Genomic DNA, 56,966 nt, shown 5'->3' on the forward strand with positions numbered 1-56,966 from the left:
CGTGCGCGACGCGCCGTCGAATGCGCTGATCCGGTCGGCGAGCAGGTCGACGGCCGCGTGCGCGAGACCTTGCGTATCCTGGCGCAGCGTCGTGAGCCGGTACGCGTCGTATGCGGCGGCGGGGATGTCGTCGAAGCCGATCACGCGGACGTCGTCGGGCACGCGCAGGCCGAACGCAGCGCGCGCGGCGTCGATCACGCCGAGCGCGAGCAGGTCGGACGAACAGAACACGCCGTCCGGGCGGTGGTCGGCCGCGAACAGCTGCTGCGCGGCGTCGAGGCCGCACGCATGCGTGTCGGATGCCGTATCGATCACGCTCGCGAGCGTCGCGCCGGACATGTTGCCGCGTTGCAGCGCGTGCGCGAACGCGTCGGCGCGCGAGCGCGCGCTGAAGCTCGCGGTATGCGGGCCGACGAACGCGAGCCGGCGTGCTCCGGCGTGCACGAGACGCTGCGCGGCCTCGGCGGCGCCGGCCGCGTTGTCGCTGACGACGACGTCCGCGCCGGCCAGATTCGCTTCCCTGTTGATCATCACGACCGGGATCCGGTGCGCGAGATACTGCCGAGCGACCGACAGCGGCGGCGACGCGGACGTCATCACGAGGCCGGCGACGCGGTAGCTGAGCAGCCGTTCGAGCGCTTGCCGGAGCTGCTGCGGGTCGTCGGCGTTGGTCACGAGCGGCGTGAATGCGCGCTGCCCGAGCACGGCCATCAGGTCCGACAGCAGCCGCGCGCGCAACGGGTTCTCGAAACCAGCCGTCACGACGCCGATCATGCTGCTGCGCTGCGTGATCATGTCGCGCGCGATCAGGTTGACCTGATAGCCGAGCGCACGCGCGGCGGCCATCACGCGTTCGCGCGTGTCGGGCGCGATGCTCGCCGTCGACGAGAACGCGCGCGACACCGCGGAGCGCGACACGCCGGCGCGCGCGGCGACGTCCGACGCCGTGACCCAGGTTTTCCTTTCCTTGCCGATCATCGACACATGTTCCTCTCGACACACGAAACGCCCGCACCGCTGACCGACTGGATGTCGGCGCTCGACGACGCACGGCCGCTGCATACGCTGACCCTACCGGGCAGCCATGACACCTGTGCGTATACGGTCGACGATCCGCTCGTGCGCACGCAGCGCGCGCCGCTCGCTGCGCAGCTTGCGCACGGCGTGCGGCTGCTCGACATCCGCTGCCGGCATCGTTGCGACACGTTCGACATTCATCACGGCGCGATCGCGCTCGGCATGTCGTTCGACGACGTGCTCGCCGATTGCGCGCGGTTTCTCGCCGCGCATCCGCGCGAATGCATCGTGATGTCGGTGAAGGACGAATGGCCCGCGCACGCGTGCACGCGCGGCTTCGATGCCACGTTCGACGCGCATCGCGCGCGTCATCCGGCACTGCGCTGGCATGCGGGTCGCGCGCTACCCGCGCTCGGCGACGTGCGCGGCGCGATCGTGCTGCTGCGGCGGTTTCGCAGCGGCCGGCCGCTCGGCATCGACCTGAGCGCGTGGCCCGACAACGCGACCTTCACGATCGATCATCCGGATGCGTCGTTCGTGATCCAGGACGAATACCGGGTGCCCGTCGTCGGGTCGATCCAGTACAAGTGGCGGGTGATCGAAGCGCTGCTGACCGGCATGCCGTCGCCGCAAAGCGGCCGCTGGGCGATCAACTTCTGCAGCGGTACGGGGATGGGCGCGAATCCGTCGATCGTCGCGCGCGGCGACGGCCGCGTGCAGGGCATCCATGCGCGGCTCGCCCAACACCTGCGCGAACGGCCCGGCCCGTGCGGCGCGATGCTGCTCGACTTCTGCGATGACGACGACTGGGCGCTCGTGCGCGCGCTGGTCGCGTGCAACGGTTTCGTGGTTGCGCGGCCGTGCGCGCCGAGCGGCTGTTAGCGCATGTGTGCGTTGAAGAACGCGAGCGCGCTCGCGTCGAGCGTCGCATGGAACGCCACGCGATCGAAACCCTTCGCGTCGGTGCAGACGGCCGGCGCGTGCTGCGCGAGTGAGGGCGGACACGGCGCGAGAAACGCGAAGTGCCCCGCATTGGGCACCACGTGCAGTTCGGGGCGCGCGGGCAGCAACTTGGCCAGCGCGGGGCCGGTGTGCGGCTCGACGCCGTCGCCGCCGAATTCGGAGGTCCATAGCTGGATCGGCGCGTGCACGTTGGTCAGCGTGGCGGCGCTCGGGAATTCGTCGAGCGGATCGGCGATCACGTAAGCCTTGACGCGCGCGTCGTGCGTCAACGGCTGGCGCGTGATGCTTTCGTCGTGAATCTGCTTGCAGATGCGCCACGCGGGGTTCGTGCATGCGACCGGCGCATGCGCGAAATCGGGGTTGCCGCCCGCCAGCACGAGGCCCGTGTAGCCACCGCGCGAAAAACCGAAGAAGCCGATCCGCGCCGGGTCGATGCGTGCGGCGTCGGCCGAGGGGCCGAGCATGTAGTCGACGAGCCGCTTGATGTCGGTCGGCCGTTCGAAGAATTCCTGCGCGTCGGCGGCGCGGCTCATGTCGGCGAACGTGTCGCCCGGATGATTGATCGCCGCGACGACGTAGCCCGCATCGGCGAGCGTTTCCGCCAGATCGTGGTGGCCGAGATACGTGCCGCCGTGGCCGTGCGAGATCACGACCAGCGGCAGCGCGTCGCCGACGGTCGCGCAGTCGCGCCGGCCTTGCAGCAGGTACGGGCCGACCGTCAGCGTCTGCGCGGCATCGGCGCAGGGCGTCCATATGATCGCGTGCAGTTCGGGGCCGGATGCATCGGCAGGAATCGTGGCGAACTTGACGCCGGCCGCCTGCGCGAGCGTCGCGCACAGGCACAGCAGCGAAGCGGACAGCCAGTGCTTCATGATGGACTCCTCCGGTGAGGCGAGTGCATGCGACGTGCTGGCCCGCGTGTCCGATCGTACGGACCTTCCGATTGGAGCCTGTCGCCGTTCGTCATGCCCGGCGAGGGCGAGTCACCGCACCGCGATCGCGACCGCCGCGCCGGCCATCGCGGTCGCACTCGTGCGGTTCGCGATCCGCTTCGCGCGTGCGGAGGTGAGGAACGCGCGCGCCCGCAGCGCGAGCAGCGACCAGAAGCAGTCGGTCAGGATCAGGATCACGAGCATCGTGCCGACCAGCTCGCCCCACGCGAGCACGCCGACCTGCGTCAGATCGACGATCGTCGGCAGCAACGCCAGATAGAACAGCATGATCTTCGGGTTGCCGAGCGTGACCAGCGTGCCGGCCGCGAACATGCGCCACGGCGACTGGCCGCGCGGCAGGTCGGCGGCTTTCGTGTCGGTCGGCGCCCGCCACATCTTCCACGCGAGCAGCAGCAGATACGCGACGCCGACGAGCTTCAGCACGAGCAGGCCGCTTTCGAACGTGCGCGTGAACGCGGACAGCCCGGCGACGGCCAGCGTGAGCCACAGCGCTTCACCGATCCACATCGCCGCGAGGAACGGCAGCACGTCGCGCACGCCGTTCGTCAGCACGCGCGCGACGAGCGCGGCGACGCTCGGGCCGGGCGTGCCGGCTAGGGCGAGAAGGGCGAAGGCGAACACGGCGAGCGCGGACAACGTCATGGCGAACCTCTGGCGGAAGGGGGCGTTCGAAAGGTATGAAGTTTCGATTATAGTGACGGCCGTTTCCGTCTGCCTGAGTTGCCGTGATGACAGTATCGATCCGGATTCGCCGCGCCACGCGCGCAGACGCGGCCGCGATGGCCGCCGTCGAAGTGGCCGCTGCCCGGCGCTTTCAGTTCATCGGCATGCCGGACATTGCCGAAAGCGAGCCGACCGATGCGGGCGCCGTGCGCGAGCGCATCGACGCGGGCCACGCGTATGTCGCGACGGACGAAACGGGCGCGTGCGTCGGCTTCGCGTTCTACCGGCTGCTCGACGCGCGGCGGCTCTACCTGGAAGAACTCGACGTCGCGCCGTCGCATGCGGGGCAGCGCATCGGCGCGCGCCTGATCGAGCGGATCATGACGCGCGCCGCGCGCGACGGGTTCGCTGAGGTCGTGCTGTCGACGTTTCGCGACGTGCCGTGGAATGCGCCGTACTACGCGCGCGTCGGCTTTCGTGTGATCGACGACGCAGCGCTCGACGCCGCGCTGCGCGCGATTCGCGCGCATCACGTCGAGCGCGGGCTCGACGAGACGCGCCGCGTGTTCATGCGCGCCGACGTGCGCGCGTGAACGTCCGCGCCGTCAGGCTGCGTCGTCTAGCGCCGGATAGTCGGTGTAGCCCGTCTCGCCTTGCGCGTAGAACGTCTCCGGCACCGGCTTGTTCAGCGGTGCGCCGAGTTCGAGACGGCGCGGCAGGTCCGGGTTCGCGATGAACAGCTTGCCCCACGCGATCGCGTCGGCGCTGCCGTCGGCGAGCGCTTGCCGTGCCGAGTCGGGCGTGAATTGCTCGTTCGCGATCAGCGGGCCGCCGAACGCTTCCTTCAGGCGCGGGCTCAACTGGTCGCCCGTATACGACTCGCGCGTGAAGATGAACGCGATCTTGCGGCGGCCGAGTTCGCGCGCGACGTAGCCGAACGTTGCAGCCGGATTCGAGTCACCCATCGTGTGCGCGTCGCCGCGCGGCGCGAGATGGACACCGACGCGGCCCGCGCCCCACACGTCGATCGCCGCGTCGACCACTTCGAGCAGCAGGCGCGCGCGGTTCTCGATCGGGCCGCCGTACGCATCGGTGCGACGATTGGTGCTGTCCTGCAGGAACTGGTCGAGCAGGTAGCCGTTCGCGCCGTGAATCTCGACGCCGTCGAAACCGGCCTTTTTCGCGTTTTCGGCGCCCTTGCGGTAGGCCGCGACGATGCCCGGAATTTCGTCGAGTTCGAGCGCGCGCGGCGTCACGAACGGGCGCTCCGGCCGCACCAGGCTCACATGGCCGCCTGCCGCGATCGCGCTCGGCGCGACCGGCAGGTCGCCGTCCAGGAACATCGGGTCGGAGATCCGGCCGACGTGCCACAGCTGCAGCACGATGCGGCCGCCGGCCGCGTGCACGGCCTGCGTCACGCGCTTCCAGCCTTCGACCTGTTCGTCGGACCAGATGCCCGGCGTATCCGCGTAGCCGACGCCTTGCGGCGTGACCGACGTCGCCTCGCTGATGATCAGGCCGGCCGACGCGCGTTCGGCGTAGTAGCGCGCCATCAGCTCGTTCGGCACGCGGGTCGTGCCGGCGCGGGCGCGCGTGAGCGGCGCCATGACGATGCGATTCGGCAGCGTCAGCTCGCCGAGGGTAACGGGGTCGAACAGGGTAGGCATGGAGATAACCTTTTCACGATGGGCGGGAGGCCGTCGCTTCGCTTCGCGTGCGGCGGCCGGTCCGCAGGGTCAGAGTTCGCGGCGTACGGCGTCGAGAAACGCCTCGATGACGGCCTCGTTGCGCCGGAAGAACGCCCACTGACCGATCCGTGTGGACGTCACGAGCCCCGCGCGCTGCAGCGTCGCGAGGTGCGCGGAGACGGTCGATTGCGACAGCCCGCAGCGCGCGTCGATCTGCCCGGCGCAGACGCCGTGGTCGTACGGCAGCGTCTGCGCGGGGAAATGCACGTCGGGCGTTTTCAGCCAGACGAGAATCTCCCGGCGCACGGGATTCGAGAGCGCTTTCAGGATCGCATCGATGTCGAGTTCGGTCGGCATGGCAAGGGTCAGATGTTCGGGCGGAAAAACCGGAGCACAACGAGTATCGCCGTTGACCGAATCATATATCGGAAAAAGACGATATGCACGGTGGCACTGGCGGGAGTGGGGTTGATCGATGATGGGAAACAATTAAGTCTGTCGGGCGACGATAAAGTCTGTCGGGCTCGTGCCGCGACTGTAGATGGCCTCGAAGCTTATGATGCATCGACCAAAAAGTTGAAAAAATGTATTGAGATTCTATATTGATAGTTAAAGTAAATTGTCGCCGTGGTCTTCGAAGACTTCCAGGACGCGTTCGTGACGCTTTTCAGTCAGATGAAGGCGGAACGTAGAATCTGGCGAAGTCGGTGACGGTGGAGTAAGAGATGTCGTCACGTCGGCGACGTTAACGGCGCACAAAAAAGTCTGTACCTGAACAAAAAAGGTTGTACCTGTACAAAAAAGCCTGTACCTGCACAAAAAAGTCTGTACCAACCGTCTTGTTCAAACGTATAGGCATCACTGTCATGCACACCCACCATCCTATGATGGTCATCGTAGAATGGTGGGGCCACGAATGGCTGCAGGTTGGATGGCCTGCACGGCCCCCGGGTAACCTAGTCGCTTTCGCCGGACTTCGCGATATCTAGCTTCCTATGGACTAGCGATAGCATTGTTAGCGTGTCCAGAGCGTCTTGTTCGCTCATGTCCCACTCGATTTTGGCATTGTGTGCGAGCGGATTGCGAACCATGCCAAAGATGCCCTTGAGAAGATTTGCGAACCCGCGTTGCTCTCCGAAATCGGTCTTAGACTGGAGCGCATTGATGGCGACGCGAGGCGTCCCACTTGACATCCCTAGAGCGAAATCGACAAGTTCTGCGCCGTCCCCTGTTCCTCCAGAGAGCTGCTCGAGTCGCTTAGCGACTGACTTGACCGCCTCAAAGACAGCATGGAAATAGTTTTCCTGCAGAAGCTCACTGCGGCAAAAGGCAAGGACATTCGGATGAACGTCGCGTTGTTCGAGGACTGCCTTTAGCCGGTTTGCCCGCGACAACGCCTCATCTAGCGTAGAGGCCTTTTGTGCGTAGCCGACTTGCCCGTCCTCCCGCACGCGATAGCCGCACAACGAAAGGGCGGAGTTCAGCTTTTCGCGTCTCCATGCAAAGAGCTCAGGCTTCCGGAGGTATAGCGACGGATTCATCGCCTCATTGATGAACTGAATGGTGTGATTGCCGACGCCATGCTTGTTTTGTTGGGTGGCGAGCGCATTAAACAAACGCTGCCATTTCGTCATTTGGGGCGTAGGGTCTTGGAAGCGTTTGTTGGCCAGCAGGTGGCCGATTTCGGTCCCGGTCAGACCGTTTGCCGTATCGCCCAGTACACGGCAGATACTTTCCAACTGCTGATGGGTAAAGCACGGCAGGTTACTCGCCATTCACAGCTCCATCGTCACTTATGTCGACGGCACGTTGCCGTGGAATTTTACAGCGCCGACGGACGGATGTCGGGGAATTCCAATGGTTGTCGCTCACTGGACCTTCGAGGCTGCGGCACGTTATCGGCTCGACAGTGTCGTTGCATCGAGGAGCTGCTGAATGCCAACGCCAAGTGCGTCCGCCAAGTCCTGCAGGTCGACGGCCATTGGACTGGCGCCCCCGTTCTCCAATCGTCCCACGTAGGTGCGGAATCGATGCGCTTTGACCGAGAGCGCTTCCTGACTGAGGCCCGCCTCAGTTCTGAGCCGTTTGACGTTGGCTATCACTCGGGCCGTGGCGTCTTCCCCGGCTGGTTGCTGTTCGTCGACAGGCCGGTCACAGAAGAAGTCGAGTACATCCACGCCCAGTACATCGGCTAACCGGGAAAGAGTCGAAAGTCGGAGGTTTGCCCGCCGTCCTTGTTCGACGCTCGCGAGGTTCGTGCGAGCCAGCGACGCCCTCGCAGCGAGTTCGTCTTGCGAGAGGCCGGCACGTTTTCGAATCGTTCTAAGTCGTTCGGACAGCCCGTTGGCGACCGCTTCATGGAGCTTCGGCATAGCCGCACAGCATCCCTTGCAGTCGAAAAATTTTCTACCACTCCTTATGTGTACGCTTGAAAAGAATACGCATAAAAAGCTACAATTCGACTTGAGCCGACGGAGCGAGAGCCTCCGTCGCGGACACTTTTCGTACAGTTCGATTGACCCTCCAGCAGAGCAATGGACCGAGGGAGGTGCGCGCTATTGATAAGTCCGTCGTCTCGGCGAGGCGAGCGGCCGACGCAAATTGAAAACCCCGGGCACGCACCGGTAGCTTCCTTCCGAAATGGGACATACATGGTTTTGATTTTCTTCTGCGTCAGCGGCGTTATAGGCGCGATTGACCGACATCCGTCCATAACGACTCGTGAAAACGAACCTGAGGCTTCTCGTTCGCTTGAGTCGGACGCCAGCCTGTTCGCACGGACAATCGAGCCGTTCCCTGGGGCTCTCGTAGTCATTGCAAACGACTGGCCACTGCTCTACGACCTCGAGGTCTTGCGGCAGGAATGCGCGGCGTTCGCGCAGCGCATCGTGAACGCAGTGAGAACCCTCGGCGGCACTAAAGAGGAAGCGGTCTTGGGGTTCTTGTCCTCGCTGCCGGCAGAGTACGTTGTGGTCGCATCGCCGGATTTTGAGTTCAGCGACGTGACGGCGGCGAGGCGTGTGAACGTCGACTCGCAGTTCGGTTTTGACGCTGGTGCGGCTGACCGGTTGCGAGTGCTTCTTGAGAAGGCCGCCGAGGCCGCTACGCACCCCGTCTCTGCCGACGACATCATGAGAGCGACTGCTGGCAACCCGTGGGTGCGGCGTTTACAGACCTATCTCGCACATAGCAGGCAGCGAACCATTTGAATGCCCAAATTGGTTATCTCGAGAAGCCGCGAGCTACTGACGCATTGCGAAGGCAATGGCGGTGCTGCCCGTTCAGTTGGATGGCCCGCTGTGGTAGCTCGTGATGGCTGTGCATGCGCCGAGCCGGCAGATTGCGGGCCGGCGCCAAGTAGCGTGGCAACAGATATTGACGATGAGCGAGCGGCGAATTCTCTTTCTCGACATTGACGGAGTCCTGCATCGAGGCAACTCGTATGTTGCGGGCCGCCGCATCATTAGCAGCGCTCCCGGGCGCATCGAACTGTTTGAGTTCGTGCCCACGCTGGACGGCGCATTGAACTCGCATCCAGACGTGTCGGTTGTGCTTTCCTCCGATTGGGCCTATCGATTCGGGCTTGACTACACCCGTTCCCAACTGCCGTCGGCATCGTTGCGCGCACGGGTAATCGGCGCGACGTATCAGGGTTGCGAATTCGACGAGCAATTGTGGCCAATGCTATCGAGAGGCGCACAGGTCCTCGACTACGTTCGCCGACAAGGGTGTGAGGGCCTCGAATGGATTGCGATTGATGACCGGACGGATGGGTTCGAAAGTTGCCGAGAGCGGCTGGTGCATTGCCAGTCCGACTATGGGTTAGGGGACCCCGCCGTCGTCGAACTGCTGCGGCGCAGACTACATGAACGATTCTCATAGTCAGCAGTGGTTGGCGGCACCGCATGATTGAGAGCAAATAGCCTGGTATTGAGGGAGAAGGATGCGAACCAAGGGACAACGCGCCGAGTCAACCATTGGCGGGCGGTACACGCTCGAGCGGATGATTGCTGATGCTATGGACCATGGTCTTATGCAAGTCCTTGATGCGATGACGCCGCGAGAGTACGTTGCGCTTCGGACGATGTCCCCGTTCGAAATCGGCTACAGGTTCAAGCAGCTGTTGCGCGACGAGCTGTACGAGCGACGTCGGGAAGCGATGAAGAGGCAACGAAACAGAGTGGCTACGTTGCCTAGCCGATGAGCGGAAACGCAAATCGTAAAGAAGATTTGCACGGAATACAGTCTCGTACGTAAATAGAATTTATGCCGAAAACCCCCGTCGCGATTTGGCAAATGCCTCCAGCCACCGTTGCGGCTCTCGAGCGTTTGGGCGCAGACCTGGCTGTGGCTCGTCTACGCAGAAAAGAGTCGCTCGTTTCCTGGGCGGCCCGGCTCGGGGTTAGTGTACCGACTTTGATGCGTATAGAAGCTGGCGAACCGGGTGTAGGCATTGGCCTCTACGCAACGGCGCTGTGGCTCATAGGCCGGGATGGCGCGCTCGCCGAACTGGCGTCTCCAGAAAACGACCGGGGGGCACTCGAGATGGACGTGCGGGAGGCCGTTGAGCTCGGAAAATCTCGGGCAAAGGCGTCCGCGCAGGCCCGACTAAGCCGCAAGGAAAAGCGTATCGACCGCCGGTGATTAAGGACGCAATGGGCGCAAGACTCTTTCAGTAAGGCGATAAAAGCAAGCCCAATCTGCATGCGTTGCATGCCAACTCGTTGGCACAACCTTCGTTCGTCGAGATGTTCCGTTCAGTGATGAAAAGGGTCTCGCAAAGGAAGTGGTCTTTTGCGACGGTTGTGACGAGGTAATCGCGATGCCGGCGCAGTCCACGCCGGCAATTCGAGATGCTCGACAACGGCTAGTCGTTGATGAGGCGCTAAACGCGCATCAGTTCGGCGGGCGCGCGCATGACTCGCCGCGACGTTAAAACGCTGGTCACGGGCGTTCCCTGAAAGCACATGGCAGCGCTCGGGGTCGGCCACCCTCGACAGGAACAGGATGTCGCGCCCACGGTTGGGGCGGCGTTTCTCAACAGGGAGCCTCTGGACTCTTCTCACCCCAGATTCCGCCATAAAGAGTCATATCTGACCCATTAAATTGAATATCGCCCCGTATTTGACCGTTTTCAGCAGCGTACTGACGCCCATCTGAGAAATGTTTTTAGTGGCCAAATATGACGTATTAACCAATTAAGGGTTCAGATATGACTGATAAACCAAAAAAAGCGGCGACGCCCAGACTTTCCGGTCGCTTCATCGAAAATCCGATGCCGTTGCCGGTCGAACGTGCGCTGGTTGCTGCCGGAGATGACCTTGCGCTGGCCCGCCGACGCCGGGGGCTTTCTACGTCATCCATGGCGGAGCGGGCGGGCATCTCAAAAAAGACGCTCTACCGGCTGGAACAGGGCGACCCCGGAGTGTCGTGGGGCGCTGTGATTCGGGTCCTGAACATCCTGAATCTCCTCCCCGAGCTCAACAAGGCCCTGAACACCACCAATGATGCGCTCGGCCTGGCGCTCATGAATAAGGCGGTGCCCAAACGCATCCGGGTACGCAAAACCAACCCGGACAGTGGAGCCCTGTAATGGCAACGACAAAAAAATGCAAAAACCAGCACAACGCGGACGCTGCTCGTCTATCTGGGCGACACGGGACTGGAAGTAAGCGAACTGCAATTTTCCAGACAGGGGCAAAAAGACGTCTCGGCATTCCGGTACTCCCTCGCCTGGCTCAGTAATCCAGATTGCTTCGCACTGTCTCCTGACCTCCCCCTGAGCACCGACTTTCAATACCGCACGGGAAGCGGTAGCGCTATGTCATTGATTTCAAAAGATTGGCCGCACAAATCTCAATTTTCGTTTTTATGCGGCCAATGGCATGCGACACCGAGGCATTGCACTCGAAGCGTCGGGGGGCTGTCTGTGGCGATTCGTGCCCTCGAGTTGTTTAGTTACCTCGTCAGATTCGACGCGGTGTTTGTCGCCGGCGTCGCTGCTGCTTGAGCTGGCGTGCCGTTGATAGAGCCGGTACTTGCGTCACTAGGGATTCCCTGCGGCTCATCGCCGTTTACGAACGACACGGTGATGGTTTCCGGATAGGCGTAGGCCGAGCCATTTGCCTTGTCGACCCCATCCAGGACCAGGGCGCCTACGCCCAGCAGGACGACATTTCCAACTATCGTTCCCGTGCGTGTCTTCGATTTGACGGCGGTGGTGATGTCGCGCTCGCCATCTTTCGAGCATTTGATATTCAAGTCGCCCTTTGCCCGGTGGACGCTGACCTTCCCGGGCGTGGTCACCGTCCAGCTACCCCTTGAGTTCGATAGGACGCAGTCCGCTCCTGCAACGTCTGCTGCGTTCTTTTGTGTTTTCACCGATACGTTTTGCGTGGTCCCGCCAGTAACCGTCGCGCAGCCGGTCGTCAGAATCGCGAGAAAGAGGCAAGCGCTCGTCGCTGCAATTTGCCGCGTTTCACGTTGAGTTGTCCCAAGTATGGTCGTGAGTCTTTCCCGCCGAGCGCTAACACGCCGCTCAGCGGTGCCTTAAGAATGGGACGCAACCGACGGAGGCGTGCTCGTATGCCATAGACAGGACGCGCGGTCATGACTGGCGATGCGTGCTCACACCTGGCGTTGAATGGGCGCTCGCCTCGGTCGTGCCTGTCATCGGAGCCGAGGGGCACATGTCGTAATGGAGGCGCCACATGGCAGCACCTCGGACGGTTTCACGCACGCGAATCAGGGAACCCAGTAGCCCTTCAGCGGCCGCCAGTATTCGCCGTCGTGGAGTTTCATGTACAACTGCTTGAAGCTCTCCGGGGCATCGAGGAAGTTGTGCCCGAAATCCCAGTAAATATTATTCAACTGGCACTCGTACTCTTTGTCCTTATGACAGAGTGCCATTGCTTTCCGCACGGCGGTGTCGGTATCTGGGGAAGCATATGCTGACCAATAGTGGTTTTCAGCCGTTACAAGGGCGATGACAGCCGGGCCATCGAACGTGGCGATTGATTGGCAGCTACCGCGAAAGCGGTCCTCGAAGCTGTTGTCCTGTACGCACTCCATATGCGCCTGGGCCGATGCCTTCCCCTTGGTTGGCCAAACGCCGGACACATAGAAGGTGTGCGAAAAATTATGTGGCGTTGTTTCGACGTACGGGCCCGAGACAATGTCGGTCCACGCATACGTCGCCGGCGAGGCGATGGCTAGCAAAGCTGCGGCGAGTCCAGCCGCGATAATCCCCGATTTCTTCATGTTTTCCCCGTCTGTCCGAATGTCGACCGACATCGTGCCGCTCGGTCTTGAGCTCGGCCACGGACGCCGATGCATGGGCGAAATATCGCCGGTCCGCTGGCAGGAGCCAGCTTCCTTTGTTTTCAGCAGGTGCCCGAGACGGGCTCGCGGTGGCATATCACCGGTGCGCCGTTCGTGGGACGACAGCATGCTTTCGTGGATGAGTGGGACTAATCTGTTGTTAGTCTACAGATTGAAACCTTACCAAACCGCTGCCGGCAACTCAACATTTTTATGTGTCTCTCCACAGGTTGAGTTGAGTAATGGCTACAAGCCTCGCGTCGGTCATTGGCCGGAACATCGCATCGGTTCGGAAGCAGCGCGGGCTGACGCAAGCCGCCGTCGCTGAGCGAATCGACGTCGACGCGGAGACGGTCTCACGATTTGAGCGAGGGGCGGTGATGCCGGGTGTCGCGACGCTTGAGAGGCTGTGCTCGGTCCTCGAGTGCTCGTGGATGGAGTTGTTGGAGGGGAGCTCCGGCGACGCGCAGCAAGTCGCGCATGATATTGTGCGTCTTCTCGAGCCGCTCACCGACGACGACCGACTGTTCCTGCTTGAGCAGGTAAAAGTCTGGACGGGAAAATTGCGGCCACGATAGTTGAGCCGGTAAGCCGCTTGACATGATTTTCGCTATCACTGTAGCGACTGTACTAGGAACTCGCCTGCTCCACGCACGGTTACAAGTCGCGACTTTGTACGTGACGCTAGCCGCGAGGCGTCATGCGATGTCTCACCATCGCAGATGTAAATCGAGTGGCGGCCCCTAGCGGCCTGTTCCTGCCAACCAGCTTTGCGGTCAGGTGGCCTCGGCACGGATTCCATACTTCCTGCGTCGACGGCCGTATGTTTGATTTCGTACGAGCGTTGGCCGTTATCGGATACACTTGCGCGTGGCTACGCGCGTGCGCGAGACAACGCTTGAGACCGGCACGGGAACGAAACAAAAAATGGGTTTTTCAATGCGGAACGACGCAAATTCGCCGGACGCAAGTAACTATATCGTTGCTCCGGCTTATGAAAATCACGCTGAATTCAGTCTTTATCTCGGTCGTTGCCAAGTTGACACGCCTCCTGACCTTGTAAAAAGTGTTTGGCAGCAAGTAACAGCTCGGCGGGAAAAGATAGGAAAGGTAATCGACTTTGGCGCCGGCGATGGGCGTTTTGCTTTGTACGGCGAGTACGAGAACTACGTAGGATACGAAATAGACCAACGTCGTATCGGGGGGGCATCTTTGCCGACTAATGCCGAAATCCGAAACATATGCGCTTTCGAAGAAATGGTATCGGACGCAGATGTGGGCATTGGTAATCCACCTTTTGTTCGAAATCAAGACCTCCCGCTAGGTTGGGCAAAGCACGCCTCGTCCATCATACGTGAAAGAACGGGCGTGCAGATGTCAGGTTTGGCAAACGCGTGGCAATATTTCTTTATGCTTTCACTTGCGAGCACAAAAGCCAACGGTTTGGCCGCCCTCGTGGTGCCCTACGAGTGGGTTTCGCGGCCGTCGGCAAAAGCTCTGCGTCAATATATTCAGGATAACAGTTGGGGCGTAAGCGTCTATCGGCTTTGCGATTCCACCTTCAAGCGCGTTCTCACAACGTCGACTATCTCAATCGTCGACAAGCGAGACAAGAGCGGGAAGTGGAGTTACTTCCTGGCGACGCCGAATGGCACGGTCAAGGCTACTCGTTCGCCAACGGGCTCCCGGAGCGCCGTGCTTGCTTACACGCGACATCCTGAATCGGGGCTTCGGGCCAAAAGAGGTCTAAGCCCCGGCACGCAAAAGGCCTTAGTCCTCACGGAAGGTGAGCGCGCGAGGTTTGGCCTAAAGCGTGGTCGTGACGTCGTACCATGCATAACATCCTTGAAACCTCTCGATTACAGCGATACGACGCTCGATGAGGAAACATTTCGGCTGCGGTACGTGACGGCCGGAAAGCGCTGCTGGCTCATCAGGACAGACCTGGACCCTTCGGAGCGGTTGCTGTCCTATCTTGAGAGTGTGCCCGAGCAGGAACGCCAAACGGCCACGTGCCAAGGACGCGATTTGTGGTGGGCATTCAAGTTGCCGAGCCCCGCGCCGATATTGATAGCTAGCGGCTTTCGTGGTGATGCGCCAAAGGTTGTCGGAAACGGCATCGCCGCTATCTCCGTAGGTGGTGTCTGTGGAATATATGGAGCCCAGGGACGGCGGGTTAGAGAGGTAATACGAAAACTTTCCACTTTCAACTTTCGCTCGCGGGTCGTCGCACACTCGAAAGGGCTTATGAAGGTGGAAATTGCGCAACTGAATACGGTGTTGGCAACGATATGAGGGGGCGCCGTGAGTGAAGCCGAAGACCAGGAAATGATAAGTATAGAAGACGATGGCGACTTACTCGAGGAGGGTGAAATCCCGTTCTCGATAGAGAGTCGCATTGTACGTGAGCTTGGCGAGCGACTGGTTAAAAGGCCTGAGGTTGCGCTTCTTGAATTGATTAAAAATGCCCACGATGCCGATGCCGCCACGTGCACCGTTGATTACGACTATCCAACATCAATAACAATTTCCGATGATGGTCACGGCATGACCTTTGAGCAGTTTGCTCATGGTTGGATGCGCATTGGTACAAGTTCCAAGGAGCAGGTTCAGGCAAGTGACGATTACGGCAGAATCGTTACTGGTGAAAAGGGGATAGGAAGATTTTCCGTTCGTTATCTTGGAAGAAGGTTGGTGCTTGAGTCAGTTGCTCGCGACGAGGCTCGCGGCTTCAAGACCATTCTGATGGCAGTATTCGATTGGCCCGCCTTTGACAAAAATGAAGACCTCGGAAAACTGACCGTCCCGTACACGCTCAAACGAGCATCGAACCGTCGCGCTACTGGTACCACGCTGACTGTGACCGAGCTTAGGAAGCCGGCCGCGAACGTTGATTTTAGACAGGTGAAGACGGCTTCCATGGGAAACGTCTCCCCTCATAGGTATCTACTGCGCCGCGCTGGCGAAAAGCGTGTTAGCGCCGCTACTCGTAAAAAGCAAGACCCGGGTTTCAGCCTTCTTCTAAGGCGTAATGGTCAAGCCGACGGCGATGATGCAGACGTCTCCAGCACGCTTCTAAACAATTTCGTTCTTCGCGCGGATATTACTCTGGACGGAAACAAGCTCACTCTTCAGATATTTCGGAAGGGCGAGGACGAACCGTGGCTGAATATCCGTGACCGTTACCCTAATAAAGTGGGAAAATTGTTTGGCGATATCCGATTTTTTCCTCGCAGAAAGGGGACATTCACGGGTATCGACGTCGATGGACGTCTTGCAACCACTTGGGTAAAGGATTACGGCGGTGTGGCTGTCTTCGACAGAGACTTCCGTGTGTATCCATACGGAGATAAGCATGATGATTGGCTGCAGCTGGCTGCTGATACGAGTCGAAACGCGCGAAATCCAGCGTCGACTATTGCGGCAAAGTATTTTCCTATGCCGCCGGAAGTGCAGAATTCGACCCAGCTAAATTACATGCTTCGACTGCCCTACCCCACCCAAATTGTTGGTGCGGTCCGGGTTGAAAGCACGAAGGCTAGCGAACAAGGTGCTGATGGCACCGGCCTGATTGCATCGGCAGACCGAGAAGGTTTTGTCGAAAACGAGACGTTTCGCGAACTATGGGATATCGTCCGAGGCGCTTTGGAGGCTCTGGCATATGCTGACCGTGAGCTTCAGTTAGAACAGGAAAAGCAGGAGCAACTAGAAATCGTAGAGTCACTTCGGCTAGAGGCGCAACGCGCCATCGCTGAAGTCCAGGCCAATGCTAACCTGAGTCGAGCCGATAAAAACCGACTTGTCAAACGGTTTGCCGCCGCCGAAGAATTGGCCGAGCAACACGAGACGCTTTCGAAACGGAGAGAGAGCACCCTCGAAACAATGGCAATGCTCGGCATCGTTGCAGGATTTATGACGCACGAATTCGGGTCGGCAATGGACGACCTGGAGAGCGCGCATAGAACTTTGCAGGAGTTAGCTTCCAAATCTCCCGCAATGGCTGCACATGCAGAAAAGCTGGGCGCGCATATTGAGTCATTGCGCGAATTCGTGACTTATTCTCAAGGATATGTCAAAGGCACCACGAATCTACCCCAAAAGCCGTATCCGGCAAAGCCTCGTGTCACACAAGTAAAACGAGTGTTTGGCAAGTTTGCCCATGAGCGAGACATCGACGTTGATGTCGAAATCGAAGCGGATGTGATGGCTCCATTCGTGCCCGTCTCGCTGTATAACGGTGTTGCATTGAATTTGTACACCAACGCCCTGAAAGCGGTGACGGCGAAGTCCAGTAAAGAGCGGGGGCGCATCGTATTCCGTGCTTGGAACGAAGGTCGTTGGCACTTCTTGGAGGTATCCGATACGGGGGTCGGTATTCCTACCTCCTTGCGAAAGAGAGTGTTCGACCCACTCTTTACTACAACAGACGTCGAGCAGGGGCCTCTTGGCTCAGGGATGGGCTTGGGTCTAACGCTCATCAAACGGGGCATCGAGAGCTTTGGGGGTAAAATTGTTGTGGTTGAGCCACCGCCAGGGTTCGCGACATGCTTTCAAGTCAAACTACCGTTGAACTACAATGACTAGCGCAATTTTGCTTATTGACGACCGCCCGGAAATGCTAAATCCGTTGAAGGAGGCGGTGGAGCCACTTCTCAATGAAGGTGAGGCCGAAGTTATCGCTTGGTTACCCGAAAGAGCTGACAATGAAAGCGGCGATGCACGGGACAAGTTCAACGAACTTATCGAGCAAAACTCGGTGGAGCTTGTTATTACAGACTACGATTTGACGCGGAGTGAGCGCGGTCTCTTTGGGCCGTCTATCGTTCAGTGGTGTCAATTCAAAAGTATCCCGGCGGGTGACTATACCAATGACCCAAAAAGGAACCACCTACCTCCAAGGCCAAATCTCTTCGAGCTTCGCGTACCGTCTGACCCGAAGCAAACAGCAAAGTTTGTAGTTGCAGCGTTCCGTGGGTTTAGGCAAATAAGGGAGCGGCTCGAGACGGACGAATCGTTGCTCGAGAAGCGCAGTCCTTCCGCCGTTATAGCGGCAATACTCGGCGCTGAGGAACGTGAGCTTCAGTTTGCGCAGTACAGCACAAAATACGGCTTCTCTAATAGCGCACTTCTTGCTCATCTGATGCCGCCAGCGGAAACTCATACGGAATCGTCACCAGAATCAAAGAGGAAGTTGCTGGCATACATTTGTGGGCACTTGCTTCTGAATTCGATATTAAAGTACCCGGGGCCAATTCTAGATATGCCGGCACTGGCCGCTTATGTCGCCGTTGCAGTCGATGCTGAGCAAGCCACTCTGACGGAGATATTCGCTCGTGCGAGGTATAATGGCCCTTTTTCGGACTTGGCCCAGTATTATTGGACGTCGGAAGTCGACGAGATATTGGAAGAATTGTCGCCAGAGGACGAAGGGTCGATTTCTGCAGATTCAATCGGTGGCATAAATAGGCGCATTTTGGAAGCAAAGGTTGGTCGAAAGCTCACACGCCATAACTGTGAGCGGTGCGGCGGTGAGCGCGGAGGCTTTATTTGCCCGCTGACAAAGAAGGTTGTTTGTCAACTTGGAGAGTGCTCGTCACCCTCAAATAGCTGGACACCGGAAGGCGCTCGCTTCTGCCGTATAGAGCGCGTCTTCTTTGATGAGTGGGCTCCGATACTAGACCTGTAGGTAATGTAAGACGATGGATAATAACGATAGGACCGCGTTGCAGCAGCTGGCAACGGTTTGGGACAATACAATGTCGTTTCTCGACCGGCTGAATTCATCAATTTCAGTCATGCCGAAATCTGGATTTTCGGTTCTTGAACACTCCACCGACCTTGGATTTCCAAACGATATCTGCCTTCGTATAAAACCGGTTGTGTTTAATCTCCCAGAGAAGGCAAGTCATGCGACGGACCGGAGTCTGTTTGTGATGCTGCAAGGGAGGATAACTTTTGATAGGCAGCTCTACAAGACCGACAAGGAATTGCAGGCAGTCGCCTTTTCTACGGAGGTTGGCTACTTCCGCCAACGTAAGCGGGCACTAACGCATGTTTTCGGTGCTCATTTTGATATGGCGCCGAACGAGCCAGGGCACCCCGTTTATCATGGACAAATCAAGAGCTTTTCCAAATGGTACGACGAGTTCAAAGGACAGGCGCTTTTTCCAGAGAATTGCGAGTTATCGGACAGTTTGGGGAGCATACTTGCTAACGTCCGTATTCCTTCGGCGCATATGGACCCGTTTTCATATGTCCTTCAACTCGGCGCAGACCATCTCATTTGGCGGGACTCGGCCGAAGCTGAGAAGCGAACATTCGCAGAGCTAAGGAACAGTAGTATGAGGATAAAGGGAAATGCCAATAGGCTCGCTCAGTTCACGCCGGACGCACTGAAATGCTTGCGCTCGCCGCATTGGTATCCGGCGTAGTAGCACGCGCACAAGTATTGAATGGTGAGCATTAACTCCGCAAGCCTTGTGTGGCAATTCGCCCTTGTCGATGTTTGTGACCTTTGCTGTGGAGCAGTTAGTGCTCTCACGGGCAAGAAATTAAGGGAGCCACGCACGGCTGTCTCCGATTAAGCGAGCGTCGAGTAATGTAGGCGAAGCGGTATGCCGCCTGGCCTACAACGAGCAGAGCGACCAACACAGGATATCGTTAACCTCTAACCCTGAATGATTGTCTGACGAGCAGGAAGAAACCACCTTCTACGAACCCGATGCTTTCGCCAGTCTGGTGCACTTGCTGGTACAGACGTAGGTGCCGCATGAACAATTGGTATCCACGCGGGTTCAGCGCATACCCCAATCCTCCGCTGAGGACTCCGTCCAAAACGGAGAATCGTTCCGGCTGAAGCATCCTGAGGTGCTTGCTCGCAAACGATACGTCGAGGCCTTTTATCTCTGTTCCTTTTTCGATAGCAAAAGCGTCGGAAGAACTCGGCACTGCGAGGAGCCATTGCGCAAGCGTCGCTCCAAGTTGCCGACCATGGTAGAGCGGAAGTTTGCCCCAGACTCGTTGACCGCCACCCCAGTCATGAACAGCTTGGCTAAACTCAAAGATATCCGACTCCGTTGCTCGTCCAGCTTCGATAGAAGCGAGCAGTGACGCTCCAATCTTTTCGGTGCCTATCGTTTTCGCATCGTGCTTTTGTTGGTCAATAGCGGCCGATAGAGCTGCCCCCGTATGAAGGAACGAAGCAAAGTCAAATATCTCCGAAACGTAGCATCCACGAACACGGTCGAAGTCGCCGACCGTGCACATTACTCCGTCCTTATTCCGATATGGCCATGATGTCGTCGTTGACCGAAGCACAGCATCGTGGCAAATCGGGCAAACTTCAACCCAACCGTTACCGGCTACCTTGTGCCGACGCAGTGGGTGCTTTTCAGGGAGGTTGCGCAACGCGCGACGCAACGTACGTCCGCTAATGTGCCCGGTGTGTTCGTGCCCACAGTGGTCGCGCCCTTGTAACGAGGGGAAATAGTTCATAGGCAATTTGAAGGCTCGTTTATCTTATCGCAATGGGGCGGCGATTGCGCGACGTGGTCGCGGTCGGTTGAGTGACGCCGCGAAGGCTTCCGCATGCCGCGTGGTGCCGCTATTGCCTCCCCAAGCTTCCTGCTGGCAGGGCTTTAGTTGAGAGGCGCACATGCTCGAGAGCTCGATACTCCGAGCACGACGCTAGCTTACGTCGACAAACGGTTTCGCCATTCATCCAACGCTGGCCCCCAGTGGTTGTACTCTGTCAAGCAGTGGATTAGCTCGTCGGCCAGTTCTTCCCGCCGAATAAATTCGTCGTCGCTTACCACCCAACCAACACCCTTACCAACGGCGAATCCTGGCCTTGCAATAGAGTGACCGCCCTTGAATTTCTTCGCGGCTTCCAATTTGGCGAGTGGCACTCGGACCTTGGCGAAGTTGGCGACGAGAGCGCGATACATAGCGAGTTGGGGATGCTCGTTTTTATCAAGCTGCTGACGGAAGGTACGGATAAGTTCATACGCGCCCATCACCCACAGTTGCGACATTGTGAAGTGGTCATTGAGGCGGTCGTAGTCTTCGACCGTACGTTGAGAATGTTCGGGCAGGCGTGCGACCCATTTGTCCTCCTCCACAAGCTTAGCGTCGAGCCTCGCCAATCCTTTCAAGACTTCGTACATCCACTTATTCACGTTCTGGACGAGAATCATAGGGATGCCCCACTGCGCCAACCTTTCCTTGTCCATGTGCCTTCAGGGTCCTTGTACTAAATTAGTAGGATACGTCGTGGCCGTCTTTGCTTAGCCTTGCGTATGTCTTGCGCTGGGGGTGCATGGTTGAAAGGAAAGCACGCCCGGCAATCGCCCTTCTGCTGGATATCGGCACTCCGTCGTCAAGCTTGAATGGTCAAGCCCTCCGTATCATGGCTCTAAGGTGTCAGCCGGAGTTGCGACCGCCCTAACGGACAACGGTCTTCACCGCCGACCCATCCTCACCTAACGTGCATGTTCTCGTAGACGCGGTGCCCGTAGTTGTTGATGTCCCGTGCCTGATTAGAGAATGGAGTCGCTATCGGTCGTCGACGCCGTTCAACTTGCGTACAGCCTGTTGATTTTCACCGAATCTTGACCCACCGTTTTCATCTAAATCTGACCCACCCCGAGACAGCGTAGTACATCTATTCCGGTGTGGATAACTCCTCATTGCCTGCTGCTTTTGCTGCTCTCTTTCTGGTTGCCTTCGCCTTGGCAGAACTGGACTTGAAGCGCCAGGATTCATTGCCCGTTTCGACGATGTGGCAGTGATGGGTGACGCGGTCCAGCAGCGCCGTCGTCATCTTTGCGTCCCCGAACACGGTCGCCCACTCGCCGAAGCTGAGGTTGGTGGTGATCACGACACTCGTGTGTTCATACAGCTTCGAGAGCAAGTAGAACAGCAATGCGCCACCGGTCTGGCTGAACGGCAGGTAGCCCAGTTCGTCGAGGATTACCAGGTCGACGTACATCAGCTTATGGGCGATCTGGCCTTGTTTGCCGATGGACTTCTCCTGCTCCAGTGCGTTGGTCAGCTCGACGGTCGAGAAGTAGCGCACGCGCTTGCCGTGGCGCTGCACGGCCTCAATTCCGATCGCTGAGGCGAGGTGCGTTTTGCCGGTGCCGGGGCCACCGATGAACACGACGTTGTGTGCGCTTGCGAGGAACGACAGGTCACTGAGTTCTCGAACCAGCGCTTCGTCGACGTGCGCCTGCGCGAAGTCGAAGCCCTTCAGGTCGCGGTGAGCCGGGAAGCGAGCGGCGGTCATCTGATAGGCGATCGAGCGCACCTGTCGCTCCGCCGTCTCAGCCATCAGCAGTTGCTTCATGAAGCGCTCCGGGTCGAACTCCGTGTGACGCGACTGCGCCAGCAGCTCTGGCCAGGTGCTCGCCATGCCATGCAGTTTGAGCCCCTTGAGTTGGGCGGCGATGTCGTTAGACATGACGGTCCTCCGGTGGGTTGGCGCGCAGGGTTTCGTAGCGGCTCACGTCGGCAGCCGGCTCTTCGGTGAGCTGGAGTTTCGTCGTCGCGAGGTTGGTACTCGTGGTGGGCGCCTTCAACCGGCTCAGCACGTTCAGAACGTGCTCCCCACTGGGGCGTCCCGAGTCCAGCGCTGCCTGCACAGCAAGCAGCACGGCATCGAGTCCGTGTTCGCGCACCGCGGCGAGCACCTGCGTCATGATGCGATCGCCTCCCGGGTGCTTCAGTAGGTGGCGCTGCAACTGCTGCAGCGGCTGTGGCATCGTGACGAACGGAGCACCATTGCGCAACGCGCCGGGTTTGCGCTCGACCAGCGTGATGTAATGGCGCCAGTCGTAGAAGGTCATGTGCCGCTCGAAGCTGCGTTCGTGGCGTGCGATCTCCTGGGCGTCGGCGACGACGCTGAGATATGCCGGATAGCAGCGCACGCTCACCAGCTGGTTCGTATACTCGGTGGGCACGCTGTAGCGGTTGCGCTGAAAGTGGATGAGGCTGGTCGACGACACCCGCAGCGTCTGCTCGACATAGCCGTCGAACGGGCGTGGATTGGGCATCAGCCTGGTGCGCTCGTCCTGCAGCACGTCCTCGACCGTCAGCTCGGGCCACTGCGGGTGCCGCATCTGCCAGGCCTGACGACACTGGCCCGCGACCCATTCGTTCAGAAGCTCCAGCGTTTCCCAGCGTCGTAGCGCAGCCTCGTGCCAGATCTGGCGGCGCCGGTCCTGCACGTTCTTCTCAACGATGCCCTTCTCCCAGCCGGCGGCACGGTTGCAGAATTCCGGCTCGAACAGGTAATGGCCGCACATTGCCTCGAAGCGGGCGTTGACCGCGCGCTCCTTGCCGCGGCCGACCTTGTCCACGGCGGTCTTCATGTTGTCGTAGATGCCGCGGCGCGGCACGCCGCCGAACGCGGCGAATGCGCGGGCGTGCGCATCGAACAGCATCTCGTGACTCTGGGTCGGATAGGCGACCAGCCAGAACGCCCGGCTGGCATTGAGCTTGACGTGGGCGACCTCCAGGCGTCGCCGCAACCCGCCGATGAAGGCGTATTCGCAGCTCCAGTCAAACTGGAATGCTTCGCCGGGTTCGAAGGCCAGCGGTACATAGGCCTTCCTGCGCGGTGCTTCAGCCTGCTCCTCGTGCCAGCGTCTCACGAAGGCGCTGACGCGGCCGTAGCTGCCGGCGTAGCCCTCGCCGCGGATGGCCTCGAACATGAACCGGGCCGTGCGCCGGTCACGCTTCGGGCGATGACTGTCTGCCCGCAGCCAGCCCGTCAGTTGCGCGGCCCACTCGTCGACGACGCTCGGGCTGACGCGCTTCGGGTACTTCGGCTCAACGGCATCCGTTTGCCGAAGCCAGCTGCGCACCGTGTTCCGGGACAGGCCCGTGCGCCTCGCAATCTCGCGCAGCGGGACCTTCTCGCGGAAATACATCCGCCTGATCTTGGCCAATATGCCCACCGTGATCACCTCTGTATCCCCTGCTCAAAGATTGAGCAGGGCATTCAATCACGTGGGTCAAAATTCGATGAAAATTACAGCCTCAGGTGGGTCAGTTCTGCGTGGACATCAACAGTTCTTGGCTTCCGAGCGCACCACGCGCTCCCTTGAAGCGAGTTTCTATTAGGGAGAGAGACGACCCCTTGCGCGACTCATCAAGCTCAAGCACCAAATCTCGCACGAAATTTGCAAAATTTTCTGGAAGGAGCTCCTCCTTGCCAATTGCGCGGCGCGTTGCCAACTCGACAGCCATCGCCTCACCGATGGACAAAGACAGTACTGTCCTTTCTACCGCAGGCCTCAGTGGAACGAGAGAATTCCGCATGGTGTCTTTCCAGTGAGTCTCGTTTTTACTCATCTCAACGAAAGCAACGTCGGGGATAACGAAGCGAGCGCTTGGATTATCGGTGATAACGGCTTGCAGTTCCGGCTTACGCATCCGGTTTTGGTCGACGACATACGATGACACTTGGACACTCAAATATTTGTTGGTTGGGCATTTTCCCGTCGGGGACTTCAATTCATCGTTTGGGTGGCGACATTGCCTCAAGTCGCAGTTTTATTAAATCGCCATCCAGACCGCTCGGCTGACTTTTCAGCGCCGGTCACGTTATTATTTTTGGCGACATCCTGTGCAATGCGAGCTCTATTTTCCTCCGTCATTGATGCCTTCGTCGCCTCAAACCTTTCGTGAGTCGTATCAATGTAAGCCCTCAGAACATCCGGAATTGAAACGGAGTTGCGAAAATCAATGTCTCCATTGACCAAAAGTAAGGGTGCGCTCCTCTCCTCTTCTGGCCAGTTGCCGCCAAAAATATGAAAATACATAAACGGCAACTGAAAAACGGCAAAAAATCGGTGAGGCTCATCAAAGAACCGAATATCTTGGTTTCCGCTAGCTCTCTCCAAAATGTACGTATAATTCAATGGAAATCCGTAATATGGCGGTTTTCCAAACATAGGTGTCAAGTAAATCTGAAAACCACATCTCTCGGAAATCAAATCTTTCTTGGCTGCAGACAAAAATTGGTCGATAGCCCGCTTATCCTCGTCTGTCCATTCCGCGTTTCGGTTCCTCGTTGTATATAACGCTCTCCAGAATATCGAGAGTACGGCAACCCGGATATTTTCGCTAATTCGAGTTCCTGTTTTTTGATTTTGATAATTTGCTAATTTTTTGAACAAATGCATCGACAACTCGCCTTCTAGGCGAGAGAGCCTTGTCTCACAACAATTGCACAATAGATATTGCTTTTGACCATCTTGTTGTCTCTCGTTGATATTGTCGCTACTTCGAAGATAAGGCGTCGCCGATGAATTCTTGACCCACTCATAAACAAAACGAGGAATTATGTGCGACTCTTTGAGTGCCATATCTACTTTGTCGCAAAGAGGGCAGTCCCCGCGATGACCCGCAGTCTCCTCTTCAACGACACATTCCGATTCTTTTCCGTTAGATGCATCCGACATAACAATTTCTTTAAAAGTAAAGCCTCGCGACTCCGTAAACTCATGATGGACAGTTGTACGCTTACCGACTTGTGCGACGGCAACCGGTCGTGAGTCATCTCCCAGCGATTATAGGCCGTGGAGCAGCCCCGCGTATCTGAGGACACAACGACTCTCTTAAAAAACGGATAGTCTTGTACCAATCACTAAGAGCCGCTAACGCAACTGGATAGGGCGCGCGGCGACTTGTATCGTGCCGCGCATGGCAAGAAGAGAAATCAGCAACGAGTTGTGGGCGGCTCTTGAACCTTTGATTCCGGAGTTTGAACATTCGGCCAAGAGCGGTCGGCGTCGGTCCGTTGACGACCGAGCAGCGTTGAATGGCATTTTGTATGTCCTGCAGAAGGGTGTTCCTTGGGAGGATTTGCCTCAGGAGCTTGGCTACGGCAGCGGCATGACATGTTGGCAACGGTTGCGCGATTGGCAGGCGGCAGGCGTGTGGGACAAGTTGCATTTGGCCATGCTGCGCCGCCTGCGCGAGCATGACCAAATCGATTGGGGGCGCGCGAGCATCGACGTTGCAAGCGTGCCCAGCCCCGGGGGGCCAGGAAACCGGCCCGAACCCGACCGACCGGGGCAAGCTAGGCAGCAAGCGACACATCATCGTCGATACGCAAGGTATCCCGTTGGCGATTACCGTGACGGGAGCGAATCGCCATGATTCGATGGCCTTCGAGTCGACGTTGGATGCAATTCCGCCCGTGCCGGGCCTCGGAGGGCGACCACGCAAGCGCCCGGACAAACTGCATGCCGACAAGGGTTACGACGGCCGTCGATGCCGCAGTGATTTGCGCCGACGCGGCATCACGGCTCGAATCGCCCGCAAAGGCATCGAGAGCAAAGACCGCCTTGGGCGTTACCGCTGGGTGGTCGAGCGGACTCACGCGTGGTTTGCCGGATTCGGCAAGCTGCGAGTCCGCTTCGAACTGCGGCTCGATATTCATACTGCGCTGCTCAAATTTGCCGCCGCCATCATTTGCTCCCGCTTCGTGGATGATTTGTGTTAGCGAACTCTTAGTCCAGAGCCGGTAACGATGGGACCGTCATGCTTTGCTGTTGTTTCGACTGTGGCCGGATGGAATGAGATTGGCGGGAAACCCTTGTCCAGTAAGGCCCGACAGACTTTAACGTCGCAAGATGGAGCTACGGCGCTCGGTTTAGGGTTCCCGACAGACTTTGCTCGTGTTTGTCGCTTTTCGAGGGGGCAATAAAATCAATGGGTTACAGTTGGTTGGCCCGACAGACTTAATTGTTTCCTATCATCGACGGCGCGTCCCGCATCGCTCACGCAGCCGCATACTGCGCAAACAGCCATCGGCGCATCGCTTCGAGCGTATCGGACTGCACATTCGCATTTGGAAAGACGACGTAGAAGCCGAGCGACATCGGAAACGAAAAATCGAATACGCGCCGCAGCCGGCCTTCGGCGATATCGCGCTCGACGAGCGGCTCGCTCGTCAGTGCGATGCCCTGGCCGGCGATCGCGGCGTCGATCGCGAGCAGCGACTGACTGAAGCGCGGGCCCTTGGTCGCGTCCACGCGGCCTCGTCCGCCGAGCTTGTCGACGAATTCGGGCCACAGATCGTGCGCGTCGTGCAACAGCACGTGCGTCGACAGATCGTCGATCGAGCGGATCGGCGGCGCGCCGTCGAGCAAGGTCGGGCTGGCGACGGCGAACACGTCGAGCGGCGACAGCAACTGCGCGGTCAGCCCGGCGGGAAACGGCGGCTTGCCGAGCCTAATCGCAATATCGACGCCATCGGCCCGGAACGATGCGAGCCGCTCGTCCGCGACGACGCGCACTTCGATGTCGGGATGCTGCCGGCCGAAGTCGGCCAGCCGCGGAATCAGCCATTTCGACGCGAATGACGGCGTCGTGCTGACCGTGAGCGCCGCCGGCCGCTGGCCGAGCGCTTGCGTCGCGTCGGCGATCAGCTGCAGCGCGCGCTGGACCGACGAGAAATACTCGAGCCCGTCGCGCGTCAGCGCGAGCCCTCGCGGCAAGCGCCGGAACAACTGTACTTGCACCGCGTCCTCCAGATGCCGGACCTGCTGCGCGACGGCGCCCTGGGTGACGCCGAGTTCATCGGCGGCGAGGCGAAAATTCAGGTGGCGCGCGGCGGCCTCGAACGCGCGCAGCGCATTCAGCGGCGGAAACCGACGGGCATTGGACAGCGCCTTCATGCAGTAGAAAACCTACAGGGTAAATGCAGAAATGATCGTTCGACAGGCCGATTATAGAGGCCTAGAGTGGCGCTTTTGCACACGTCGGTAGCGTTGCGCCGACCATTCTGGAGAACGGCATGACTGTAGAAAAAGTGGCGTTGATCACGGCGGCGGGCAAGGGCATGGGTGCGGCGATCGCGCGCGACCTCGCGAACCACGGCTATCGCGTCGCGCTGATGTCGCCGTCCGGCAGCGCGGTCGAGCTTGCGACGGAACTCGGCGGTTTCGGCATCGCGGGCTCCGTCACCGACGACGCGGACATCGAGCGCTTCGTGAGCGGCACGCTCGCGAAATACGGCCGCATCGACGCGGTCGTCAACAACACCGGGCATCCGCCGAAGGGCGATCTGCTCGCGATCGACGACGCCAAATGGCACGAAGGGCTCGACCTGATCGTGCTCAACGTCGTACGCGTGCTGCGTCGCGTCACGCCGGTGTTCCTGCAGCAGGGCGGCGGCGCCGTGGTCAACATCTCGAGCTTCGCGGCCGATGCGCCCGAGCAGCCGATGCCCGTGTCGTCGGCGCTGCGGGCGGCGCTCAGTGCGTTCACGCGGCTGTACGCGGAGCGTTACGCGAAGGACAACATTCGCGTCAATTCGGTGCTGCCCGGCTTCATCGACAGCTGGCCGGAGACGCCCGAGATCGTCGCGCGCATCCCGGTCGGCCGGTTCGGCAGGACCGACGAGATCGCGCAGACGGTGACGTTCCTGTTGTCCGAAGGCGCCGGCTACATCACCGGGCAGAACCTGCGCGTCGACGGCGGCATCGTGCGCGCGCTCTGAGCGGCCGCGCGAGCGCGCGCCGCGGGCGGCACCACGCGACGCCGCCGCGCGGCGCGCGTCAGTTGTGCCGTTCGCCGATCCGGTTTTCTTCCGGGCTCCACACGCTCAAGCCCTCGGTCGGATCCATCGGCCGTTCCCACGGCCGCGCGGCGATCGCCTGCATCGTCGCGTCGAAACCGGCCTGGCGGCGCGCGGCAATCCCGTCCGGCGTGAAATCGATGTCCTTCCACTGATCGTCGCCGTCGAGTCGCGGCGCCGCGAGCTTGATGACGCGCATCGTGGTCTGACAGCCCCATGCGGCGAGCGCCTGCACGTCCGCCGACGCGCGCTCCGGCTCCGGCACGCGCATCACCAGTTCGTTGATCACGTGACGCAGCCGGTGAATCTGCTGCTGCCGCGCGATGTTGCCGTCGGTGCGGCTCGCATACTGGATGTCCTTCTGCCGCTCCGACACCTGCCAGATGCTCTGCGGCTCGGGGCCGACCGGATTCCACATCTGCACCGAGAAGATGATCGAGCTGCGGCGCGGCGCATCGTCCAGCACGACCTCGACCGGCGTATTCGAATAGATGCCGCCGTCCCAGTACGGCGCGCCGTCGACGCGCACGGCCGGGAACGCGGGCGGCAGCGCGCCGGAGCTCATCACGTGGTCGAGGCCGAGCCGGCGCTCGCGGGAATCGAAATAGCGCATCGCGCCGGTGCACGCGTTGACCGCGCCGACGGTGACGCGCGGCCGGCCCGCATTCAGCAGCTCGACGTCGATCAGCGAAGCGAGCGTGTCGCGCAGCGGCTCGGCCACGTAGTACGACGCGTGCTCGACGCCGACGTGCGCGAGCGGCCCGAGCCACGCGGCAGGGTTCGGCCGAAAAAATCCGGGCAGCCCCGCGCCGATCACCGCGAACTCGGCGCCGATCTTGTTCCAGGTCGTCGGCAGGCCCGGCACGTTCACCGCGGGGCGTTCGGTCACGTGACGCCAGAACTGTGCGATCCGCTGCGCGCGCTGCGCCGGCGCGTTGCCGGCGATCAGCGCCGCGTTGATCGCGCCGATCGACGTGCCGATGACCCAGTCGGGCTGGATGCCCGACGCGTTCATCGCTTCGAACACGCCGAGCTGGTACGCACCCAGTGCGCCGCCGCCTTGCAGCACGAGCACGACCTGGCCGGGCAGTTTCGGGTGTGCGGGTTGACTCACCGTCATCGTTCGCCTCGCGGTCGGTGACGGCCGGCGGGCGCCGGCCGGATGGAAGCAGTGTAGGCGATGGCCGGCGGCGCCTGCGCTGCGCGGTGCGTTGCCCGATGCCGCGGCGTACGAAGGGGGCGAGCGCATTCGAGTGGCGGATGCGCGTTTCGCCGATGGCGCGAGGCGGCTTCGCATCGAAGTGCTTCCTGCTGCCGTCATCGGCATCGAAGCGGACCTGCGATCGCGATACGCCGAATGCATGCCGGCCGGCCACTTCGACGGGCGGATCGTGCGCGCACTGGCGAGCGCCACGTGGCTTCTGTCTGCGACGTTCAATGCGAAGCGAAAGCTGTCGCGCTGCGCCAACGTTTGCGACCGGTTCCGCGACCGGCAATGTGTTGCATGTCAATGTCCTGTAAGTGACACGTCACATTTGCGTCATGCCGGCCCGATAGCCTGCGACACCGAATCGTCACTCCGGAGCCCATGATGCCGAACCTCGCGGCAACGGAACCCCGCGCCGCGGCTCGCTGCCGCGCGTCCGCCGTTGGCGTCTGCCGACGGCCTGCCTGGGGCCACGCACGCTGACGCGGCCATCGGCTGCGCGCGCGGCCGCTCCCATCGATTTTCAATTTCACCCACACGCTACCGATGGATATCCGCTTCTTCGATCCGAATCGCACCGCCAATGCGTCCGCGTGGCGCGTGCTGCCCAACCGCTGGGACGCGGTCGCGTTTCCGCTGATCATCGGCATCCTCGCGATGGCGATCGTCGGCTTCCACGAAACGATGGCGCCGATCGCGACGCTGCAGACGCAGAAGATCTCGCTCGATCCGTCGAACCTGCCCGAATACGCGTTGCGCACCACGCTGCGGATGCTCGCCGCGATGGTCGCGTCGCTCGTGTTCACGCTCGGCTACGGCACGCTCGCCGCGAAGAGCCGCCGTGCGGGCATGGTGCTGATTCCGATCCTCGACATCCTGCAGTCGGTGCCGGTGCTCGGCTATATCTCGTTTACGGTCACGTTCTTTCTCGCGCTGTTTCCGGGCCGCGTGCTCGGCGCGGAGCTCGCCGCGATCTTCGCGATCTTCACGAGCCAGGCGTGGAACATGACGTTCAGCTTCTACCAGTCGCTGCGCACGGTGCCGCGCGATCTGAGCGAGGTGTCGCGCGGCTTCCACCTCACGCCGTGGCAGCGCTTCTGGAAGCTCGAAGCGCCGTTCTCGATGCCGGGCCTGATCTGGAACATGATGATGTCGATGTCGGGCGGCTGGTTCTTCGTCGTCGCGTCGGAGGCGATCACCGTCGGCAACCGCACGATCACGCTGCCGGGCATCGGCGCGTATCTCGCGCAGGCGATCGCCGACAAGAATCTCGCCGCGGTCGGCTGGGTGATCGTCGCGATGTCGGTCGTGATCCTCGCATACGACCAGTTGCTGTTCCGGCCGCTCGTTGCGTGGGCCGACAAGTTCCGGATGGAGAACACCGCGTCGGGCGACGCGCCGCAATCCTGGCTGCTCGACATGATGCGCCGCACGCACCTGATCCATCAGCTGCTGGTGCCGGCCGGCTGGCTGCTGTCGCAGGCGGCGCGCGTTCCGCTGCGCGCGCCGTCGGTGACGCTCGCGCGGTCGCGCGGCAAGTCGTCGCGCCGGTCGTCGCGCGTCGGCGACCTCGTGTGGGCCGCCGTCGTGATCGCGCTGACGCTGTATGTCGCGTGGCGCGTCGTCGGCTTTGTGGCGACCGGCGTCACGCTGGCCGAGGTTGGCCACGTGCTCGTGCTCGGGCTCATCACGCTGCTGCGCGTGCTGGTGTTGATCGCGATCGCATCGGTGGTGTGGGTGCCGCTCGGCGTGCTGATCGGGCTGCGTCCGAAGCTCGCCGAGAAGATCCAGCCGCTCGCGCAGTTCCTCGCCGCGTTCCCGGCCAACCTGCTGTTCCCGGTGTTCGTGATCGTGATCGTCCACTTCCACCTGAACGCGGACATCTGGCTGTCGCCGCTGATCGTGCTTGGCACGCAGTGGTACATCCTGTTCAACGTGATCGCGGGCGCGATGTCCTATCCGAACGACTACAAGGAAGCGACGAAGAACTTCCGCATCCGCGGCTGGCAGTGGTGGCGTCAGGCGATGCTGCCGGGCATCTTTCCGTACTACGTGACGGGCGCGATCACGGCCTCGGGCGGCGCGTGGAACGCGAGCATCGTGTCCGAATTCGTGCAGTGGGGCGACACGAAGGTCGTCGCGCACGGCCTCGGCTCCTATATCGCGCAGACCACCGCGGCCGGCGATTTCCCGAAGATCATCCTGGGGATCGCCGTGATGTCGCTGTTCGTTACGCTGTTCAACCGTCTGCTGTGGCGTCCGATGTACGCCTATGCGGAATCCCGGCTCCGTCTCGATTGAGAGTAAGCGCGATGCAAAACCCCACCGTAATCAACGCCCCCGTCCAGACGTCCCAGCCGCTTCAGCCGCCGCGGCTCGGCGCCGAAATCCTGCGCGTCGACCACGTGAGCCGCGGCTTCAACAAGACGCAGGGCGAATTGCTCGTGCTCGACGACGCGAACCTGTCGCTGCGCGAAGGCGAAATCGTCGGGCTGCTCGGCCGTTCGGGCTCGGGCAAGTCCACGTTGCTGCGGATCATCGCCGGGCTGATCGAACCGACCGGCGGCGAAGTGACCTATCTCGGCAAGCCGCTGACCGGCCCGGCCGAGGGCGTCGCGATGGTGTTCCAGACCTTCGCGCTGTTCCCGTGGCTGACCGTGCTGCAGAACGTCGAAGCCGGCCTCGAGGCGCTCGGCGTGGGCGCGCGCGAGCGCCGCGAGCGCGCGCTGGCCGCGATCGACCTGATCGGCCTGGACGGCTTCGAAAACGCGTACCCGCGCGAGCTGTCGGGCGGCATGCGTCAGCGCGTCGGCTTCGCGCGCGCGCTCGTCGTCGATCCGACCATCCTGCTGATGGACGAGCCGTTCTCCGCGCTCGACGTGCTGACGGCCGAGACGCTGCGTACCGACCTGCTGGACCTGTGGACGCAAGGCCGCATGCCGATCAAGTCGGTGCTGATCGTCACGCACAACATCGAGGAAGCGGTGTTCATGTGCGACCGGATTCTGGTGCTGTCGTCGAATCCGGGACGCGTGATCGCCGAAATCAAGGTGCCGTTCAAGCATCCGCGCAACCGGCTGGACCCGGCGTTCCGCAAGCTGGTCGACGACATCTACGCGAAGATGACCGCGCGCCAGACCGGCGAGGCGACCAAGAAGGGGCTCGAGCTCGGCAGCTGGCTGCCGCAGGTGTCGACCAACCTGATGGCCGGTCTGATCGAAACGCTGGCGATGGCGCCGTACCACGGCCGCGCCGACATGCCGGAGATCGCGCGCACGCTGCATCTGGAGGTCGACGATCTGTTCCCGATCGCCGAAGTGCTGCAGTACCTGGGCTTTGCCGACGTGCGCGAAGGCGACGTGTTCCTGACGCCGCCGGGCCGCGTGTTCGCCGAGTTCGGCACGCAGGAACGCAAACTGATGTTCGCCGATCATCTGCTCAAGCACGTGCCGCTCGCCGCGCGGATCAAGAAGGTGCTGAACGAACGGCCGGGCCATCGCGCGCCGCGCGTGCGCTTCGAGCAGGAGCTGGAGGATTTTCTGCCGGACGACACGGCCGAGGAAACGCTCGACGCGGTGATCGACTGGGGGCGTTACGGGGAAGTGTTTTCGTACAACGACAAGACGGAGGTGTTCAGCCTCGAGGACGTCGAGAGCTGACGCTTCATCGCCGCTGATGCGCCGCGCCGCTCACTCCGGCAGGTCCCACCGGTCGGCATCCTGCGCGCCGCCGCCCGTACCGAGCCGCTCGATCTTCTCCATGCGCTGCCGCGCGAGTTCCGGCAGCCGGTTCGTGACGCCGATCACGAGCGCCTCGGCGAGCGCGAGCGCGGGCACGTTGGTCTGCAACATCGCGAACGGCCGCCCGAGAATCCGCAGCACGATTTCGGCGAACGCGCTGATCGGCGAGCGCCATTCGTCGGTGATTAGCAGCACGCGCACGCCGAGCGCGTGCGCAGCCTGCGCGAACCGGACGCTGTCCTTCTGATAGCGGCGAAAGTCGAAGATCACGAGCACGTCGCCGGGCTCCATGTCGGCCAGCGACACCGACGCGACGTTCACGTTCGGCTCGACGTAGTGCACGTGCGGCCGCGCATACGCGAGCGTGAACGAGAACAGCGAGGCGAGCGGCGCCGTATAACGCCCGCCGCCGCAGAACACGCGCACCTCCGGCGCCGCGAGCAGCGCCACCGCGGCGTCGAACGCGGCCGCGTCGAGCCCGTCGATCGTCGTCGCGAGCGATTGCGACAGCCGCTCGAAGATGGCCGCATGACTGTCGCGCATGCCGGTTTTCGAATGAAACGCGTCCATGCGCGCGAGCGGCGAGTTCATCGCCGCGTCGATCTCGTCGTGCAGCGCTTGCTGAAACGACGAGTAATTCGGAAAGCCGATCCTGACGACGAAGCGAAACACGGTCGGGTCGCTCACTTCGGCTTGCTTCGCGAAGCTCGCGATCGGCCCGAGCCCGAGGCTCGGGTAGCGATCCAGCAGCGCATGCGCCACCTTCTGTTCCGACGGCGTGAAGCTGTCCATCTGCGATAGCAGCAACGCCCTGATGCTTGTCCCCATGGGCCCCCCGGCTGGCTCGTGGCTGAACGACGAACGGCAGAACTGCGTCTGCCGGCGAGCGTGCATGGTAGCCGATGGACGCCGCGCGAGGCGGGCGGCCAGACCGTTCCGTCGCAAGCATCCAGGCGACGCGCCGCTCCGCCGATCGTGTAACGAATCAAACATTCTCCGATCTCGCGCGCGGGTTTCGCGCAGAAAGCACGGTAAATCCCCTAGTTTTTGACGGAAAAATGCCGATGCTATGATCGCAGCCTTGCTGAAATGTATCGTTCATTACATTCGACCGGAGCCGGATCGGCCGGCCGCCCGGCGCATCGCGCATCGCGCATCCCGGCATCGCCGGTCAATCGTCTGGAGGATTCCGTCATGAGACGGCTCGTCGTACTCACCTTGTTGTCGGCCGTCGGCGCATGCGCGTTCGCGGCTTCGGAGCCCGCGGTGGAAGCCACCCACGGCATGGTCGTGTCGTCGCAGCATTTCGCGTCGCAGATCGGCGTCGACATCCTGAAGGCCGGCGGCAACGCGGTGGACGCGGCCGTGGCGGTCGGCTACGCGCAGGCGGTGACCAATCCGTGCTGCGGCAACATCGGCGGCGGCGGTTTCATGACCGTGCATCTGGCCGACGGCCGCGACCGCTTCATCAATTTCCGCGAGACGGCGCCGGCTGCGGCGTCGGCGAACATGTACCTCGACGCGAACGGCAACGTGATTCCGAACCAGAGCCTGTACGGCTATCGGGCGGTCGGCGTGCCGGGCACGGTCGCCGGCCTCGACCTCGCGCAGCGCAAGTACGGCAAGCTCACGCGCAGGCAGGTGATGGAGCCGGCGATCCGGCTCGCGCGCGACGGCTTCGTGCTGACGCGCGGCGATACCGACATCCTCGACACGACGATCGAGCGCTTCAGGACGGACCCGGAGGCCGCGCGCATCTTCCTGCGCGCGGACGGCACGCCGCTGCAACCGGGCGACCGCCTGGTGCAGAAGGACCTCGCGCGCACGCTCGAGCGCATCGCGGAGCAGGGCCCCGACGCGTTCTATCACGGCGAGATTCCGAAGCTCGTCGAAGCCGCGTCGAAGCGCGGCGGCGGCGTGATCACGGCGGCCGACTTCGCGTCGTATCGCGCGCAGGACATCGCGCCGCTGACCTGCACGTATCGCGGCTACGAGTTCGTGTCGGCGCCGCCGCCGAGTTCGGGCGGCGTGACGATGTGCGAGACGCTGAACGTGCTCGAAGGCTACGACCTGCGCAAGATGGGCTACCAGTCGGCGGCCGTCGTCCATTACATGACCGAGGCGATGCGCCATGCATACGAGGATCGCAACACGCTGCTGGGCGACCCGAACTTCATCGACAATCCGGTCGCGAAGCTGACCAGCAAGCAGTACGCGGCCGAGATCCGCAAGCAGATCAGCGACGACGCGGCGACGGCGTCGGTGGACGTGCAGCCCGGTATCGGCGTGCACGAGAAGCCGGAGACGACCCACTATTCGATCGTCGATCGCGACGGCAACGCGGTGTCGACGACGTACACCGTCAACGGCCGCTTCGGCGCGGTCGTGATCGCGCCGGGCACCGGCTTCTTCCTGAACGACGAGATGGACGACTTCACCGTCAAGGTCGGCGCGCAGAACCTGTTCGGGCTCGTGCAGGGCACGCGCAACTCGATCGCGCCGGGCAAGCGTCCGCTGTCGTCGATGGCGCCGACGATCGTGAAGAAGGACGGCAAGGTGTTCATGGTGGTCGGCTCGCCGGGCGGCTCCCGGATCATCACGATCACGCTGCAGACCGTGCTCAACGTGATCGACTACGGGATGACGCCGCAGGATGCGGTCGGCGCGCCGCGCATTCACCATCAGTGGCTGCCCGACGAGGTCTATTACGAAACCCGCGGCCTGTCGCCCGACACGCTGTCGATCCTGCGCAAGATGGGCTACAAGATGGTCGAGCAGACGCCGTGGGGCGCCGCCGAGCTGATCCTGCTGGGCCTGCCGGGCACCGAGGTGGCGAGCCGCCAGAGCTCGGGCAACGATGCGTCGGTGTCGGGCAACGTGCGCGTCGGCTATCTCTATGGCGTCAACGATCCCCGCCGTCCGGCCGGAGCCGCGATCGGGTATTGATTCTCCGGGTCGATACGTTTCTCGACATAGGGCGCTCGGCCACCACCGCGGTCGGAAGCTGGATCGCGAGTGAGGTGGTCGCGAAGGGGGAAGGGGAACCGATGACGGAGTCCGAGGCGCTTGTGCATGCCGCGCATTTCGACGCGGAACTCGAACGGCGCAACGGCGACGCCGGCTATGGAGGCGAGGTGCGCGGCGTCGGTTTGAGCGGGAGGTTTGCGTTGGCGGTGGGCGGTGGGCGGACGCCAGGTGCCAGGTGCCGCGAGCAGGGAGCAGGGAGCAGGGAGCAGGGAGCAGGGAGCAGGGAGCAGGGAGCAGGGAGCAGGGAGCAGGGAGCAGGGAGCAGCACCGCGCGGTATCGCTTTCGGCGTTGCGTCCGCCGACCGCGCCGACGCCTATCGCCAGCCGCCTTCGACGTAGACCCACCCCGGCCCCTGGCGTCTCCAATAGCCAGGCACCCAGCGATGTCCCGGGCGGCGCGCGACCCAGCGGCCCGACACCCAGATGTATTGGCCGCGCTGCCAGCGCCAATACCCGTCGGTCCAGACGTAGCCATGCGGCTGAGGCGGCGGCGGCCGGCGATCGTGTCGCGGCGTCGGCGGCGCGAAGCGCGGGCGATCGGCGTAAGGCCGGTCGCCGGGCCCGTGATCGGGGCCGGGCCGGGGCGGAGGGCGATAGCCCGGCGGCGCGGGTTGCGCCGATGCGCCAGGCAGCCAGCCGCCGATGCCGGCCACGGCCGCGGTCAGTCCGATGGTGCGCAGCCACGAGCGTCGATTCATTTGCGGGTCCTCTTTATATGCAACAGAAGTGGGCCTTACCTTAGCGCGCAGCTTCGGTCCTCGGGTTACGGTGGCCGTTAAGGCTGTTACCGCATGTCACCGCCTCCTGCGGACCGCGGCCCATGGCCGATGCGGGTTTCGTTTGAGGACTTCGCCATGCTGATTGCCCCGCTCGAGGCCGTCTCGGAGTGTTTACCGTTCGATGGTTGAGTGTTTAGCCCCCGCAACCCCAATATTTGAGATCCGAATGGGTAAAAATTACCGTTTTTGGGTGTATCCACGGATTCCGTTTGTTGTTTCTATGCAACCGTCAAGACGATGACACGAAAGAATGATGGGATGAAAGGCTCCAAAAAGAAGTCGTCAAGAGGTCAAAAAAATCCTTTAAAACAAATACTTATGAAGTGCCCCTGATTTGATTATTTCTAGTTCAGGAAAAGGTTATTTCTTTATTTGCGGATCGCTGTCCTAGGGTACACCCCTAAACTCACGGTTCCCAAACGGGCAACTCTCCGGGCGCAGCCAGCAGGACCGATGGCGTTTCCGGGCGGTTGCAGACCGTTTATGAACAAGGTCGCGAGACCTGCCTCTTTTTAGAAGGGAGCTCCACGAATGAACAAGACTCTGATCGTTGCAGCAGCTGCAGCATCGTTCGCTACCGTTGCTCACGCGCAAAGCAGCGTCACGCTGTACGGCGTGCTGGACGCTGGCATCACCTACCAAAGCAACGTTGCAAGCAAGTCGCTGTGGTCGATGGGCTCGGGCGTTGACCAAAGCCGCTTCGGCCTGCGTGGTTCGGAAGACCTCGGTGGCGGCCTGAAGGCAATCTTCACGTTGGAAAGCGGCTTCGGCATCGGTAACGGCAAGCTGTCGAACAACGGCGGCATGTTCAACCGTCAAGCGTTCGTCGGTCTGTCGAGCCAATACGGCACCGTCACGCTGGGCCGTCAGTACGACTCCGTCCAGGACTACCTGGCACCGCTGACCGCAACGGGCACCTGGGGTGGTACGTACTTCGCGCACCCGGGTAACGTTGACCGCCTGAGCACGAACGGCGACGTCGCACTGAACAACTCGGTGAAGTTCACGAGCGCTAACTACGCTGGCCTGCAATTCGGCGGCACGTACTCGTTCTCGAACAACCAAAACTTCGGCAACAACCGTGCTTACAGCGGCGGCCTGTCGTACCAGTTCCAAGGCCTGAAGCTGGGTGGCGCGTACTCGCAAGCAAACCTGGGTGACGGTACCAACGGCAACGGCGCGACGAACATCGCTTCGCAAGGCCGTGTCCGCACGTACGGTGCAGCTGCTGGCTACGCATTCGGCCCGGCACAAGTCGGCGCAGCTTGGACGCAATCGCGTGTGGACAACACCGCAGTTGCTGGCCAATCGGTCCGCGCAGACAACTACGAAGTCAACGCAAAGTACAACCTGACGCCGGCTCTGGGTCTGGGTGTTGCTTACACGTACACGAACGTTCGCCTGTCGAACACGGTTGATGGCCTGAACAGCGCCCACTTCCACCAAGTTGGCGTGCAAGCAGACTACTCGCTGTCGAAGCGCACGGATGTCTACGCACAGGCTGTGTATCAGCGTGGCAGCGGTCTGAACGCATCGATCTACAACGGCGACCTGACCACGCCGTCGAGCTCGTCGATGAACCAAACCGCAGCAACGGTTGGTCTGCGTCACCGCTTCTAAGCGTGACGGCTGGGTAACCAGCTTCGCAGCATCGAAAAAGGCGCCTTCGGGCGCCTTTTTTTTCGCGTACGAGATGGGTGTACCGGAAGCGATCACGACATTGCGAAGCGTCGGAGCAAAAAAGCGAGGCGGCGAGCCTCGCTTTTTGCGTTGGTGCGTCAGGATGTGCCGGCGGTCGGCACGGGCCTCAGCGCATCGTCAGCGCGTGTATTCGCCGTTGGCTTCCGGCTGGAACACGATCGCGGCGACCTTCATCAGTTTTTCAATACCGCTCGGCTGCATCACTTTCACCGACTGGCCACGTTGCGTACCGAGCAGCGCCATGCCGACCGGCGAGAACACGTTCAGGCGCCCGAGTTCGAGATTGGCGGCATCCGGATAAACGATTGTCCAGGTGGTTTGCTCCTGCGACGTTTCATCCAGCAGCGTGATCTGTGAATTCATCGTGACGACGTTCGCTTTGACGGCGTTTGGCTGCACGATGTCGGCACGCTCAAGCAGCGTGTCGAGCATCGTCTGGAAGCGCGGGTTGTGCTCGGCGTGCTTTTCGAGACGAGCCACGTCGAGTTCGGTCAACTGATAAAGGCGAGGTTTCATGGTGGATCTCCAAATGATCGGCATGGGGCAGGCGTGGCGTGCCTATGAGGATCGCCCGGAGCCTGTCTGAACTGGCTCCGGAAGGAGGCCGAGCTGTCAGATCAGACGCCGGGCGAGGGCGAGCGGCGTCTGGGCCGTGCGTCGAACGCTGGGTCGTGTCGGATGGCCGGCGCGCGCACGCACGCCGGCCGGGCCGGATGGCGAAACGAACAGCAGCGCGGGCGCGTACATGATGGCGGGAAATAGTCGGACGAAAAACCTTACGATTCTACAACACAACCTTTGAACTGATGGTTCTGCTGTCGGCAATTCGACAGCTATTGTTTCCGAAATGATCGAAGTGGCCGGGATCTCGATGCGCGTCGACCGCTGATTTTTTCCAGAAACGCAACGCTGTATGTTCAAACCAAGGGTTTCCCCTTGGTTCGGCGCGGCCTACACTTGATCCATCGCTTCGGACAAGTCCCACCGAAAGCGACGTCAAAACAGAACACATTTCGGAGGTCCATCATGAAGTCGATCATCTACGCAGCGATCGCTGCATCCGTTCTTGCCGCGCCGATTGCCTCGTTTGCACAGTCCGAGCAGGGCTTGACCCGTGCACAGGTTCGCGCCGAGCTCGTGCAACTCGAGCAGAACGGCTACAAGCCGCTCGCGAGCGACGCGCAATACCCGCAGAACATCGAGGCCGCCGAGCAACGGATCCAGCCGAACCAGCCGGTGCTCGCGCAGGCCGATACCAGCGGCTACGGCGCCGTCGCGACCGGCGCCGGCCAGTCGGGCCGTCGTAGCACGCATGAAGCGCCGAATCCGGTGAACTCCGTCTACTTCGGCAACTGAACGATTCCGGGTCTGCCCGAGCACAGCATGTGACCGACGAGGCGTGCGCGAGGCGCGCGTCCTTGTCAGCAGAGCAGAACCTCCGTCGCCGCATTCCGGCGGCTTTCCAGCCCAGACGCTCGTGCGTTTGGGCCTTTTTTGCTGAGGTTGGTCAGGCGGACGTGATCGCCGGTGTGCCGTGGATATAGTGTTCGAGCTGGCTGATCGTGAACTGCTGATCGGCGATCACACTCTTGACGAGGTCGCCGATCGAGATCAGCCCGATGAGCTTGCCGCCGTCGAGTACCGGCAGGTGGCGCATACGGTGTTCGGTCATCAGCGCCATACACTCGTCGCTGGATTGCGATGGTTCGACGTAGCGCACCTTGGACGTCATGATTTCGTCGACGCGGGTGGCCTTTGACGACCGGTCCTGCAATACGACCTTGCGCGCGTAGTCGCGCTCGGTGACGATTCCCGCGATTTCGTCGCCCTCCATCACCAGCAGCGCACCGATTCCTTTTTCGGCCATCAGCTTGACGGCGTCGTAGACGAAATCGGCTTTGGTGACGGTGTAGATGGTGCGGCCGGAATCCGGCTTGGCTTTGAGAATCTGCGCGACAGTCGTGCTCATATGCTTCTCCGTGTGCGTGACGATGCAGGGAAGGCAGGGCGTGATGCGCGACACCCGACGGGCTCAGTATAGCGGCGCCCGCTGCGGCAGTCGCGTGACGTTTCTAGATTAGCGGTAAACTCCGGTCACGCACTATCCACACAACTCCTACATTCCTGATCGTTTCCACTGAATTCATGATGTCTTCGCGTCCCCAATCGCCCGTGCCGGGCAATGGCCAGGCCGACGAGTGCGTCACGCTCGTCGCCACCGCGACGCTGCCCACGCGCTACGGTACGTTCACGTCGTATGCATTCCGCGTATCGGGCAGCGATGCCGAACATCTCGCGCTCGTGATGGGTGACGTCGGCGGCGCGCAGTCGGTACTGACGCGTCTGCATTCCGAGTGTCTGACCGGCGACGTGTTTGGCTCGTATCGCTGCGATTGCGGCGAGCAGCTCGATCTCGCGCTGCGCTACATCGCCGCGGAGGATCGTGGCGTGCTGCTGTATCTGCGGGGTCACGAAGGGCGCGGTATCGGCCTGAGCAACAAGATCCGCGCTTATGCGCTGCAGGAGCAGGGGCGCGATACCGTCGAGGCGAATCTCGACCTCGGCCTGCCCGACGATGCACGGGAATACGATTCGGCCGCGGCGATCCTGCGCATCCTGGGCGTGACGTCGGTGCGGTTGATGAGCAACAACCCGAAGAAGTTCGATACGCTCGTGAAGCACGGGATTCCTGTCTGCGAACGCGTGGCGCTCGCGGTGCCGATGCGCGAGGAAAACGAACGGTATATCCGGACCAAGCAGATCAAGTTCGGGCATTACTTCGAAGAGAACGAGTAACACAATCAAGGGGTCCTGCGAGCCCCTTGATTTTTAAGGCGGAAAGCGGCAGGATCCTTGTCGATAAAGGCTCGGAGCGAAAAATTGCGTTTCCGTTACGGCACATCGTCAGTTGATGAAACGTAAGGAAACTTGGCACTCTGGCGTCGCATTTCTATGGGCTGGTCGAGAAAGTTGCGCTGCTCGGCTGCCATCGAATAAGACTCGCGCGCGCTAGTTTTGCCTGAGATTCGACGCCCGCACCGTAAGCAAGCTGCCTTGATTCATTCACGTTCGGCCGTAGTCACGCCATCGCGTTCTCAACGCTCACCCTCATCTTGAACCGCCCCGAGTTTTGTGGAGGCTCCAACTCTTGAGAGAATGGAGCCATGAACAAGAAGCCAAGCAAGTTTTCCCCGGAAGTCCGAGAGCGCGCAGTGCGCCTCGTACGCGAGCAGCGTAGCGAGCACCCGTCGATGTGGGCGGCAGTCGAATCGATTGCGCCGATGATCGGCTGCACGCCGCAGACGTTGTTGGATTGGGTTAAGCGCGACGAGGTCGACCGTGGAGAGCGCGATGGCGTGAGTACGGCCGAGCGTGAACGCATCAAGGCCTTGGAGCGCGAGGTCAAGGAACTGCGCCGGACCAATGAGATTCTCAAACTGGCGAGCGCGTTTTTCGCCCAGGCGGAGCTCGACCGCCGTTTCAAGTCCTGAAGGCCTTCATTGATCAGCATCGCGACACCTTCGGGGTCGAGCCGATCTGCAAGGTCTTGCGGATTGCCCCGTCGGGCTACCGACGCCATGCAGCACAACTTCGCGATCCGTCGAAGCGCTGCGCCCGCGCGAAACGCGATGAGCTTTTGCAACCGGAGATCAAGCGTGTCTGGCAGGCCAACATGCAGGTCTACGGCGTGCCGAAGGTCTGGAAGCAGATGAACCGGGAAGGCATTGCAGTGGCACGCTGCACGGTCGGACGGTTGATGAAACTGCAGGGCTTGCGTGGCGCAGTTCGCGGTAAGCGTGTTCGCACGACGATTCCCGAGGTGACCGCGCCGCGCCCGCTGGACCGAGTCAACCGGCAGTTCAAGGCTGACCGACCGAATCAGCTCTGGGTGTCGGATTTTACGTATGTCTCGACATGGCAAGGCTGGCTGTACGTGGCATTCGTGATCGACGTGTTTGCCCGCCGTATTGTTGGCTGGCGCGTCAGCTCGTCGATGACCACGGACTTCGTTCTGGATGCACTTGAACAAGCGCTGTACGCCCGCCAACCGGGTGAGGACGGGACTTTGATTCATCATTCCGACAGAGGGTCTCAATACGTCAGCATCCGCTACAGCGAACGGCTGGCTGAGGCCGGCATCGAGCCGTCGGTCGGCAGCCGGGGCGACAGCTACGACAATGCGCTGGCCGAGACGATCAACGGCCTGTACAAGACGGAACTGATTCATCGGCGCGCCCCTTGGAAAACGAGGGAATCCGTCGAACTGGCAACGCTGGAATGGGTCGCCTGGTACAACCGTCATCGGCTGATGGAACCGCTCGGCTATATCCCGCCTGCTGAAGCTGAGGCAAACTACTACAGGCAACTCAGAAATGCCGCTGACGTGTCCGCATTAACTTAAACCAACCAGCCTCCACGATTCCCGGTGCGGTTCACCATTGTTAGAGACGGTTTCAAAAAGGCCCCGTGGGGCTGTTAACTTTCGCGGTGAGCTGTTAACCTCAGGCATCGGAACAACCGAGACTGAGGAGATGGCCAAGCCGATCATCGACGATGAATTGTGGACACTGATCGAGCCGTTACTGCCGCCACCCAAGCCGCGGCGCGAGAAGAACCCGGGCCGCCTGCCTGTTTCGAATCGCGCCGCGCTGACCGGCATCCTGTTCGTTCTCAAGACCGGACTACGCTGGCGCGACCTGCCGGCCGAGATGGGATGCGGCTCGGGCGTGACATGTTGGCGCCGGCTGCGCGATTGGCAAGCAGCCGGTGTCTGGGATCGCTTGCACGAGCTACTGCTCGCAAAGCTGCGCGCAGCGGACCAGATCGACTTCTCACGAGCCGCCGTCGATTCATCATCGATTCGCGCCGTTGGGGCAGGCCAAAAACTGGGCCAAACCCCACCGATCGCGCGCGACCCGGTTCCAAGCACCACATCGTCACCGACGCCAACGGTACGCCGCTCGCCGCGATCCTGACCGGCGCGAACTTCAACGACGTCACGCAATTGCTGCCGCTGATCGACGCGATTCCGCCGATCCGCGGATTGCGTGGCCACCCATTGCAGCGGCCGCGTGTGGTCTACGCGGATCGCGGTTACGACTCCGAGCGACATCGGCGCGCGTTGCGCGATCGCGGTATCGAGCCAGTGATCGCCAAGCGCCGTACCGAACATGGCAGCGGCCTTGGCAAATATCGCTGGGTCGTCGAACGCACGCATGCCTGGCTGCATCACTTCCGTCGTCTCCGTATTCGTTTCGAGCGCCGTGCAGACATTCACGGCGCGTTCCTCAAACTCGGTTGCTGTCTGATCTGCTGGAATACCCTTCGGCGGGCCGATCAGTTTTTATGAAACCGTCTCTTAGAAACCGGATCTGAGAGGCCGTTTCGTCCAATTTTGGATAGAATCGCGCGAGCGATTCTTCTTCGCATTGGCTGACCGTCGCCGGCGTTGCGTCTTTGGCGGTCGAACCTGAGAGACAAGGAACAAAAAATGGTTCTCCCACCCATCGGTCCCCCCGGATCGCAGGCAACCTCGCTATACGAGTCGATACATCGGGGCTTGATGCAGCACGAGCGGCTGCTCATGTTCCGTTCCCATTTGGGCGCGCAGACTCTCATCCCCGTGCGAGCGAAGGGGTGGTCTAGAGTCGGGCGAGGCTATCGATGGGTGGTCGATGTCGTATCGCTGCGGGACGATATCGACAATCTTGAGCTCGAGCACCAGCCAGTCACGCTATTTGTCCAGCAGACCTCAACACCTTTTGCAGAATCAGCTTATCGGCCGATCCATGGCTTCGTACATAAATTCCATACGCTCGGGCAAGACGGAAATCTGACCGTTTACCAAGTTGAATTCGAGTCTGCGCTGTTCTTTCTTGGCAAAGCGAGCAAGAACGACCAATGGTTCAACAAAAGCGCGCAGGACATCCTCTCTGAATTGCTGAGTGCTTACCCGCAACTTGCCGGGCGAGTTCGCTTCGCTCTGGCGGATGAGCCTAGCGTGCGGTCATATACCCGTCAGAGTGAATCTGATCTGAACTTCTTCCATCGGATTCTCGAGGACGAGGGATGGTACTTCTATTTCGAGCATGCAGCCGTCCAATATGAAGAAGATCCGCGTGCGTCTACACTCGTTGTCGTCGACCGACTTTCTGCCTTACCCGAAGCGAAGCCAATCGAATTTTGCAATGCTGCGATCGGTGGCGAGATAGATGGCTTTACGCAATGGGCAGTGACGCAGACGGCCCAAAGCCTTGCGTACGCGACGACGTCCTTCAATTACAAAAATCCTCAGCAGAATTACTCCGTGCGCAGCGATCTTGGCGACAGCGCGATCACGTACATGACGGAAGAGCGACGTCAGCAAGTGAAGCGCGAAATCCCGTATGCGCCGATGATCGTACGCGAAGCCCTCTCGTATGCCTATCCGACCTCGAACGATGGGCAGCGACGCGCCTCCAACCGCACTGAGGCTTGGACTTCTGCAGCTCGCCGATATATTGGCCTCGGGGGGGTGCGGTGGCTCGATGCTGGTTCCCGCTTCACCCTCGAACATCATACGCGGCACATGACGGTCGATCCGAACCTTCGAGAGTTCATGGTCGTCGAGGTTGAGTGGTTCATTGAAAACAATGTGCCGCTATCCAATCATGCCGCGACGTATCCACTGAGTTTACAGAGCACTTTGTCGGACTTGCGCCGGGAGCATGGTAGTCAGTTCGGCTCACGGGCCAATCCTGTCGACGGCCAGGCCGGTGTGTACCTAGTGAAAGTGGAATCGCAGCGCACCAACGTCGAGTATCGCAGTCCGTTCGAGCATAAGAAGCCGCTGATGCATGCCGAGCACGCGCTCGTAAGCGGTCCCGACAACGAAGAAGCATGGGCAGACGAGCGCAATCGCATCTTCGTGGTTTATCCGTGGGACCAGCGTAGCGGAACGGACGTCACGCAAACATCGCCTCCGCTGCTGGTGATGCAAGCCGATACTGGATACGGATACGGTGGCGTACATGTGCCACGCAAGAATGAGTGGGTCCTAGTCGACTATTTTCAAGGTGATTGCGATCGGCCATATGTACTGGGGCGTCTGCCGTCCGAGACAACGCCGCCCCAGTGGCATAGCAACGTCCTGCTGTCGGGTCTCATGTCGAGTGGCTTCGGCAGGAGCGGCGCATACAATGCTTTCGTGCACGACGATTCCACGAATCAGGGTGCTACGCGACTGACCACCTACACGGGTAAGGTTGGAAACAGCTACAGCCTGTATCATCAAGGGATCCTGATCGACCACGCAGGCAATAACAACGCGCGGGGCCGATACCTCGGTAAAGGAGCATTGCTGCATACCGATGATTATCTTGGTGTGCGGGCTAATCGCGGTGTATACATCGGAACGCATCCGAAGGCGCACAACGATGATCAGCTCGACGTCAATGAAGCACAGCGCCAATTGATCGGCGCCGAGAGCATTGTTGAGACACTGTCGAACGTCGGTGTCCAGCACCACGCAGACAGCCTCAAGGACAGCCACGATTCGCTCAAACTGTTCACTGATGCCACCCAGCAGTCTGAGGCGCCGGAAGCCGGGGGCGGGCGCACGGCTGGTGGCGGGACAGGCAGCGCGAATGCGTTCAAGAAGGCGATTTTGTTGCTCGCCAGTCCGTTCGGCGTCGGCACGTCTACGCAAGACTCGCTGCACATGACAGCCGATCGCCATATCAATTTGGTCAGCGGCCTGAACACGCACATCGGATCTGCTGGAGCATTCATCGTAAATGCCGCCAAGGCAATCGGGATGTTCTCGCAGACGGCGATTAGGTTATTTACCAAGGGGCCCGTGCAGATCCAGTCCCATGACGCGAATGTCGAGGTGATTGCCAAAGAAGTTCTCAAACTATTGGCGCAAGGCGATGTCGAGATCGCCGCGGGCGGGAAGCTGGTGCTCACGGCAGGTGGTGCTTCGATCACGCTTGAAGGCGGCAATATCCGCGGGCACGCTCCGGGGACCGTCGAGTTCAAGGGCGCGCAACATTCGTTCAGTGGGCCGGCCAGCATGCGCTATTCCATGCCGCCGCTTCCGGTGAGTACTTTGCCGCAGAACCTTACCCACGAATATACGCAGAGTTTCGACATATCATCGGTTGTCGCAAATCTCGGTGTCGGGGAAGCACTACACGCGCAAACTTATCGCATTTATCTACCTGACGGAACGCTTCAACAGCAGGGCGGGCTACTCGACGGTGAAACAGCGATCGTCCGCACGCCGACGTCAACAAAGGTGAAGTGCGAGATCGGTGGCGGCGACTGGCACGCGATTGAAGATGCTTACGATCATGATGAACTGGACGACGACGAGATAGAAGACTCGGACGGCGGGCAACAGGAATCTTAACTGATTCAACATTCGACCTTAGTGAAATCGATAAGGAGAAGTAGTGTCGAACGCAAAACCAGCAGACGCGCCTGCTCCGAAGGCCAAGCCTGAATCGGCGGCCTCCGTCAAAGTGACCGTGCTTTTCCGCGACGTGCTGCAAAAGCCCATCGAAGGTCTTGTCGTGCAGTTGAAAGCCGCCAAGAACACACCGCCGGCGACTCCATGGCAAACCGGCGTCGACCCTGCGACGGTTCACGATGCGGCTCCCGCGACGAACGACGCGGCGGGAGCGGCACACGCGCAAACACCATCGGATGGCAAAGCCCAACCGACATCTACACCGTCACCGCCAATTTCCGACAACAAGACGGAAGCGACCACCGACAAGGATGGGTTCGCAGTGACGATCACAAATGCGGCTCGCAACCAGCCGATCGATGTTTTTGTGAAAAACCGTCGAGGGGAATACGCATGGAAAGCTCAGATTGTACCCAAAAAAGATATTAGTGCTTTTACCATTGTCAGTCCCGAATATCATCTGGATGCCACCACTAAACTGACGCCGAAAGACGAATTTGAACAGAATCTCGATCTTCCTGTTGTTAAAGAAGGGGAGGTTATGACGATCGAGCGATTGATTAAGGAATTCGGTCGGTACATTGCATGGACGCAAAAGGTCACCGAGCAAGGCAAGGTGAGCAAGGACTTTCCCAAGAAAAATAAAGAAGTCACTATTGATCCAAAGTCTCACAAGAAAAAGACTAAGATTACGATTGAGCATCACTATAAAGTGGTGGATACCGGCAAGCCGCGTACCGTAGCATTCAGTGTTTTTGGTTCGAGGTTGAGTTACCCCAAATCAGAGTTCTTTTCTGATTCACAGTATCGGCGTATGGCAAGCGAGCTTAATGTAGAAGTCGCCGCCATTAAAGCGTTGGTTCAACAAGAATCTCAAGGACATCCGTTTTTGGAAAATGGACTCCCGCCTATACTTTATGAGCGAAGACACTTCTTCGACCTCTCCGTAAAGAAGCGCGACAAGGAGGCGGAGGAAAAAGAACGGGAGGCGGAAAAGAAGGCCGCGGACTCGAAGGGCGAGAAGGCGAATGGTGCGCCAAAAAAGAAAACGCATCCGCCCCAAAAAAAGGGACCTCCCGAAAATCCCTATCCAAAATTTCCTGACCTTTGCTTCCCGCACGGAGATCAATACGGTGGAGGCAATCTCAACCAATATGAGAAGTTGGTTCGCGCGGCAGCTCTAGATTTTGATGTCGCCATACAATCATGCTCTTGGGGTGGATTTCAGATTCTTGGGGAATATTATTCATCGTGTGGATGTGCGACGCCTGCTGAGTTTGCCGATAAGTTTATGTCTGGAACGGACGGGCAAATGGAGATATTTATTGCGTTTATGAAAAAAGAGAAGAGTGCTGGTGTTGATGGGTTGAAAAATCACAATTGGGAGCAGGTGGCAACGTCATATAATGGCGGAGGCTGGCGCACGAAGAACCCTGATTATGCTAACAATCTCAAAAAATTCTATGAACAATTCAAGTAAATTCATTGCGTTATTGTTTGTCACATCGTTGTCGGTGCCATTGTCTTTTGCTGGTGAAGCCATAATATTTGATCAGCCGGGTCTGGTTGGATTTCGCGATGGCAGCTCGGTCTCTGGATTCTATGATTCACGGAATGCGAAGTTTTCATGTAGCTTCTTGTTCGCGGAAGATGGGGGTAAATCGGATGCTAAAGATGTCGATGGCTACGCCGCCACGTCATTGCTGACTTTTATTATGGGTGAAAAATCGCCGAGCTTTTCAAGCAGAAACAAAGCGTTCGACATTAGGGCGACATTATATCGACGCGACGATGAATGGGTTATACAAACCGAGGCTGGTCAAGCTGGATGTGAAAATGCGACGGGAACTTTTACCTTTGGCCCTAAAGACTATCGGTCGGTCAGCTACCGAGTAACTCAGCAAGTGCCGGCGATCGGGATTCGGATCGCGAAGAGTAAAACACTTTTTTACGATAATCGTGATGGAAGGTTTTTTGCGAGAAAGTCCTATCTTGTCTATGGGGATGGGGTTGTTGTACTAAAGACGCAAGGTGATTTTTCATACATTCGTTATGTTGGTGCTGGGCCTAGGGGTGAGGGGCGCGTTACGTTTGGATGGGTGCGGACGGCGGATTTGGTTGATCCGTTTCCGAAAAGCACGGAATGAAGGCAACGCTGACGATGGTTACTTGTACGTCTCACCGGTCGTGGGCGAGCCGAGCGTTGTATCTCTTGGCCTCCACGATTCCCGGCGCCATTCACGCGCACAAGGATATGAACACGGTCAAAGGATTCGGAAACGCACACGGTCGAAGCCGGCGCGCACGGTGTCGTTGCTCAAGAGCAGCGAGACGAAGCAGATCGCGCACGGCGGCTTGACGGAAACCATCGCGCTGACGCGCGACACCACGGCGAACATCATTAACACGAAGGCGATCGCGAGCAAGACCGGGTCTGGTATGCAGAGCCATCAGGCGAGCGACGGGATCGAGCATCGTGTCGGCGATGGCGCCGTGGCGATGACGCCGAACACCATCAAGCTGACCTTCGGGCCGTCAACCAGCAGGTCACGACGGATCAGTTCGGCCTGGTTTCACAGGTGAATTCATCTCACTGATGCGATACAAGAAAGCGATAACCACCGGCGCGATTGCCGCACTCGTTGGAGTGACCTCACCGCTCTGGTGGTCCACTCAAGCCCAAGGGACCAACATGACTGGCTTCCAACGTTACGCACCGGAAGATTTCTTTTCGGGGCAGCAACTCACGTTGGCTCAGGCCATTCATGACGGCGATCTCGGCCGGGTTCAGCAACTCGCGCCGAAGACCGATCTGAATGCGCGCGGCGCGAAGAACACGACGCTGCTGTCGTACGCAGTGCAGGAAATCGTTCCGGTCAAGAACGATGCGTCTAATCCGCGGTACCAGATCATTTCGGTGCTCGTGAAGAGCGGTGCGGATCCGAAGGCCCCGGTTGGCAGCAGCGGTGGATCGGTGGTCGATGTCGCATTGCGGGCCGATACGCCCAACCTTCTGCGCGTGTTGTTGAACAGCGGACTCGATCCCAATTGGCTGTACAACGGCGACACGCCGATGATCTTCGCGGTTGCAGAGAACCGGCTGCTGCCCCAGCTGAAGCTGCTGGTCGAGCACAAGGCGAACGTGAATGCGCGCGACTCGCTCGGAAAGACCGCACTCTTCGAGGCGACGATGATTCAGCAGTGGGACGTCGTCGACTACCTGCTCGCGCACGGCGCCGATCCGAAGACTGCCAGCCAGCTCGGGGTGTCGTACGGGTGGGTGCTGCAGAACGAATTGAAGAACCATACGACCGCGGATTCGTCGGCGCGTACGCGTATCGAGGGGATTCGTCGCAAGATCGTCGCGGCCGGCGCGCCGTGGCCGCCGCTCGATCCGAAGGCGCAACGCGCAGCGATGCGCGCTCGCGGCGAGAAGGTCGTGACGCCGGCAGGCCAGACGGATTGAACGCACGCGGGACGGTTGAAGCGTCGCACGCCCGACTCTCATCGCTTTGCGAAGCTACAAAACCGCCACGCCGCCGGCAGCCGGACTGCATCCCTCATCCGTCCCCATCAAAATATCGCAGACAAGAAAAAGCCCGCTACTTGAGCGGGCTGAATCCATGCTTGGAGACATGGAGGAGACAGTTCGAACTTTAAGGGAAAACCCGAGGCCTGGCAAGCCCTAGTTGTAATTGTGCAACGCAACGTTCCCCGAGAATCCGCCGAACCGCTCCTGCGCGACCGGCACCGCGTACTTGTCGCGCATTTCCGTCTCGATCCAGGCGCAAGCTTCTCGCGCGCAATCGGTCAGTGCGTGCCGGGTCGCATGCCCATTGACGTCATAGACGAACCGTACGCCGACCTCGTCGTCGGCCACCTGCCGCTGCAACTGATTGAGGTGCAATTGCGGGCCGCGCTCCTGCGCCAGCGCATGCAACTCGTCGAAGTGATATTCGAGCCAGTCGGCGAAGAAGAGGGCGTCGCTGTGGCTGCTCAGGCGGAACGCCGCCGTGCGCGATGGCCGTTGCGCGGTATCCGTCACCTGCCCGTCGCCGCCCGGCGCGATCGCGGTGTCGATGGCGCGGTCGATCGGCGCGAGCGGCTCGCGAATCCGACGGTACGGTTCGCGCTCGCGCAACGCGTGCCATAGCAGTTCGTCGCCGGCGGCGCCGGACGGCTGCATCGTCAGGTCGTGCCGGCCGTCGCCTGCGGCACAGACGTCGCGAATCACGAGGCGCAGCGAGCAGAGCGGCTCGTCCGCAATCAGCAGCGTGGCGGGGCGCGGCAGCCCGCAGACGAGCGGCGCGACGCCGCTCGCGCGAAACACCAATCCGCGTCGATCGAGCCGCACGAGCGGCAGCGCGCGCGGGAACAACGGGTAGGCGAGCGTGATGCCGGCTCCGGCAGCGCCCGTCAATCCGGGCATCATTGCGCGAAAGACCTGAGACTGATCCACACTGATTCTCCTTTGTTACGATTCCGTCCGGCCGGACTACGCGCGTTCCGGCTCAGGCGGCGATGGCTTGCCGGGCAGCCCGTCCCGGCGTAATTCCAAGTGCCGCAAACGTTTGCGGGTCGATATCGATCCAACATGCGACCACCAGACGGCCATCCACCTGTTTCGGCGGTCCGGCGCGGTGCGCGTGCACGCCGATCCTGCGGAACAGCCGCTCCATGCTCGCGAACGTCACGCCGATCAGCTGCCGCGCGCCGAGCTGCGCAGCACATTCGACGACGGCTGCCAGCATCGGCCGCACGGCCCAGTCGGCATTGCCCGCGCCGCCTTCGTCGCCGGTGGCCGCGAACCGCGACAGCTCCCAGACGGCCGCCGATTGCGGCAGGGCGACGTCTTCGGCGATGAGATCGGCGAACAGCGACTCCAGCAGATACGGACGCGTGGTCGGCAACAGGCGCGCACAGCCGCACACGTCGCCGCCGGCGTCCCGCGCGAACACGTAGACCGTATCGTCACGGTCGAACTGATCGTGCTCGAAACGCTCGTTTGCAGACGGAAGTGCCCAGCCGAGTTGCTCGATGAACACACGGCGCCGATAGCGCCCCAGTTCCGCTGCAAGCTCGCTTGGCAGCCGCCCTTCCTCGTGAACGAAGGTCCGCATGGTGTCCTCGGATCGGTACTTTGGGATGCACGCATTACATCGCGCGGCCCGAGGAGGCTGTAACTGGTAACTCTTACAGGGTGGCGGCTTACCGGTATCATTCGACCGGTGGTAACGGTTTCTTGATCGGCGGGATTGAAATACGGGCGGCTTTTGCTTATAAAGAGCGCCAGTCTTGCGGAAAAGTCAGAGGAAAGCCGGGACGGTTGTCACTGGAGCGTGGGACCGGCATGATAGGCGTCGTTGCGACCCAGTACCGATGCAGCGACCGCGGCGGCCCAGTCGAGATCCGTGAGCCGGGTGGCGAGCGCGGCCGCGGTGCGGAACATGCCGAGATCGGCGCCCGTCGCGTCGACGGCCATGATGTTGCTGCGGACGTCGCCGTATGCGATCACGAAGGTGCTCGTCGCGCGGTCGAGATACCAGTCCCACCCGACCGTCAGGTATGCGACACCGACGCTCGCCGGGCGGTGCCATTCGGTATAGCCGGCCAGGCGCGCGTCGATGCCGCCTTCGCGCAATTCGTCGAGCAGCGAGGCATCGAGACCGCTCGCGACATGGTTGAGCGCGAGCGCGGCCAATGCGCTTGCGGACAGGCGCACGTAGCCGTCCGGAGACGGACTGCGGACCGGGTGCAACAAAGGTGAAGTCATGCGCGGAATGTATCAGCCCCCAACCGGTGCTGGCACCTGACAGGTATGACAGCGTGACGTTGTCGGAGAAAGAATGGAACTGCGCTGGCAGGATGCCTACCAACAATTCAGCGCCGCGGAAGACGAGCAGCAGCTCTTCCAGCGGATCGCCGCCTATTCTAAACGGCTCGGCTTCGAATATTGCTGTTACGGCATTCGCGTGCCGCTGCCCGTATCGAAGCCGGCGGTCGCGATCTTCGATACCTATCCGGACGGCTGGATGGCGCACTATCAGGCGCGCAACTACATCGAAATCGACTCGACGGTGCGCGAAGGCGCATTGAGCACCAACATGATCGTGTGGCCGGACGTCGACCGGATCGACCCGTGTCCGTTGTGGGAGGACGCGCGCGACTTCGGGCTGGCCGTGGGCGTCGCGCAGTCGAGCTGGGCCGCGCGCGGAGCGTTCGGGCTGCTGAGTATCTCGCGTCACGCGGACCGCCTCACGCCCGCCGAGATCAACATGCTGACGCTGCAGACCAACTGGCTCGCGAACCTGTCGCACTCGCTGATGAGCCGCTTCATGCTGCCGAAGCTGTCGCCTGCGGCGGGCGTCACGCTGACCGCGCGCGAGCGCGAAGTGCCGTGCTGGACGGCCGAAGGCAAGACCGCGTGCGAAATCGGCCAGATCCTCAGCATCTCGGAGCGCACGGTGAACTTCCACGTGAACAACATCCTCGAGAAGCTCGCGGCGACCAACAAGGTTCAGGCGGTGGTCAAGGCGATCGCTGCCGGCCTCATCGACACGCCCTGACGCGGCACCGCAGCCGCCTGCATGCCCGCATGCACGCGCGCATCGGGCGGCCGCCGCTCACTCCATCATCGGCTCCGCCTCCTTCGCGGTCCAGCTCACGCTTGAAATGCTCTTCTCCATACTGATCCGGCTCGCGATCTGTTCGAGTTTCTGCTGATCTTTCGGATGCAGCTTCAGCGTCGCGGTGACCTTCAGCCGGTCCGGCTGCTCGGGCACGTCCTCGCTCGTCAGGCTCTGGAACGACAGCGGCTTCGCGTACATCGCGTTCGACAGCAGCGTGCGGATGTGCACTTCGTCGGCGGCCAGGCAGATCACGGTGATCCGGTATTCGCGCACCAGATCGGCATTCGACACCGGCGTTGCGTTGATCGCCTGACTGACGCCGCGCAGCACCGTGTTGGCGAGCAGCACCACGCCCGTGCCGGCCAGCGCGGGTACGAAGTGGCCGGCGCCGGCGAGTACGCCGACGGCGGCCGAGCACCACAGCGTCGCGGCCGTGTTGATGCCCTGGATCGAGCCCTTGTCGCGCATGATCACGCCGCCGCCGAGAAAGCCGACGCCGGACACGACGTACGCGGCGATCTGCGTGACGCCGGCCACGCCGTTGCCGGTCAGCACGCCGAGCGTCACGAACAGGCAGGCGCCGCTCGCCACCAGCGTGATCGTGCGCAGGCCGGCCGTGCGTTGGCGCATCTGGCGTTCGAGGCCGATCGCGACGCCGCAGGCGAACGCGGTGAAAAGACGGAGTGCGAAATCGAGCGTCATGTTGGTCCTGCCGTGTAAAGCGCGCTTGCCGGCCCGCATCGCGGCGGCGCTGGGCGAGCGCGATGCGATGGCCGTCATCGCGCGGTACTGTACCGCGCGAATGCGTCATTCAGTGTGAAACGGGAAGCGTGCGGACTCGCGGAACGCGAGTCGCGGCAGGATTGCTGCGTGGGACAGGCGTTCAGGCGGCGAGCGGCGCACGCAGCGAAGGGCTGCAACTGTCCACGATGGTTCCTGAAGGAGGGATGGGCGGCATTCTAGTGGGCGGCTCGCGCGTACGTCAATCGCGTCGGCAGCGTCGGCGGACGGCCGCCGCATGCGGTAATGCTCATTGCGCCGCGTCGATCGTCTCCGTCATGAGCGCGGCCGCCGCCGCCCGCTCAGGTACGCCCGACGCGCGTCCCGTCGTGCCGCCCGGTATCTGTGTACCATCGGACATAGGGCGCGCGACGCCGGACACAACGTGAGCCGACGTCATGTTCACGTCCGGCGCGCGGCGCGCAATCGATATCGCGATCAGGATGAGCATTCCATGCGAAGTTTCTTTGTCCGATTCATTGCAATCGGCGTGCTGTTGCATCTGTATGTCGGGATGCGGATCATCCCCGACGCGTTCACGTCGCCGCTCGCGCGAACCGTAGCGGCGCTCGTGCTCGCGAGCTTCGTCGTGCTGATTCCGGTCGGCATGTTCTCGCGCCGCTTCGACGAGGGCTGGGCCGCCACGTTGTTCGGCTGGACCGGCGCGCTCGCGATGGGCTTCTTCTCGTCGCTGCTGGTGCTGACCTTGCTGCGCGAACTGGTGCTGCTCGGCGTGGTCGCCTGGCGGCAATTCGTGCATCCCGGCGCGTGGAGCGATGCGGCGTCCGCTACGGCGCTCGCAGTGTTGGCAGCCGCGGTACTGGTCAGCGCGATCGGTTTCGTGGGCGCGCGGCGCACCGCGGCGGTCAAGCGCGTGTCGATTCCCGTCGACGAGTTGCCGGCTGCGCTCGACGGGCTGACGATCGTGCAACTGTCGGACATTCACGTCGGGCCGACCATCAAGCGGCCGTTCATCGAGCGGATCGTGCGCGTGGTCAACGCGCTCGATGCGGATCTGGTCGTCGTGACCGGCGACGTGGTCGACGGCTCGGTCGAGCGGCTGCGCGAGCATACGGCGCCGCTCGGCAGCATGCGCTCGCGGCACGGCAGCTTTCTCGTCACCGGCAATCACGAGTACTACGCCGGCGCGCATGCTTGGATCGACGAGTTCCGGCGGATCGGCCTGACGGTGCTGCTCAACGAGCACGTGCTGATCGAGCGCGACGGCGCACGCGCGGTGCTCGCGGGCGTCACCGATTTCACGGCGGGCGGCTTCGATCCCGCGCATCGCAGCGATCCCGAACAGGCGCTCGCGGGCGCGCCGCCCGACGTCGCCACCAGGATCCTGCTCGCGCACCAGCCGCGCAGCGCGCAAGCGGCGAGCCGCGCCGGTTTCACCGTGCAGTTGTCCGGCCATACGCACGGCGGCCAGTTTCTGCCGTGGCCGCCGTTCGTGCGCCTGCAGCAGCCCGTGATCGGCGGGCTGAACCGGATCGGCGCGATGTGGCTCTACACCAGCCGCGGCACCGGCTACTGGGGCCCGCCGAATCGCTTCGGCGTGCCGTCCGAGATCACGTTGATCCGTCTGACGCGCGGGAGCTAGAGCGCGTCGAGCGTTACGGGCGATGTCGTCCGGATCGACGCGTGGGATGTGCGCGAGCATACGTGCCGGTTCGGCATGCCTGGCGCCAACGACGCAGCTCGTGCGGATCGGGATGTTCGGCAGGGCTCACCGGTCTGCATGGCGACGCGGCCGCACGCTTGACATGGGCACCGCGACGATCGCGCATGGCGGCGCGAGGCGGCGTTGGCTACCATGCATGGATGATTCGCTCCCGTCCTTCGCTCTTTGTCTGATCCCGCCATGTCGACGCCCGATCTTTTCGCCGATACGCCGGCTCCCGAGGTGGACTGGTATCCGGACTGGCTCGCCCCGGCCGATGCCGACCGCCTGCTGGCCGCGCTGATCGACGAGGTCGCGTGGCGACAGGACACGATCCGCACGCCGCGCGGCCGCATTCCGCTGCCGCGGCTGACCGCGTGGCAGGGCGAGCGCGACGCCGTCTACGTTTATTCGGGGATCCGCAACGTGCCGGCGCCGTGGACGCCGGCCGTGCTCGAGCTGAAGCGCGCGGTCGAGGAGACCAGCCGCGCGCCCTTCAACAGCGTGCTGCTCAATCGTTACCGCAACGGCCAGGACAGCCTCGGCTGGCATGCGGACAACGAGCGCGAGCTGGGCGACGCGCCTGTCATCGCGTCGGTGAGTCTCGGCGCGATGCGCGTGTTCGACCTGCGTCATCGCGCGAGCGGCGTCACACATGCGTACCGGCTCACGCACGGTAGCCTGCTGGTGATGCGCGGGCGCACGCAGGCCGAATGGCTGCACCGCGTGCCGAAGGCGCCGGCCGTGCAGGGCGAGCGCGTCAATCTCACGTTCCGGTTCGTGACGCCGACC

The 56,966-nt window shown here is 61.0% G+C and carries 53 protein-coding genes, 2 pseudogenes and 1 other annotated feature (2 of these 56 running past the window's edge); of the genes and pseudogenes, 29 read left to right on the forward strand and 26 right to left on the reverse strand.

The annotated features are described in order from the left end of the window. Positions 1-978, reverse strand: partial view of a LacI family DNA-binding transcriptional regulator gene (locus tag AK36_RS03105; RefSeq protein WP_014725361.1) — the 5' portion only. It extends 45 nt beyond the left edge of the window; only the first 978 of its 1,023 coding nucleotides appear in the window; its start codon is at positions 976-978; the stop codon falls past the left edge of the window. 6 nt (positions 979-984) lie between these two features. Between AK36_RS03105 and AK36_RS03110 the strand changes: the two genes are divergently transcribed. Next, positions 985-1,899: a phosphatidylinositol-specific phospholipase C gene (locus AK36_RS03110; RefSeq protein ID WP_014725360.1), complete on the forward strand. Its 915-nt coding sequence runs from the start codon at positions 985-987 to the stop codon at positions 1,897-1,899. Here AK36_RS03110 and AK36_RS03115 read toward each other — a convergent pair. Beyond that, positions 1,896-2,852 carry an alpha/beta hydrolase family protein gene (locus tag AK36_RS03115; protein WP_045577832.1) on the reverse strand — a complete coding sequence of 319 codons (957 nt, stop codon included), beginning with the start codon at positions 2,850-2,852 and terminating at the stop codon, positions 1,896-1,898. The two genes, AK36_RS03110 and AK36_RS03115, sit on opposite strands and share 4 nt — an antisense overlap. A gap of 111 nt (positions 2,853-2,963) precedes the next feature. Beyond that, positions 2,964-3,575, reverse strand: a complete 612-nt coding sequence (locus AK36_RS03120; RefSeq protein WP_011882557.1) for a LysE family translocator — start codon at positions 3,573-3,575, stop codon at positions 2,964-2,966. A gap of 86 nt (positions 3,576-3,661) precedes the next feature. Between AK36_RS03120 and AK36_RS03125 the strand changes: the two genes are divergently transcribed. Further along, positions 3,662-4,189: a GNAT family N-acetyltransferase gene (locus tag AK36_RS03125; protein ID WP_045577833.1), complete on the forward strand. Its 528-nt coding sequence runs from the start codon at positions 3,662-3,664 to the stop codon at positions 4,187-4,189. 12 nt (positions 4,190-4,201) lie between these two features. Here the strand turns inward: AK36_RS03125 and AK36_RS03130 are convergent, their stop codons facing one another. The 4 genes from AK36_RS03130 to AK36_RS03145 all read right to left on the reverse strand — a co-directional run bounded on the left by AK36_RS03130 (position 4,202) and on the right by AK36_RS03145 (position 7,656). Further along, the gene (locus AK36_RS03130; protein WP_014725357.1) at positions 4,202-5,263 is read right to left on the reverse strand and encodes an alkene reductase; all 1,062 of its coding nucleotides are present in this window, start codon (positions 5,261-5,263) and stop codon (positions 4,202-4,204) included. 69 nt (positions 5,264-5,332) lie between these two features. Next, on the reverse strand, positions 5,333-5,641 hold the full coding sequence (locus AK36_RS03135; RefSeq protein WP_011882554.1) for an ArsR/SmtB family transcription factor: 309 nt from the start codon (positions 5,639-5,641) through the stop codon (positions 5,333-5,335). Positions 5,642-6,240: 599 nt separating this feature from the next. Then, the gene (locus AK36_RS03140; protein ID WP_045577834.1) at positions 6,241-7,059 is read right to left on the reverse strand and encodes a TIGR02391 family protein; all 819 of its coding nucleotides are present in this window, start codon (positions 7,057-7,059) and stop codon (positions 6,241-6,243) included. 120 nt (positions 7,060-7,179) lie between these two features. Further along, positions 7,180-7,656, reverse strand: coding sequence for a helix-turn-helix domain-containing protein (locus AK36_RS03145; RefSeq protein WP_045577835.1), 477 nt, complete (start codon positions 7,654-7,656; stop codon positions 7,180-7,182). Between the two features lie 279 nt (positions 7,657-7,935). On the opposite strand from AK36_RS03145, the gene AK36_RS03150 reads away from it, so the two are divergent. The 3 genes from AK36_RS03150 to AK36_RS03165 all read left to right on the forward strand — a co-directional run bounded on the left by AK36_RS03150 (position 7,936) and on the right by AK36_RS03165 (position 10,877). Further along, the gene (locus AK36_RS03150; protein WP_045577836.1) at positions 7,936-8,493 is read left to right on the forward strand and encodes a hypothetical protein; all 558 of its coding nucleotides are present in this window, start codon (positions 7,936-7,938) and stop codon (positions 8,491-8,493) included. Between the two features lie 103 nt (positions 8,494-8,596). Then, on the forward strand, positions 8,597-9,166 hold the full coding sequence (locus AK36_RS03155; protein ID WP_224383329.1) for an HAD domain-containing protein: 570 nt from the start codon (positions 8,597-8,599) through the stop codon (positions 9,164-9,166). 1,330 nt (positions 9,167-10,496) lie between these two features. Further along, a complete protein-coding gene (locus tag AK36_RS03165; protein ID WP_224383330.1) occupies positions 10,497-10,877 on the forward strand; it encodes a helix-turn-helix domain-containing protein in 381 nt (126 codons plus the stop codon). Positions 10,878-11,242: 365 nt separating this feature from the next. On the opposite strand, the gene AK36_RS34155 is transcribed toward AK36_RS03165, so the two are convergent. Then, the gene (locus tag AK36_RS34155) at positions 11,243-11,590 is read right to left on the reverse strand and encodes a hypothetical protein (RefSeq protein WP_224383331.1); all 348 of its coding nucleotides are present in this window, start codon (positions 11,588-11,590) and stop codon (positions 11,243-11,245) included. A gap of 438 nt (positions 11,591-12,028) precedes the next feature. After that, a complete protein-coding gene (locus tag AK36_RS34160) occupies positions 12,029-12,577 on the reverse strand; it encodes a DUF4189 domain-containing protein (protein WP_106919405.1) in 549 nt (182 codons plus the stop codon). A 269-nt stretch (positions 12,578-12,846) separates the two neighbouring features. Between AK36_RS34160 and AK36_RS03175 the strand changes: the two genes are divergently transcribed. The 5 genes from AK36_RS03175 (at position 12,847) to AK36_RS32535 (ending at position 19,035) form a co-directional block, all read left to right on the forward strand. Beyond that, the gene (locus AK36_RS03175) at positions 12,847-13,182 is read left to right on the forward strand and encodes a helix-turn-helix domain-containing protein (protein WP_045577839.1); all 336 of its coding nucleotides are present in this window, start codon (positions 12,847-12,849) and stop codon (positions 13,180-13,182) included. Between the two features lie 292 nt (positions 13,183-13,474). Next, positions 13,475-14,899, forward strand: a complete 1,425-nt coding sequence (locus tag AK36_RS32525; RefSeq protein ID WP_144410613.1) for an Eco57I restriction-modification methylase domain-containing protein — start codon at positions 13,475-13,477, stop codon at positions 14,897-14,899. Between the two features lie 9 nt (positions 14,900-14,908). Next, positions 14,909-17,188 (forward strand): sensor histidine kinase, encoded by a 2,280-nt coding sequence (locus AK36_RS30595; protein WP_081059918.1) that lies wholly within the window; start codon positions 14,909-14,911, stop codon positions 17,186-17,188. Further along, on the forward strand, positions 17,181-18,290 hold the full coding sequence (locus tag AK36_RS32530; RefSeq protein ID WP_144410614.1) for a hypothetical protein: 1,110 nt from the start codon (positions 17,181-17,183) through the stop codon (positions 18,288-18,290). The genes AK36_RS30595 and AK36_RS32530 overlap by 8 nt, the downstream gene beginning before the upstream one ends. Before the next feature lie 13 nt (positions 18,291-18,303). Beyond that, a complete protein-coding gene (locus AK36_RS32535; RefSeq protein ID WP_144410615.1) occupies positions 18,304-19,035 on the forward strand; it encodes a hypothetical protein in 732 nt (243 codons plus the stop codon). Positions 19,036-19,264: 229 nt separating this feature from the next. Here AK36_RS32535 and AK36_RS32540 read toward each other — a convergent pair whose 3' ends face one another. The 6 genes from AK36_RS32540 to AK36_RS32545 all read right to left on the reverse strand — a co-directional run bounded on the left by AK36_RS32540 (position 19,265) and on the right by AK36_RS32545 (position 25,071). Beyond that, on the reverse strand, positions 19,265-19,870 hold the full coding sequence (locus AK36_RS32540; RefSeq protein WP_144410616.1) for a hypothetical protein: 606 nt from the start codon (positions 19,868-19,870) through the stop codon (positions 19,265-19,267). A 425-nt stretch (positions 19,871-20,295) separates the two neighbouring features. Then, positions 20,296-20,835 (reverse strand): hypothetical protein, encoded by a 540-nt coding sequence (locus AK36_RS30235; RefSeq protein WP_052691535.1) that lies wholly within the window; start codon positions 20,833-20,835, stop codon positions 20,296-20,298. Positions 20,836-21,266: 431 nt separating this feature from the next. Then, positions 21,267-22,064: an IS21-like element helper ATPase IstB gene (gene istB / locus AK36_RS03195; RefSeq protein ID WP_045577841.1), complete on the reverse strand. Its 798-nt coding sequence runs from the start codon at positions 22,062-22,064 to the stop codon at positions 21,267-21,269. Continuing rightward, complete coding sequence (istA, locus tag AK36_RS03200; protein ID WP_233621336.1) at positions 22,057-23,535, reverse strand: IS21 family transposase; 1,479 nt, start codon at positions 23,533-23,535, stop codon at positions 22,057-22,059. The genes istB and istA overlap by 8 nt, the downstream gene beginning before the upstream one ends. Before the next feature lie 118 nt (positions 23,536-23,653). Continuing rightward, positions 23,654-24,040 carry a hypothetical protein gene (locus AK36_RS03205; protein ID WP_045577842.1) on the reverse strand — a complete coding sequence of 129 codons (387 nt, stop codon included), beginning with the start codon at positions 24,038-24,040 and terminating at the stop codon, positions 23,654-23,656. Between the two features lie 107 nt (positions 24,041-24,147). Then, positions 24,148-25,071: a hypothetical protein gene (locus AK36_RS32545; protein ID WP_144410617.1), complete on the reverse strand. Its 924-nt coding sequence runs from the start codon at positions 25,069-25,071 to the stop codon at positions 24,148-24,150. 241 nt (positions 25,072-25,312) lie between these two features. Here AK36_RS32545 and AK36_RS30600 point away from each other — a divergent pair. Beyond that, positions 25,313-26,117, forward strand: a protein-coding gene (locus AK36_RS30600) for an IS5 family transposase (protein ID WP_106919404.1) whose coding sequence is annotated in 2 segments (ribosomal slippage) — positions 25,313-25,647 and positions 25,646-26,117 — 807 coding nt in all. Because the reading frame shifts where the segments join, the coding sequence is not laid out codon by codon here. 277 nt (positions 26,118-26,394) lie between these two features. On the opposite strand, the gene gcvA is transcribed toward AK36_RS30600, so the two are convergent. After that, positions 26,395-27,294: a transcriptional regulator GcvA gene (gcvA, locus tag AK36_RS03215; protein WP_045577843.1), complete on the reverse strand. Its 900-nt coding sequence runs from the start codon at positions 27,292-27,294 to the stop codon at positions 26,395-26,397. A gap of 119 nt (positions 27,295-27,413) precedes the next feature. Between gcvA and AK36_RS03220 the strand changes: the two genes are divergently transcribed. Next, positions 27,414-28,118 carry an SDR family oxidoreductase gene (locus AK36_RS03220; RefSeq protein ID WP_014725324.1) on the forward strand — a complete coding sequence of 235 codons (705 nt, stop codon included), beginning with the start codon at positions 27,414-27,416 and terminating at the stop codon, positions 28,116-28,118. Positions 28,119-28,176: 58 nt separating this feature from the next. Here AK36_RS03220 and AK36_RS03225 read toward each other — a convergent pair whose 3' ends face one another. Further along, positions 28,177-29,316 (reverse strand): patatin-like phospholipase family protein, encoded by a 1,140-nt coding sequence (locus AK36_RS03225; RefSeq protein WP_011882551.1) that lies wholly within the window; start codon positions 29,314-29,316, stop codon positions 28,177-28,179. A gap of 633 nt (positions 29,317-29,949) precedes the next feature. Between AK36_RS03225 and AK36_RS03230 the strand changes: the two genes are divergently transcribed. Continuing rightward, entirely contained in the window at positions 29,950-31,704 is a 1,755-nt protein-coding gene (locus AK36_RS03230; RefSeq protein ID WP_011882550.1) for an ABC transporter permease, read from the forward strand. Positions 31,705-31,715: 11 nt separating this feature from the next. Beyond that, a complete protein-coding gene (locus tag AK36_RS03235) occupies positions 31,716-33,062 on the forward strand; it encodes an ABC transporter ATP-binding protein (RefSeq protein ID WP_045577844.1) in 1,347 nt (448 codons plus the stop codon). Positions 33,063-33,092: 30 nt separating this feature from the next. On the opposite strand, the gene AK36_RS03240 is transcribed toward AK36_RS03235, so the two are convergent. Beyond that, complete coding sequence (locus tag AK36_RS03240; protein WP_011882548.1) at positions 33,093-33,971, reverse strand: MurR/RpiR family transcriptional regulator; 879 nt, start codon at positions 33,969-33,971, stop codon at positions 33,093-33,095. Positions 33,972-34,337: 366 nt separating this feature from the next. Here AK36_RS03240 and ggt point away from each other — a divergent pair, with 366 nt between their 5' ends. Next, positions 34,338-36,089 carry a gamma-glutamyltransferase gene (ggt, locus tag AK36_RS03245; RefSeq protein WP_045577845.1) on the forward strand — a complete coding sequence of 584 codons (1,752 nt, stop codon included), beginning with the start codon at positions 34,338-34,340 and terminating at the stop codon, positions 36,087-36,089. Further along, positions 36,083-36,271: pseudogene (locus tag AK36_RS34165) on the forward strand (dicarboxylate/amino acid:cation symporter); the annotation flags it as partial. The gene ggt and the pseudogene AK36_RS34165, both read left to right, overlap by 7 nt. Before the next feature lie 213 nt (positions 36,272-36,484). Here the strand turns inward: AK36_RS34165 and AK36_RS03250 are convergent. Next, positions 36,485-36,868 (reverse strand): YXWGXW repeat-containing protein, encoded by a 384-nt coding sequence (locus tag AK36_RS03250; protein WP_034195254.1) that lies wholly within the window; start codon positions 36,866-36,868, stop codon positions 36,485-36,487. 612 nt (positions 36,869-37,480) lie between these two features. Between AK36_RS03250 and AK36_RS03255 the strand changes: the two genes are divergently transcribed. Next, positions 37,481-38,569 carry a porin gene (locus AK36_RS03255; RefSeq protein ID WP_011882545.1) on the forward strand — a complete coding sequence of 363 codons (1,089 nt, stop codon included), beginning with the start codon at positions 37,481-37,483 and terminating at the stop codon, positions 38,567-38,569. Between the two features lie 198 nt (positions 38,570-38,767). On the opposite strand, the gene AK36_RS03260 is transcribed toward AK36_RS03255, so the two are convergent. Continuing rightward, positions 38,768-39,166 (reverse strand): GreA/GreB family elongation factor, encoded by a 399-nt coding sequence (locus tag AK36_RS03260; RefSeq protein ID WP_011882544.1) that lies wholly within the window; start codon positions 39,164-39,166, stop codon positions 38,768-38,770. A 510-nt stretch (positions 39,167-39,676) separates the two neighbouring features. On the opposite strand from AK36_RS03260, the gene AK36_RS03265 reads away from it, so the two are divergent. Beyond that, positions 39,677-40,006 carry a DUF4148 domain-containing protein gene (locus AK36_RS03265; RefSeq protein ID WP_011882542.1) on the forward strand — a complete coding sequence of 110 codons (330 nt, stop codon included), beginning with the start codon at positions 39,677-39,679 and terminating at the stop codon, positions 40,004-40,006. A 151-nt stretch (positions 40,007-40,157) separates the two neighbouring features. Here the strand turns inward: AK36_RS03265 and AK36_RS03270 are convergent, their stop codons facing one another. Then, the gene (locus AK36_RS03270; RefSeq protein WP_014725314.1) at positions 40,158-40,619 is read right to left on the reverse strand and encodes a CBS domain-containing protein; all 462 of its coding nucleotides are present in this window, start codon (positions 40,617-40,619) and stop codon (positions 40,158-40,160) included. Positions 40,620-40,795: 176 nt separating this feature from the next. Here AK36_RS03270 and ribA point away from each other — a divergent pair, with 176 nt between their 5' ends. The 8 genes and pseudogenes from ribA to AK36_RS03305 all read left to right on the forward strand — a co-directional run bounded on the left by ribA (position 40,796) and on the right by AK36_RS03305 (position 50,568). Continuing rightward, positions 40,796-41,446, forward strand: coding sequence for a GTP cyclohydrolase II (ribA, locus tag AK36_RS03275; protein ID WP_045577846.1), 651 nt, complete (start codon positions 40,796-40,798; stop codon positions 41,444-41,446). Between the two features lie 368 nt (positions 41,447-41,814). Further along, positions 41,815-43,052, forward strand: a protein-coding gene (locus tag AK36_RS03285; protein WP_106919311.1) for an IS3 family transposase whose coding sequence is annotated in 2 segments (ribosomal slippage) — positions 41,815-42,106 and positions 42,106-43,052 — 1,239 coding nt in all. Because the reading frame shifts where the segments join, the coding sequence is not laid out codon by codon here. Next, positions 42,096-42,212, forward strand: a sequence feature (AL1L pseudoknot). It overlaps the preceding gene by 117 nt. Positions 43,053-43,182: 130 nt before the next feature. Beyond that, positions 43,183-44,000, forward strand: a protein-coding gene (locus AK36_RS03290) for an IS5-like element IS402 family transposase (RefSeq protein WP_106919403.1) whose coding sequence is annotated in 2 segments (ribosomal slippage) — positions 43,183-43,531 and positions 43,531-44,000 — 819 coding nt in all. Because the reading frame shifts where the segments join, the coding sequence is not laid out codon by codon here. A gap of 234 nt (positions 44,001-44,234) precedes the next feature. Continuing rightward, positions 44,235-47,042 (forward strand): type VI secretion system Vgr family protein, encoded by a 2,808-nt coding sequence (locus AK36_RS03295; protein WP_158348936.1) that lies wholly within the window; start codon positions 44,235-44,237, stop codon positions 47,040-47,042. Positions 47,043-47,085: 43 nt separating this feature from the next. Then, entirely contained in the window at positions 47,086-48,582 is a 1,497-nt protein-coding gene (locus AK36_RS30610) for an N-acetylmuramidase family protein (RefSeq protein ID WP_224383333.1), read from the forward strand. Continuing rightward, complete coding sequence (locus tag AK36_RS32555; protein ID WP_144410619.1) at positions 48,566-49,249, forward strand: hypothetical protein; 684 nt, start codon at positions 48,566-48,568, stop codon at positions 49,247-49,249. Before AK36_RS30610 ends, AK36_RS32555 begins: the two co-directional genes overlap by 17 nt. Positions 49,250-49,341: 92 nt before the next feature. Next, positions 49,342-49,643 (forward strand): annotated as a pseudogene (locus tag AK36_RS30615) (type VI secretion system tip protein VgrG); the annotation flags it as partial. Between the two features lie 55 nt (positions 49,644-49,698). Then, complete coding sequence (locus AK36_RS03305) at positions 49,699-50,568, forward strand: ankyrin repeat domain-containing protein (RefSeq protein WP_045577851.1); 870 nt, start codon at positions 49,699-49,701, stop codon at positions 50,566-50,568. Positions 50,569-50,787: 219 nt separating this feature from the next. On the opposite strand, the gene AK36_RS03310 is transcribed toward AK36_RS03305, so the two are convergent. From AK36_RS03310 to AK36_RS03320, 3 genes are all read right to left on the reverse strand, one after another. Beyond that, positions 50,788-51,561 carry a hypothetical protein gene (locus AK36_RS03310; protein ID WP_174479778.1) on the reverse strand — a complete coding sequence of 258 codons (774 nt, stop codon included), beginning with the start codon at positions 51,559-51,561 and terminating at the stop codon, positions 50,788-50,790. Positions 51,562-51,613: 52 nt separating this feature from the next. Next, a complete protein-coding gene (locus AK36_RS03315) occupies positions 51,614-52,222 on the reverse strand; it encodes an acyl-homoserine-lactone synthase (RefSeq protein ID WP_011882534.1) in 609 nt (202 codons plus the stop codon). A 209-nt stretch (positions 52,223-52,431) separates the two neighbouring features. Continuing rightward, positions 52,432-52,875 (reverse strand): DUF4902 domain-containing protein, encoded by a 444-nt coding sequence (locus tag AK36_RS03320; RefSeq protein ID WP_011882533.1) that lies wholly within the window; start codon positions 52,873-52,875, stop codon positions 52,432-52,434. Between the two features lie 73 nt (positions 52,876-52,948). Between AK36_RS03320 and AK36_RS03325 the strand changes: the two genes are divergently transcribed. Next, positions 52,949-53,668, forward strand: coding sequence for an autoinducer binding domain-containing protein (locus AK36_RS03325; RefSeq protein ID WP_045577853.1), 720 nt, complete (start codon positions 52,949-52,951; stop codon positions 53,666-53,668). Positions 53,669-53,725: 57 nt separating this feature from the next. Here the strand turns inward: AK36_RS03325 and AK36_RS03330 are convergent, their stop codons facing one another. Continuing rightward, positions 53,726-54,433, reverse strand: a complete 708-nt coding sequence (locus AK36_RS03330; protein ID WP_011882531.1) for an MgtC/SapB family protein — start codon at positions 54,431-54,433, stop codon at positions 53,726-53,728. 328 nt (positions 54,434-54,761) lie between these two features. After that, entirely contained in the window at positions 54,762-54,962 is a 201-nt protein-coding gene (locus AK36_RS03335; RefSeq protein ID WP_045577854.1) for a hypothetical protein, read from the reverse strand. Positions 54,963-54,965: 3 nt separating this feature from the next. Here AK36_RS03335 and AK36_RS03340 point away from each other — a divergent pair, with 3 nt between their 5' ends. Both AK36_RS03340 and AK36_RS03345 read left to right on the forward strand, forming a co-directional pair. Further along, positions 54,966-56,114 (forward strand): metallophosphoesterase, encoded by a 1,149-nt coding sequence (locus AK36_RS03340; protein WP_011882530.1) that lies wholly within the window; start codon positions 54,966-54,968, stop codon positions 56,112-56,114. 261 nt (positions 56,115-56,375) lie between these two features. After that, positions 56,376-56,966, forward strand: partial view of an alpha-ketoglutarate-dependent dioxygenase AlkB family protein gene (locus tag AK36_RS03345; protein ID WP_045577855.1) — the 5' portion only. 9 nt of this gene lie beyond the right edge of the window; 591 of the gene's 600 nt are visible here — the first part of the coding sequence; its start codon is at positions 56,376-56,378; its stop codon lies off the right edge, out of view.

Origin of the sequence: Burkholderia vietnamiensis LMG 10929 (assembly GCF_000959445.1) — a bacterium.
GTDB classification, from domain to species: domain Bacteria; phylum Pseudomonadota; class Gammaproteobacteria; order Burkholderiales; family Burkholderiaceae; genus Burkholderia; species Burkholderia vietnamiensis.

Coding starts and splice junctions, on each gene's coding strand:
- AK36_RS03110 (WP_014725360.1), top strand. CDS start 985: ATGTTCCTCTCGACACACGAAACGCCCGCACCGCTGACCGACTGGATG.
- AK36_RS03115 (WP_045577832.1), bottom strand. CDS start 2,852: ATGAAGCACTGGCTGTCCGCTTCGCTGCTGTGCCTGTGCGCGACGCTC.
- AK36_RS03120 (WP_011882557.1), bottom strand. CDS start 3,575: ATGACGTTGTCCGCGCTCGCCGTGTTCGCCTTCGCCCTTCTCGCCCTA.
- AK36_RS03125 (WP_045577833.1), top strand. CDS start 3,662: ATGACAGTATCGATCCGGATTCGCCGCGCCACGCGCGCAGACGCGGCC.
- AK36_RS03130 (WP_014725357.1), bottom strand. CDS start 5,263: ATGCCTACCCTGTTCGACCCCGTTACCCTCGGCGAGCTGACGCTGCCG.
- AK36_RS03135 (WP_011882554.1), bottom strand. CDS start 5,641: ATGCCGACCGAACTCGACATCGATGCGATCCTGAAAGCGCTCTCGAAT.
- AK36_RS03140 (WP_045577834.1), bottom strand. CDS start 7,059: ATGGCGAGTAACCTGCCGTGCTTTACCCATCAGCAGTTGGAAAGTATC.
- AK36_RS03145 (WP_045577835.1), bottom strand. CDS start 7,656: ATGCCGAAGCTCCATGAAGCGGTCGCCAACGGGCTGTCCGAACGACTT.
- AK36_RS03150 (WP_045577836.1), top strand. CDS start 7,936: ATGGTTTTGATTTTCTTCTGCGTCAGCGGCGTTATAGGCGCGATTGAC.
- AK36_RS03155 (WP_224383329.1), top strand. CDS start 8,597: ATGGCTGTGCATGCGCCGAGCCGGCAGATTGCGGGCCGGCGCCAAGTA.
- AK36_RS03165 (WP_224383330.1), top strand. CDS start 10,497: ATGACTGATAAACCAAAAAAAGCGGCGACGCCCAGACTTTCCGGTCGC.
- AK36_RS34160 (WP_106919405.1), bottom strand. CDS start 12,577: ATGTCGGTCGACATTCGGACAGACGGGGAAAACATGAAGAAATCGGGG.
- AK36_RS03175 (WP_045577839.1), top strand. CDS start 12,847: ATGGCTACAAGCCTCGCGTCGGTCATTGGCCGGAACATCGCATCGGTT.
- AK36_RS32530 (WP_144410614.1), top strand. CDS start 17,181: ATGACTAGCGCAATTTTGCTTATTGACGACCGCCCGGAAATGCTAAAT.
- AK36_RS32535 (WP_144410615.1), top strand. CDS start 18,304: ATGGATAATAACGATAGGACCGCGTTGCAGCAGCTGGCAACGGTTTGG.
- AK36_RS32540 (WP_144410616.1), bottom strand. CDS start 19,870: ATGTGCACGGTCGGCGACTTCGACCGTGTTCGTGGATGCTACGTTTCG.
- AK36_RS30235 (WP_052691535.1), bottom strand. CDS start 20,835: ATGGACAAGGAAAGGTTGGCGCAGTGGGGCATCCCTATGATTCTCGTC.
- istB (WP_045577841.1), bottom strand. CDS start 22,064: ATGTCTAACGACATCGCCGCCCAACTCAAGGGGCTCAAACTGCATGGC.
- istA (WP_233621336.1), bottom strand. CDS start 23,535: ATGTATTTCCGCGAGAAGGTCCCGCTGCGCGAGATTGCGAGGCGCACG.
- AK36_RS03205 (WP_045577842.1), bottom strand. CDS start 24,040: ATGCGTAAGCCGGAACTGCAAGCCGTTATCACCGATAATCCAAGCGCT.
- AK36_RS32545 (WP_144410617.1), bottom strand. CDS start 25,071: ATGTCGGATGCATCTAACGGAAAAGAATCGGAATGTGTCGTTGAAGAG.
- gcvA (WP_045577843.1), bottom strand. CDS start 27,294: ATGAAGGCGCTGTCCAATGCCCGTCGGTTTCCGCCGCTGAATGCGCTG.
- AK36_RS03220 (WP_014725324.1), top strand. CDS start 27,414: ATGACTGTAGAAAAAGTGGCGTTGATCACGGCGGCGGGCAAGGGCATG.
- AK36_RS03225 (WP_011882551.1), bottom strand. CDS start 29,316: ATGACGGTGAGTCAACCCGCACACCCGAAACTGCCCGGCCAGGTCGTG.
- AK36_RS03230 (WP_011882550.1), top strand. CDS start 29,950: ATGGATATCCGCTTCTTCGATCCGAATCGCACCGCCAATGCGTCCGCG.
- AK36_RS03235 (WP_045577844.1), top strand. CDS start 31,716: ATGCAAAACCCCACCGTAATCAACGCCCCCGTCCAGACGTCCCAGCCG.
- AK36_RS03240 (WP_011882548.1), bottom strand. CDS start 33,971: ATGGGGACAAGCATCAGGGCGTTGCTGCTATCGCAGATGGACAGCTTC.
- ggt (WP_045577845.1), top strand. CDS start 34,338: ATGAGACGGCTCGTCGTACTCACCTTGTTGTCGGCCGTCGGCGCATGC.
- AK36_RS03250 (WP_034195254.1), bottom strand. CDS start 36,868: ATGAATCGACGCTCGTGGCTGCGCACCATCGGACTGACCGCGGCCGTG.
- AK36_RS03255 (WP_011882545.1), top strand. CDS start 37,481: ATGAACAAGACTCTGATCGTTGCAGCAGCTGCAGCATCGTTCGCTACC.
- AK36_RS03260 (WP_011882544.1), bottom strand. CDS start 39,166: ATGAAACCTCGCCTTTATCAGTTGACCGAACTCGACGTGGCTCGTCTC.
- AK36_RS03265 (WP_011882542.1), top strand. CDS start 39,677: ATGAAGTCGATCATCTACGCAGCGATCGCTGCATCCGTTCTTGCCGCG.
- AK36_RS03270 (WP_014725314.1), bottom strand. CDS start 40,619: ATGAGCACGACTGTCGCGCAGATTCTCAAAGCCAAGCCGGATTCCGGC.
- ribA (WP_045577846.1), top strand. CDS start 40,796: ATGATGTCTTCGCGTCCCCAATCGCCCGTGCCGGGCAATGGCCAGGCC.
- AK36_RS03295 (WP_158348936.1), top strand. CDS start 44,235: ATGTTCCGTTCCCATTTGGGCGCGCAGACTCTCATCCCCGTGCGAGCG.
- AK36_RS32555 (WP_144410619.1), top strand. CDS start 48,566: ATGAACAATTCAAGTAAATTCATTGCGTTATTGTTTGTCACATCGTTG.
- AK36_RS03305 (WP_045577851.1), top strand. CDS start 49,699: ATGCGATACAAGAAAGCGATAACCACCGGCGCGATTGCCGCACTCGTT.
- AK36_RS03315 (WP_011882534.1), bottom strand. CDS start 52,222: ATGCGGACCTTCGTTCACGAGGAAGGGCGGCTGCCAAGCGAGCTTGCA.
- AK36_RS03320 (WP_011882533.1), bottom strand. CDS start 52,875: ATGACTTCACCTTTGTTGCACCCGGTCCGCAGTCCGTCTCCGGACGGC.
- AK36_RS03325 (WP_045577853.1), top strand. CDS start 52,949: ATGGAACTGCGCTGGCAGGATGCCTACCAACAATTCAGCGCCGCGGAA.
- AK36_RS03330 (WP_011882531.1), bottom strand. CDS start 54,433: ATGACGCTCGATTTCGCACTCCGTCTTTTCACCGCGTTCGCCTGCGGC.
- AK36_RS03335 (WP_045577854.1), bottom strand. CDS start 54,962: ATGCTCATCCTGATCGCGATATCGATTGCGCGCCGCGCGCCGGACGTG.
- AK36_RS03340 (WP_011882530.1), top strand. CDS start 54,966: ATGCGAAGTTTCTTTGTCCGATTCATTGCAATCGGCGTGCTGTTGCAT.